We start from the raw sequence: 57,671 nt of genomic DNA on the forward strand, positions 1-57,671 counted from the left end.
CGCTATCTAATAAAATTGTTGCGTTATCATTGCTTAACTTTAAGCTATAGAACTCACCAACTTTAACTGATAATTTATTTGTTTTTACTTTTTCTTGAGCGTTTGCGCTGAATCCGAACATTAAAGCGATTGCTAATACAGTAGTTGTTTTGAAGAAGTTACTTGTTGTTTTCATTTTTTGTAATAATTATTTTGTAATTTATATTTTTTTATCTATTTTAGCGATGTGGGTTTTGAAGAGCTCTCTTGTTTTTATTTTAATTTTTGACAAAAGTAATTTGATTACTTAATTCGTTTATTATCATTTTTGTTGAACGTATTGTCAATAAAAAAATCAATTTATTTAAAGTCATTTCTTAATTACGATGCAAAAGTAATTTGATTTCTTAATACGTTAATTATCATTTTTGTTGAACGAATTGTCAATAAAAATTTAAAAATCCATCTTTAAATTTCTTCCAAAGTTTCAGTTTTTTTGTGATTAAAAAAGTGTATTAAAAAGGGATGCGAAATTACGTAGCTTATTTATTTTTTCATTTGTAAAAAAATAACAAATATTTGTAATTTTTATATTTTCTAGATAGGGTAGTTAAAAAAAAGGAATCCTGTTATATGAGATTCCTGGTTTTTCTGTTTTTTTATAGTTAAATTGTTTTTATTTCATTTGATGTTAAGCTTTCTCTGTATTTTGAAGGAGAAATACTTGTAGCTGTTATGAAAAAACGAATGAAATTACTAACATCTTCAAAGTTCAATTCGTATGAGATTTCTTTAATACTCATGTTTGTGTGTTTAAGAAGTGTTTTTGCTTCGTTGATACAAGCAATTGCGATGAATTTCTTAGGTGTAATTCCATAAACAGCTTTACACATTTCTTTCATTTTATTATTATCAAGATCAAGTATGTTTGCATAAAAAGCAACAGATCTTTCTTTTTTGATGTTATTTTTAATTAATTCGTTGAATTTGTTAATCATTTTAATTTGATATGGTAAAAATTTCTTCGAATTAAATGATTGAAAATGTTGTAAATCCATTGAAAGCGTGAAAAGTAATATTCTTTCTATGGTGTTTTTAGCAAATAAATTATTAATTTCAGAAAAAGGTTCAATCAAAAATTTATTTAACATACCTGCGTAGTTTTCAACAAATTTAATGTATTGAGGTTCTAATTTTAAAAAGTTGATTGATTCTGTATTATTAAAATAAGAACATCTACTCAAAAAAATTCGATCAGATTCATTTATACAATAAAACTCTTCAGTAAATTGAATGTAATGAAGTTCATAACTTTCGGATGCTGTAAGTCTAAACATTTCATTTTTACCTAAGAAAATACAATCGTTTGGTTCTAGAACTTTACTTAAATGCGAAAGTGAAATCTTAACATTACCTTTTTTTACCCACAAAATCTGATAAACATCATTATATTGTGTAATATGTTGATCGTTCTCTGTGAGATATGTCGCTTTAGAAGAAATATAGCCTCTTGGATTTGATAAACTTAGTAAATCATTCATTATTAATTATTTTTACAAATATCATTAAAAAAGAATACTTTACCATAAGTGAAGTTAGTTTTAATAAAATCTAATGTTATTGTGTAAATTTTTAGTTTTTGTGCTGTTTGTAATGTCTTATTTATGTTAATTTTTGTTTTTTTTAAAAATTTCTAGATATTAAATGTATTTAGTCATTTTTCATGACTTGTATTTTTTTATGTTTTTGTTTTAAGAATCTATTTTTTCTTTTAAATTATTTGTCAAAAGAGATATAAAAAAAAACACTAATATTGTTCTTTACTATATTTAATACTCTATGAAGCATTTTTTTGCCTTTTTATTCTGTTTTCCCTTAGTTTCTTTTGCCCAAAACAATTTAGAAACTACTCAAAAATACCAAACCGAATTAATCACTTTTTACAATAATTCAGAAACAACTCCATTAGATGAAGAAGAGCAAAAATCATTTAAAGGAATTACTTTTTTTGATTTGGATGAAAAATATATTGTTGAAGCAGAATTGGAATTGCTTAAAAATCAAAAACCTTTTTTAATGCCATCTACAGGTAAAATTCAACAAGAATATAAAAAATATGGAATTTTACATTTCCAAATTGATGGACAGAAATTACAATTAGTGGTTTATCAGAATATTGCTTTAAGCAAGAGAAAGGGACTTGAAAAACATTTGTTTCTTCCATTTTATGATTTAACAAGTGGAGAAACAACTTACGGAGGCGGGCGTTATTTAGATGTTCAAATCCCTGAATCAAACAAAATGATTATTGATTTTAATCAAGCTTACAATCCATATTGTGCATATTCAGCGCGTTATTCATGTCCAATCACACCAGAAGAAAATTTCTTAGATATCGAAATCAAAGCTGGAGTAACTTATCCAAAAGATGAAATATAACATTCATACGCATCATTTTTCAAATCGAAAAGATGTTGTTGAATTAGTGAATCAATATCCAAATGAAGTCGATTTATTAATTCCAAATTTCACTGTTGGAATCCATCCTTGGTATATCGATTTTCAAAATTTAGAACACGATTTACAAATTATCGAACAAACCTTACAACATCCAAATTGTAAAGCTTTAGGAGAATGTGGTTTAGATAAACGCATAGAAACTCCTTTAGAAGATCAGATTTCTGTATTCAAACAACAACTTTTACTTGCCGAGAAACATAAAAAAGCTGTAATTTTGCACTGCGTTTCAGCTTATCAAGAAGTTATTGAAATCAAAATGCAACTGAAAATTACGGTTCCAATGATTATTCACGGATTTTCTAAAAACATACAAGTTGCACAAAGTTTGTATAAAAACGGATTTTATCTTTCGTTCGGAAAATATTTACTTCGTAATCCAGAACTTTTAAATGTTTTAAAGCAAATTCCTACCGAATTTCTTTTTCTTGAAACCGACATGATCGAAGAAACCATTGATCAAGTTTACGCAAAAGCCCAATCGGTTCTTGAAACTGATGTAGAAAAATTAATTGAACATAATTATATAAAAGTTTTTAACCGCGATTAATGTCCGATTTTTAGATCGGGAAGCTTAATCACTTAAATTGAATTGGAATGGCTGTTTGGCAAGAAAGAGCAGAATTATTATTTAAAGCAGAAGGAATCGAAACCTTAAAAAATTCGAACGTATTAGTAGTTGGTTTAGGTGGAGTAGGTTCATTCGCTGCTGAGTTTTTAGCTCGTGCCGGAGTTGGAAACATGACCATTGTTGATGGCGACATTGTTGATATCACAAATGTCAACCGTCAATTACCAGCCTTACATTCTACGGTTGGTATGCCAAAAATTAAAGTTGTAGGAGATCGTTTAATGGACATTAATCCTGAATTGAATTTAATTCGTATCGAAGAATTCATTTCACCAGAACGCGCACACGAAATTGTAACAAAAGATTTCGATTACGTTTTAGATTGCATTGACAGCGTAACTCCAAAATTAAACTTAATCATCGCTGCAAAACGCAAAGGTGTAAAAGTGATTAGTAACATGGGAGCTGGCGGAAAAATGTTAGCAAGCAAAGTGGTAGTTAAGGATATTGGTAAAACGGATGTTTGCCCGTTGGCTAAAGTAATTCGTAAACGCTTACGTAAAGAAGGAATCAAATCAGGAGTTAAAGCCGTTTTCTCTTTAGAAAAACCAGACGAAAGCAGTTTAAAAATGACCGACGGTTCTAACTACAAAAAATCGTTCTTCGGAACCAACAGTTGGATGCCCGCTTTATTCGGACTTCACGCTGCCGAAACCGTAATCAAACATTTAGTTAAGAAAGAAAAGTAATATTTAAAAGACTTTTTAGGAATAAAAAAATCACTAAAAATAATTTGTAAAAAAGTTATCATTAGTGATTTTTTTTTCTTTAGGGATGAATTATAATTTCATAATATAAAGATTTATTATATAGGACAAGGAGTTTTTGTGAGCGAACGCCATAAAAAAACGCTTCAAAATGAATTGAAACGTTTCTTTGTATTATTGAACTTCGACTTTATCACCAGCAGTATGCGATGAATGTTCGGGCGCATACATACTTTGAATGATTGAAATACCACTAGTAAAACTTCCAATGTTGTTTAATCGAACATCGTATTCTAGAACGTATTTTCCTTTATTTAAATGGTCGATAAAGAAATTGGTCGAGGCGTCTTTGGTAGTTTGGTAATAACGTAAACCGTTGCCGTAATGCTGACCTGATAGCACATCTAAAGGTTCGAAAGTTGCTGGACGATTGTCTTTGATGTGCAAATAACTCATTTCTTGAATGGCTTCGAACTCAATACGAACTTTCACTTTTTGACCTAAAACAAGTTGAGTTTCTGGTGTTATTAAATCCCATTTCCCGTCTTTATTTTCGATATAATAATCTCTCGAAATGGTTAAAACACCATCTGGACTGTTTTTTATTTTGTCCATATTTTCAAAATATTGCCAATAAATTCCTCCGTAAACAGGTTGCCAAGTGGTATTTTTGATTTCAATAGTTCCCATTTCAGGTTTTACTTTATCGCCCAACCATTGGTAAGAGAAAATCCCAATTTCTTCTTCGGTTTTTGAGTTGATATCTTGAGTTACATTTTTGATTTCTTTACCGACTTTTAACTGAATCGAACCTTTATTCAAATCCATACCTTGCTGCCCAAGAATTAAAGCATAAAGCGATTGCGTGGTTGCTTTTGTCGTTCCCCAATCGTTTTGGGTTTTCTTGCTTAACAACCAAGCATTTAATCGTTGGATTTTATCATCGGGCATTTTCATCGCTTTATAAGCTTCGATAACCATTGCCTGAACTTCGGCGGCGTTGTAATAGTAATAATTTCGACTTGAATTAGCACGCCAATACATTCCATAAGTTTCGTCTATAACAGCACTTTCTTCTAACTGATTGATGATTTCTTTTGCCCAAGCTGTTTCGCCTTTTCGTTGTAAAACAATGATTAATTTCGCTTTTTCATATAAAGAAAAATCAACCCATTTTTCACGATAATCATTTAAACGTTTGTCAATATGTTTTTGATTTTTATCTGAAATTTTAAATTGGTCTGTAAAATAACTTTTCATAAAAGCATAATCAAGTACTTGAGAAATCGAAGCGTCGTATTTATCACTGTATGATTTTTCAAAACGAAAATCTAAATAATTCTGCGCGCTATGAATGAAACCTTTATCTCCGTTTAAGAAATTCGATTTAATATCTAAATTGTTTAATTGTGCAGCAGTAACTACAATTTGCCAAGTAATATACGGATTTTCGTTTCCGCCAGTAAACCAAGGCAGTGAACCACTAGGAAGTTGACGTTCGATTAGTCTATCTTCGATTCGTTCGGTTAATTCTTCTAAACGATTCACATCAAAATTAGAAGCGAATTGCGCTTTCTTTTCGGTGTCTGAAATCAAATCGCGCATCCAGGGTGTATCTTGTAAAAGCGTTTGTTTCAAGTCTTCATTTTCTTCTAATTTCGACATTGGATTTTCTCTCCATTCTTTAACTAATTGCTCAATCATTGGATTTTCTTCCACAATATGCAAGGCAATTGCAGACGCAAAATATTTCGAGAATAATTGCTCGGAACAATCATACGGATAATCCATTAAATACGGAAACGATTGCATCATCAACCAAGTGACATTGTTTGAAATATCAATTTTCAATTGATGATTATCTAAAGTCGTTGATTTATTATCGATTAAATTGGTTAGTTGATAGGTTTTGGTTTCATTTGCCAATTGCCAAACAGGCAAAGTTTCAGTAACCAATTGACGGTTGCTTAAAACCGGAATCACACTTTCTTCACCATCGGTAAAATTACCAGCTTGAACCGAAATACGATATTGTAATCCAATAATGTCTTTTGGAATTTGAACTTTCCAACTTACCGCATTTGAACTAAAGCCTTCAATATTTACTAGAATAAACGCCTCAGTTTTAATGATTTGATTGGTTAAATCTTCACCTGTAATGGTGTTAAATAAACGCAACATCGCAGTAGCTTTTAGCTTATCATTTGTGGTATTGCTCACGCGAGCTTTTAAAACTACCTCATCTGTTTCACGCACAAAACGTGGCATATTAGGCTGAATCATTACGTCTTTTTGTGTTTTACTAAAGGTTTCTAAATAAACAAAATCAGCATTTTTATTATGAGCCAAACCTCTAAACTTCCATTCGGTTAAAGATTCAGGTGCAGTAAAATCAAAAACTATTTCTCCGTTTTTACCTGTCTTTAAATGCGGGTAGAAAAATGCGGTTTCATTTAAGTTTTTACGTAAGGTAATTGCTTTATGTGCATTTTCGACAAATTCACGATTTTCTGCGATATTTAAACCAGGAACTTGAGCTTGTAAAGCTAATACTAAATCTGCATTTGGGTATCCTACAATAGTTTGAGATGATACTGTTGAAGCTGCAACACTGCTTTTGGATCTTGCTGTTGTATCGGACATATCGGTTGTTACTACATTATAATCTTCATCAAAAAAGGTTTCTCTAGTCCCTGTACCTCGACTTCCTTTATCTGCACCACCAGTCATTTCACCTATTGATTTAAAATCTCCTGAAACAGAATCTTCTTTAATAATTTCATTTGTAAAATACTTTTCATCTTGAACAGATTTCGAAGCATCTGATAATAAATGGTAAAAAGCTTCACTTATTTTATACCATTCAGATTCACTATCGCGTAATATATTCAGTGATTTATCTGAAATTATTTCATTATCAGACTCAAGATAAATAATCGTAAAAATATTTTTTAATTCTAATCGAGTTTCTTTATAACCTAATGCAGCGACAGCAATTAACGGTTTTTCATTTTCGGAAATACTTGCAAAACCATCTTCGTTTGTGGTAGTTCGTGAACCCGTTTTTAGATTAAAAACACTTGCATTTGCAATTAATTTATCTGTTGATTCATCTCGCACTTCTATTTGATAATATTTTGTTTTATTATCAGAAGAAATATGACCGTAATATTTATTATAATAAGTATCTGTATTGAAACCATATCCAAAATATTCCCAAGTATTCCAATACATCGGATTTGAAAAACTTGAACGAGAAGTTGAAATTCGATTGCTAATTAAATTATGCTGTGCTTTTGGCGATGAAAAATTCACATACATATAATTGTAAATTTTACTTGCATTTGTATTCCAATATTTACTGTAAATCATATCAAGTGAAGCATCGTACATCGACGCTAAAAACTCGCCTTCAAAAGGTTTATTGGTTTTGCTATCTTTCAAGATTAACTTCCATTGATATTGCTGAGCTGGTGTTAACTTGTTATTCCAAGCTTGCCATTCGGCTTGCCATTTTGGATTATTGACTTCTTTTATTTGTTTGAAATCAAAAACACCATTTCCTTTATACATCTTTTGATTTTGTACAAAAAACCATTGATACGAAATGGTTTCGTTTTCTGAACTTGCTGACAAAGGAATACGAATGAACTGACTTCCTTTACGAATCGGGAAATTACGTGATTGAATTGATGCATCGCTATCAAAATATTCAATGAACAATGTGGCATCATCATAAATGCTATTCACTTCTAAAATCATATAATTAGCTGATGATTTTGGATGTGTGATAACCGTTAGATTTTCGTTTTTAGCTAATTTTTCCTCAGCCTTTTTAATTGAAAAATTGGTTTGGTTTTTAATAGGTAATTTCGATTTTGAATCAATCGTTTCGAAAACCAATTCATAAGCAGCCGTTTTCCAATCTTTGATATCTAATTCAAATTTTTTGTTTTCGGCTGTTGTAAAACTTCCCTCATAAACCAAAGTTTTTTCAGGATATTTCAGTTCTTCTAAATTATAAGCTTGATATGGAAATAATTTTCTAAACGTAGTTTCATCTATCGATTTTAATTCAGGAATTTGCCACGGACTATTTTCATAAAATTTATCTTTTGGAAGCGTTTGGTAAATTTTTATTGTTCCGGTTGCTGGAGTAAAATCTCCATTATGAGTTCGTGAATTTATTGAAACTTCCAACGGTTTATCTGTTACGAAATTTCGTCCAGCATAAACCGAAACATCAACCGAAGTGTTAGAAACATAAAAATCTAAATATTCTTCTCTTACTTCACCAGCTTGGTCTGTTACTACAATTTCAAAATTTACATTTACTTTAATAATTTCACTTCTAAAACGATTGCCTAACGAATCTGATGGAATCGTAAATTGATACTCAAACTTTCCGAAATCATCTGTTAATATTTCTTCATCAATTTTTACCAATACAACTGATTTACTTTTTTCATAATTATAGAAATTAGCTTCCGCATTTAATTTTACTTTCGCATTTGCAATAGCTCCGCCCGCTAAACTTTCGGCTTTTCCGCTTATTGTAATCTTCTCATCAAAGAAAACATTCTTTGTTATTTCATCAATTTTAAAATTGTAAGTTGGTCGTTTGTATTCTTCCACACGATAATCAAAAGATTCATTTGGAAAATTCAAATTACTCCAAAAATCCCCCTCAATTTTATCTTTATATTCATCTAATTTTTTAATTCGAATCGTAAATTCACCTGTAGGAATTGATTTAGGCAAAACAAACGAACCACTAAAACCTCCCAATTCATTTGTTTTAACAAGCTTTTCTTCAACATCATTTCCGTTATCATCCTTTAAAATAACTTTAAAAGATTTATTAGAAAGCACTTGATTTTGATTCGGATTCATTTCATACAAAATTCCTTTGAAATGCACTTCTTGCCCCGGACGATAAATAGCTCGGTCAGTAAACAAATCGACATTTGCTTGGCGTTGACGCCTTTCAATTTGCACCGATTGTCCCCAAGAATCTAAATAAAGAAATTTGCGATAAATTTCGTTATTTACATAAATTTCAATTTTATTTTCGTCACGGTAATTTCTACTATTAGGAACAATAATTTTTCCGTTTTCGTCAGAAACATATCTTTTACGATTAAAAAGTGCAGCTTTGTTTTGGTAAGGTTTACCCGTTTTTGGATTTAAAATAAAGATTGCCGAACTTTCGTTACTTATATTTTTGGTCAATAACATAACGTTCGAAGTTTTAAAAATCGAAGTTTTATTAGAGTTATACATTTCTAAATCTTTTTCATTTGAATACGAAACCAACAAATAAGTTCCAACAGGAAACTGCTCTCCTAAAATTTCGGTAGAATTTTGAAAATACGGAAAATCTTGTGGTAAATTATAAGTTACTTTTTTCAATGGTTTATCGTTTTTCAAAACCAATTTAAAAATACTATCATTAATGGCTTTATGCTTCGAAAAATCGTAATAAGCCAAATGTAGCGTATCGATATTTCTATAATCAATCAAATATTTTACAGGTTCATTTTCATAAACTTCTTCTTTTAACGTAATTGAATAATCTTTAGACTTAATCGAATTTTCTAAATTTTGAACTGCTTCTAATTGATTATTTTCTGTTTTAGATTTTTTAACTTCTTCAATGTTTTTCAAAGCTTTATCAAAATAATCTTTCTTTTCAAGTTTATTTGCCTCATCTGATAATTTATGCGCATACATCGAAATCCAACGATTCTTATAATAATTGGTTTTCAAGTTTTTACCTAAAGATTGAAATGTTTCAGATTCGGCATTACGTTCTGTAGCAAATTTTTCAAATCGCACAAAACGAATTTTATCTAACAACAAATCTTGATTCTTTTCTTGATATTGTTTTTCTAGATTTTGAAGTAACAAAGCCGCTTGTTTAGTCAGTTTTTGTCTAACATCTGAATAACCATTTGGCTCATCAAAAATGATTTTACAATTCGCAAAAGACGAATCAAAACGATTAAAATCTTTATAGGATGGATAAATAATCTGAGAATCGGTTGCGTAATCATTTATAAAATTGATTGCAAAAAAGTCGTAAACTGATTGATTTAAATTGTTGTCAATCATATCAAAATCAATTAAATATTTGATTTTATCGACCTTTGTTTTTTTCATCAAAGCTTCTTGTGCAAACAATAAATCTGCTTGCTCCAAAATAACTTCTTGATATTGTTGTTGCGTCCACAAATCGATATTTTTTGGTAAATCAGTTGTGTTTGTGGTAACTCCGCTGAAATATCTCCAATTCGAAAACTTCGACTCATACGCATTCATCAAGGTTTTGATGTAATACCAACGAAAAACTTCTTTGTAAATTCCGGTAGATTGCGAAATTTCAGAACGCAAACGTTCCACTTTTTTCTGAAAATTGGTTTCTTCCAACACATTTTCAACCTTCATCTGAAAGATAAAAGCTTTCGCTCTTTGCGCTTCGTTTTGGTCCTTTTTGGCAGTTTTATAAATCTGTTCAAGTTTGGTATTCAAAGATTTATACGAACCTTTTTGTTCAAGTTCATAAACTTCATTCCATTGTTTTTGATAATCTTGTGCGAAAATCGAAAAAGAAACGAAGCATAAAAAAAGTAGAATCTTGTTTTTCATAAAGTGGTTTTAATTCGACTAAAAGTAATAAAAATCAATCAGTTAAAAAAACTAAGTATTTCTAACTTTTGAGCAATCCTTCCACTGCGTTTCAGGTCGGGCTGTACGCACTCGCTTTTCGCAAATTAAAAATTTACAAAAGAGCTCAAACAAAGCTTCCATCCCTTTTGCGGGATTGGAAATTTGATGATTTGATGATTTGGAGATTTAGAAATGTATTGAATAAGAGTTTGAAAACTTCGTTTTTTGGAAAAACTGAATTGAAAACAAACCTACAAGGTTTGAAAAACCTCGCAGGTTAACTTTGAACTTTATGACTTTGTTCCACTGATGCACGAATACAGCTTTATAATGTTAAGTTAGCTATCTTAAAATTTCAGTGATTGAAATACTTTTTAGCTTTCTTTATATCGCTGCGCAGGTTTCACTAAACTCTTGCTTAGGAGTTACTCAACTCTTGCTTAGAAGTTGGCAAACTTCTAAGCAGGTTTTCATAAATAGCTGCGCAGGTTTTTACTAAAAGTAGCTCACGGTTCTTTTACATTCTAAATTACACTTGATTTTCATAGAATATAAAACTCCGACAGAGTTCTAAACTCTGTCGGAGTTGAATGAGTTTTACCGCAGATGCACGGATGGAATTTTCAATTGAAAAAATTAATGCTTTAAATATGAAATATGCAAAATGATGAGAATCTCGTTATCGAATAAAACTATAAAGTTTGGAAACTTCACAGATTATAATATTCGTAAAACTTCGACAGAGTTTCGAACTCTGTCGGAGTTCAATGAGCTTTACCACAGATGCACGGATGAAATTTTCAAATGAATATAAACCGACAAGGTTTGGAAAACCTCGCAGGTTAACTTTGAACTTTAAACTTTAAACCTCTAACTTTAGACTTTAAGACTCAGTTTGCGTTAGCGGTTGCAGCGGTATCCTTTTTTGTTTTGAGCAGAAAATGAGATTAGAAAATAAAATTCTAAAACAAGTTCGGAATGATATAAATGAATAAGGGAACGATACAAAAAAGATTTAGCGGAAGACGCGCCGCTGCAAAAACGACGTAAGGAGTTTTTGTGAGCGAACGCCATAAAAAAAACGCTTCAAAATGAATTGAAACGTTTCTTTGGTTTTATTGAACCTCAACTTTTCCGCCTGAAGCATGTGCAGAATGAGCCGGAGCATACATGCTTTGAATGGTTGAAATGCCGCTTGTAAAACTTCCGATATTGTTTAAGCGAACTTCATATTCTAGCTTGTGATTTCCTTTAGACAAATGGTCGAAAAAGAAATTTGTAGAGGCGTCTTTATTGGTTTGATAATAAACCATTCCTTCTTTGTAATGATATTGTGATAAAACATCTAAAGGTTCAAAAGTTGCCGGTCGATTGTCTTTTAAATGTATATAACTCAAATCGCGTTTGGCTTCGATTTGTAGTTGAACTTTTACCTTTTGACCTAATTCTAACTTTGTTTTGGTTGTAATAGGCTCCCAATTTCCAGACTTGTTTTGTGAATAATAAGTTCTGTTGATATTTAAAACACCATCTTGTGATTGTTTTATTTGATTTAAATCTTGGAAATATTGCCAATAAATACCACCGAAAACAGGTTTTGATGTTTTGTTTTCAACTTCAATTTTTCCCATTTCGGGTTTAATTTGCTTTCCTAACCAGCGGTAAGAAAACATTCCAACGGCTTCTTCTAAACTTACATCTTTGTTTTTAGCAGTGTTGATTTTCTCATTTCCAACTTTAATTTTAATGGTTTCTTTGGAAATTTCTTTTGAATCTTCACCTAACAATATAGCATAAAGTGCTTCTGTTGTTGCTTTAGTTGTTTCCCAAGAATTTTGCGTTTTTCTACTAATTAACCAAGCATTTAATTTATTGATCGTTTCTTGTGGCTTTTTCATTTCTTTAAAGGCTTCTACAATCAAAGCTTGTACTTCGGCTTCGTTATAATAAAAATAATGCTTACTTACATTTTCTCTCCAAAACAATCCATAGGTTTCATCTAAAACTGCGGTTTGTTCTAACTGATTTGCAATTTCGTTAGCCCATTGGTAATCGCCTTTTCTGTTTGCAATTAAAATTAACTTAGCTTTGTGATATAAAGGCAACGTAATCCAATCGTTTCGTAATTCGGCTAAACGCTTATCAATTCTTAACTTATTCTTTTCTGGAGTCGAAAATACATCAGCATAATAACTTTTTACTAAAGCATAATCGATAATTTCAAAAGACGTTGCTTCTTTTTCTTTAGTAAACAAATCATTGAACCTTGTGTCTAAATAAGTGTTTGCTTTGTTTATAAATTTAGTTTCATTATCTGTTGCGATGAAACTTGGTTGAATACCTAATTTTTTAAGTTTGGCTGCTGTAACTAAAATATGATTAGTTATATAATTACTTGCTTCTCCACCATCGAACCAAGGTAATCCGCCCGATTGAGTTTGACGCTCTATTAAAACATCTTCAATCTTATCTACTTTTTGAAGTAAACTTTGCTCATCAAAAAACGATACAAATTGAGCTTTCTTTTCGTCATCTGACATTAAATCTTTTAACCAAGGTAAATCTTGATTTAAGATTTGATTTAGCTCTTCATTTTCTTCGAATTTGGACTTTGGATTTTCTCTCCAAGCAGCAACTAATTTTTGAATAGGTTCATTAGTTTCTAAAATATAAGCAGCAATTGCATAGGCGTAATATTTTGCGAAAAGTTGCTCTGAACAATCATACGGATATTCATACAAATACGGCAACGATTGCATCATTAACCAAGTGGCGTTATTTGAAACATCTATTTTTAATTGATGATTTTCTAAACTGCTCGATTCGTTTTTAAGCAAATTAGTTAATTCATACTTTTTAGTTTCATTACCAAGTTGCCAGATTGGAACGGTTTCAGTAACCAATTCACGGTTGCTTAAAACGGGAATTATGCTTTCTTCAGCATCTGTAAAATTATCTGATTGAACTGAAATTCTGTATTGCAAACCTTCTACATTTTTAGGTACTTGAACCTGCCAACTTACCGAATTTGAACTATTAGCTTGAATGGCAACTGGAATTAATGCTTCTGTTTTAATGATTTGATTGGTTAAATCTTCGCCAGTAATCGTGTTGAATAAACGCAACAATGCAGTTGCTTTTAGGTTTGAATTCGTGGTATTACTCACACGAGCTTTAAGTTCAACTTCATCGGTTTCACGAACAAAACGTGGCATGTTTGGCTGAATCATTACGTTGCGTTGTGTATAAGCTAAATGCGCAAAATAATTTGAGTTTCCGTGTTTATCATTTGCCAATGTTTTTAATTTCCATTTGGTTAAAGCTTCTGGAGCCCTGAATTTAATTTCAACTTCGCCTTTATCGTTTGGATATAAATTTGGATAAAAGAAAGCGGTTTCACTTAAATTTTTACGGGCTTTTATATTGGCATGAGCATCTAAAACATTTGCCATGGTTTTATTTTTCTGATTTACTTCAACATCTGGATAATTAGGCATAGTACGATAAGTGTCAATGACAATATCGTTTAACTCCAAACTATCCTCTTCTTCTAATGGAATTTCAAAATAATCTCCAGATACAATAAATTTCAATGGTTTAAATCCTAGATAAATAACAGAAATGATATCGCCTTGTTTGGCTTTTAATCTGAAATATCCATTTCCATCTGTATCAACTCCGTTTGTTGTTCCTACAACCAAAAGTGTTGCTCCAGGTATATTATCACCATAATCTCTAGAAAAAACTCTGCCTGAAATTTCTCCAGCAACGGTATTTAACTTAGTTTTAGAAACAAATTCTTTGGATATTGTTTTATCAAAAAAATCGAAACCAAACCAATTGAAATCTGTTTTGGAGATTAAACTTCTATTATAAAGAATATTTATAGGCATGGCTAAAGCATAAAAGCTTGGTTCGAAAAAATTATATAAACTGTTTCTTATTTCTGGTAAATTAGTATTTCCATAATTATAAAAATAAAAAGGATCCCAACGTTCGCTATGAATTTCATCTAACGAAAAATCGTACATGCTTGCTAAAACTTCAATTTTCTCTTTGGGTTTGTTTTGATTAGAAACTTTTAACTTCCAGTTGTAATCTTCGCCTGGATTTAGCTTATCATTTAAATGAACGATTTCTGTTTTTATCGTTGAATAATCCTTTTTATAAGGAAATGAAATATCGACAAATTCATTAAACAATCTGTTTTCGTAAACAAAATACAAATTGCTTTTAAATTTAATATCTCTATTCTCTATATCAATTGGTAATTCAACCAAATTCTCACCTTGTTTTAAATGAATTATAAAACTTTTATTTTGATTTCCTAAATAATTCAAATCTAGATTTGCATAAACTTCAGGAACTTTACTAAAGATTTTTAGTTGTAATTTTTTGGAACGTAACGACTTTTCTTCATCAATTTCAACAGAAACCGAACGATGATAGGTATAATCTAAAACACTGAAATTAAAATTGTGCTTTGCTGGAGTAAATAAAGTATCGTTCGGAATAAATTGCAAATAGTATTCACCTAAATCAAATAGTTGATCGTTTAAAACAAATTTTTCATTTTCTTTAGTTGTGTATTCTTGTTCGAAAATAAGTTTAGGTACTTTAGGTTCAAAATCATAAACATAACTTTGATATGGGAATTTATCAGCCAAAGTTACCGAATCGATAATTTGTTCTGTTGGCTTCATCCATAAAGTTTCTAACTGAAATTTTTTACTTCCTGAACGCTTAAAAACTTTGACTTTTCCTTTTGTTGGAACAAATTTTCCGTTTACTGTACTAGTTACTATTTCAACTTCAAACTTATCTCTGTTCTTATAAAAGGAATTACTTTCAGGAATATATTTAAAAGTAAACGGTTTTACATCGTAATTAATTTGCAAACGATCTTCACGAACCTCACCAGACTCATCAACCACTTCGGCATGAAAATAATATTTAATTACATTTATAATACGGTTTATACTTAATGAATCTTTAACGAAAGTAAAAGGAAATTCAAAATTTCCGTTCGCATCAGTAAATATTTCAATGTTCGGATAATTAGCTGTTTTGGAATTATAATTATCATCGTGCAACCAATACGAGGCAGTAATTGTAACTTTGGCATTTGCAATCGAAGCTTGGGTATAACTTTTTACCGAACCAGAAATTATTATTGTTTCACCGATTTTAATATTTTCTTGATAGGGATTGAATTTTACTTCATAAGTATTTCGTTTATATTCCGCTACTTCGAAATAAGCATAATTATGTTCAAGGTCAATTGTTACCCAAAGTTTTTCTTCTGCTTTAGTTAATTCATCTGGTTCAGAAATTGAAATTTCAAATGATCCATCATCAACATTTTTAGGAATTACAAATTTTCCTGAAACGCTACCAAAATCGTTTGTTTTTAGTTCGAGATTAGAAACTACACTATAATTAGAATCTCTTAAATCCACATTAACTCTTAAATCTTTAACAGCTCTCCGATTAATACCATCGTTGGTTTCAACCAAAATCGCTTTGAAATACACTTCTTGTCCAGAACGATAAAGTCCACGGTCGGTATAAATAAATGACATGATATGTTTCTCATCATCATCTGAATTGTTATCATAAAAATAGAAGTCTTTACCTTTAAAAGTTTCTTGATAAATGAAATCATCCGTAAAAACGAAAACATCGTAATTCGCATTTCTGTCGAATTCCTCCTCAAACATCTTCATTTTCACAAAACCATTTTCATCTGTTACATAGCGCTCTTCAAAAACAGAAATTGTAGTTTCTGGCAAAGGTTTTCCTGTTTTTCTGTTTAATAATTGAAGTTCAAAAAAATCATCAAACACTTTATAAACAATAAATACATCTGAAACTACAAACGGATTAAAACGAACCGATGCTGTATTTTCTGTAACGTTTTTCTCGTAACTCGAAACCAAAACATAATAACCTTGAGAAAAATCGGGCAATAAAACTTCCGTTGTATTGATATTATAATCACCGTGATTTGGTATTGCTGTTTCAAGAATTTGAAATGGTTTATGCGATTTAATATAATCAAAATATAACGAATCTGACTTTAATTTATTAAACGTTTGTAAATCTTCAACCTTATAAGCGAAATTATAAAGCGTGTCGATATTTTTAAAATCAACCAAGATTTTATTATGCTGATTGTTATATAAAGTCGGTTCATTAAAAATCAGTAAACGTTTACTTTTAATATAATTTTCTTGAGCGATAATCATATCTAAAATCTCTTTTGAAAACTTCTGAGTTTTCAGAGTGTCAATTAGCTCAATTGCTTGCTTATAATAAGTCGGATTTTCTTTTTTGTTTGCATTTTCTAACAAATAAGATAGTTTTTCCAAACGGTATTTATTCTTGATTTCGTTTGTAAATGAATTAGCGATTAAAGCATCTAAAACATTTAAATCATCCAATAAAAAATTATACTGAAAACGCATAAACTTCACACGCTCGTATTGATATTGGTTTTTCTTATGCTTGTAATATTTTTCTAATGTTTGATAAGCTTGCAAACGCACGTCGTAATTTTCAGATAAATCATATGTCAGAAACGAATCATTATAGTTAGAATAAACTTCAAAGTGCGAAGGTTCAGTATTAATATACAACTGTGATAACGGCAACAACATCCATTTTTCAAGTAGAAATTCATAAACATTTTCTTGTTTCGAACTTTCGTAATCATCAATCACTTTTTTAAAATCACTTAACGGAATTACTTCTAATTTTCTAGGATTAGAAAACGTTTGATTGTATAAATCTGTCAATGCATTAATGAAGTCACGTTGATTCCATTCCTTAAAATCCCCATCAGATTTTAGAGATTTATCATCGCCTCTTCGTTGAATATCTGATTGATATTTATCAAAATAAGCCGCTAAGTAAACAGCTTTTATATAATTATAGAAATAAACAGAATTCCCGTTTTCGTTTTTAATTTGCTTATTTATTTCAGTGAAAAAATCGGAATGTTGATTATCTAAAAGAATATTTTCATATTTCGCTTTAAAAAGAAAAGTTTTAATCAACTCGTCTTGATTGTTTTTCTTTTGCGCTTTTTTCTCAATTTTCAAAACCGCTTCATAAGCATCTTTTACATTTCCTTTAGATTCTGTTTCATAAACTTTATTCCATTGTTTTTGGTAATTCTGAGAAGTAACAGATAAAGAAGTAAAAAGCAAAAAAAGTAAGAATAGTTTTTTCATACATTGGTTTTATTTTTACTAAATATAGTAAAAGCCAATGAGTTATCAAAACTAAGTTTTTCTATCTTTTGGGCAATCCTTCCACTGCGTTTCAGGTCGGGCTGTACGCACTCGCTTTTCGCAAAATATTTAAACAAAAAAAATCGGTCAGCTACTAACTGACCGATTTATTATTTCTCTTCTTTTTGTCCCATCATCATTAAAAAGGCTTTCAAGAACGGTTCAAGATTTCCGTTCATTACGCTGTCCACATCACTTGTTTCGTGTTGTGTTCGTACGTCTTTGACCAATTTATATGGATGCATTACGTAATTTCTAATTTGTGAACCCCATTCAATTTTCATTTTATTGGCTTCAATTTCATCGCGTTTCGCTTGTCGTTTTTTCAACTCAATTTCGAATAATTGCGATTTCAGTAATTGCATTGCTTTGGTTTTATTATCGAGCTGAGAACGTGTTTCAGAGTTTTCAATAATGATTCCGGTAGGGTGGTGGCGTAAACGAACCGCGGTTTCCACCTTGTTTACATTTTGACCTCCAGCACCCGAAGAACGCATGGTTTCCCAAGAAATATCCGATGCCGAAATTTCGATTTCGATCGTATCATCAGCCAACGGATAAACGTAAACTGAAGCAAATGAAGTATGACGTTTGGCGTTGCTATCAAAGGGTGAAATTCGCACCAAACGGTGAACTCCATTTTCGCCTTTTAGATATCCAAAGCCATATTCTCCTTCAAATTCTAAAGTCACGGTTTTAACTCCAGTAACTTCACCTTCTTGGAAGTTTAATTCTTTGATTTTGTAACCGTTTTTTTCGCCCCACATCAAATACATACGCATCAACATCGCAGCCCAATCACAACTTTCGGTACCTCCAGCACCGGCTGTAATTTGTAAAACGGCACTCATACTGTCACCTTCGTCTGAAAGCATATTCTTGAATTCCAAATCTTCGATGGTATTCAAAGCGTTATCGTATTGCTCGGTAACTTCTTCTTCAGAAATTTCTCCTTCAGCAAAAAACTCCAAACCAATTTGAAGTTCTTCGATTTCGGCTGTAGCCTGATTGAAACCTTCGACCCATTTTTTCTTTGAACGAATATTTTTTACAATCGCTTCTGCTTCTTTGGCATTGTTCCAAAAATCAGGAGCATAGGTTTTTTCTTCTTCGTTTGTAATCTCGATTAATTTCTTATCGATGTCAAAGATACCTCCTTAACGCACCAAGGCGATCTATAAGGCTTTTGACCTGTTCTGTTGTAATCATTTTTTTAGTTTTCACAAAAATAAGGATTTATAAATGGGAATGAAATTAATTTCAACAGAATAATTGTAACTTTATCTAAACTTTAGAATTATGAAGAAAATCATCTTATTAATTTGTTTTTACTTTGGAATTTTGTCTTGTGCTTCGCAAGCTGAAAAGTCTTCAAGTGATAAAGGAATTTCAAAAATCGAAAACGGAAAAATCACTATTTCAAATCCCGAATTGGAATACGAAGTAATCATTTTCGATGCCGGATTTGAATCTTGGTTGCAAACTCGTGGAAAGCAACGAGGTTATTATGATTTAGCTTATTTGGAAAACAAGAATCGCGTTTGGGTAAATTCGTGGAACAGTCGCAGTCGTGCTGGAAAGGCTGGATATGATTACACGATTGATTATCATTCAAATGTGAATTACGGTTTTGAAGTAAATTATATGTTATTTAACTATTTATTGTATTGGCAAGAGACCAATAACATTCGTTTAAATTAATCTTTCTTTGTATATTTGCGTAGAATTATTTTAAATAAGAAATGGCTAGCTTAAAAGAACGTTGGGGCGTAACCTCAAATTTTCAAATCGTAATTATTTTTATTGTGTTTGCAATTACAGGTTCTACTTCTGCTTGGATAACCAAACCAATTTTGGAATTTTTAGGAATCACAAAAGAAGATTTTCATATTGTTCCGTATTGGATTCTTAGAATTGTTTTGATCTTACCTGTTTATAAAGTTATTTTAATTATTGTAGGAACCATTTTTGGACAACATACTTTCTTTTGGAATTTTGTTAAGAAAATGCTCTTTAGAATGAAATTGGGTTTTCTGTATGGAAAACAAACGAAATAAAAAAAGTCATCTGAGAATTCAACAGATGACTTTTTACTGTTTTTAAGTGTTGTATAGAATCAAGTTTTATTTTTAACTATTCAAAAACTAATGAAAAAAAATAGTGTTTTCGTAATTTTTAAAATCTAAAAATATATATGTAACGAAAATTTAATTAGAAGTTTATATTAAAACCGATTTAATATTTTATATTTATCATACCTATTAAATAACTATATTTGTCTAATAAAAGAATGCATTACCTATGAGTTTTTTCAAACGTTTATTTTCATCAGAAAAAAAAGAAACTTTAGACAAAGGTTTAGAGAAATCAAAGACTAGTTTTTTCTCTAAATTATCTAAGGCTGTAGCCGGCAAATCTAAAGTTGATGATGAGGTTTTAGACAATTTAGAAGATATTTTAATTTCGTCTGATGTTGGAGTAAATACGACTTTAAAAATCATTACACGAATTGAAGAGCGTGTTTCACGTGACAAATATTTAGGAACTGATGAATTAAACCAAATTCTTCGTGAAGAAATTTCGGCATTATTATCTGAAACAAAATCTGGAGAAAGTACCGAATTTGATATTCCAAAAGACAAAAAACCATACGTGATTATGGTGGTTGGCGTAAATGGAGTAGGGAAGACAACAACTATTGGAAAGTTGGCTCATCAATTTAAGAAAGCTGGATATAGTGTTGTTCTTGGAGCGGCAGATACGTTCCGTGCAGCAGCAATTGACCAATTACAAATTTGGGCAGATCGCGTTGGAGTTCCAATCGTTCGTCAACAAATGGGAAGTGATCCTGCTTCGGTTGCATTTGATACTTTGGAATCGGCTGTTGCTCAAAAAGCAGATGTTGTAATCATTGATACTGCGGGACGTTTACATAACAAAGTTGGTTTGATGAACGAGCTTTCGAAAGTAAAACGTGTAATGCAAAAAGTTTTAGTTGATGCTCCTCACGATGTTTTGTTGGTTTTGGATGGTTCAACTGGTCAAAATGCGTTTGAACAAGCAAAACAATTTACAGCGGCTACAGAAGTTTCTGCTTTAGCAGTTACCAAATTAGATGGAACGGCAAAAGGCGGTGTTGTAATTGGAATTTCTGACCAATTCCAGATTCCAGTAAAATACATCGGAGTTGGAGAAGGAATTGAAGACTTACAAGTTTTTAATAAATATGAATTTGTTGATTCGTTTTTTAAATAATGAAAAATATATTAAAATTAATTCCGGTTGCGCTTTTGATTATTTCTTGTAATTCAAAAGTTTCTCCTGAAGAGTTGAATAAAATAAATGGTTATTGGGAAGTTACACTTGTTGAAACTCCAGATGGCGAAGAAAAAGAATACGGTATGTCAACTTCTGTAGATTATATCGAATTGAAAGATAATTCAGGTTTTCGTCAAAAAGTAGTTCCGCAAATCGATGGAAAATATCTTACTAATGATGTAAAAGAATTGATTACAGTTAAAGATTCTGCCTCTGCAACTTATTTGGTTTATAAAACTGATTATGCAAATTGGACAGAAGAATTGGTGAAAGTTTCTGACGAAGTTTTAGTTGTCAAAAACGATCAAGATTTTATTTATCATTACAAACGTTTCGAACCTATTAAAATTGAATAATGTCAAAAAAATTTAACCCCAATAGTCGTATTAAAGAAGAAACTTCAATAAGCGATGTTTTGAAGGTTTTTATTCAAGGAAATAAACTCGAAGCAGGTATTGATAAATTAAATGTCAAAGAAGCTTGGATTAATTTATTAGGTCCTGGAATTGCAAATTACACTTTAGATGTTGTTCTGAAAAATAATACGCTTTATGTTGCTTTATCTTCTGCGGTTTTAAGAGAAGAGTTAAGTTACGGAAAAGACAAAATCATTAAGATGATTAATGAAGAGCTTCGAAAAGATGTTGTGAAAGAAATAATATTAAGATAAAAAAGATTTGTATATGCAAATCTTTTTTTTTGTATATTGCTGTTAATTTTTAGAATAAATTATTATATTTATTAAAAATTTCACGATATGATAAAAAAAGTACTTTCAATTGCCACTTTGTGTTTTGCTTTAAGTTTACAAACACAAGTAAATGCTCAGAATTTAAAGTCTGAAGCTAAGTTTTGGGTAAAAGGTTCAGATGCAAAATCTGTTGTAAATTTGAACGGAAATTATCCATTGTCAGAAGATAATCAAGGTGCAATTATGGCACAACTTGGCGATAATCATTCAAATTTCTATATTGTATTTCAATCTTTCGATTCACATTCTGTTGATTTGGCAGATTTGAATATGAAATGTTACCAACAAAAAATTACAACTCAAAATATAAACCCTCAGAGTTTAGATGTTCCGTTGATGGAAAAAATTCAATCAGGAGCGATTCTTAAATATGGTTTTAATTTAGGTAATTATAAAGTTACTGATGAGTTTATGTTGGTAAACAATGTAAAAGATAGAACCTATATTTACGAGATTATTTATATGAATAAAGAGTTTACGGATATTGATCACAAATATTTACAAACTTATCTTTCTTTGAAATATGGAATTTCTTTAATCGATAACAATAATTATTTATCTAACCAAAATGTGGTTTTGTGGGACAATTCTTATGCTCCAGAATTCAATAAAAATATCATTGGTTTAGGTAAATCTAATTTCTATGATTTTAGTAAAAATTCTTCAACAAACTCTGTAGATAAATTGTTGTCGATTTCTTCAAATACTTTAAGAAATGAAGAATATCTTTTGATCGGAAATAATGCTAAAAGTAATCGTTTTGAAAATAAAGGAAGCGAGATGGTTTTAGAAAAAACGTATTTAGCTCAAACAGCATCAGGAAGTGAAGAAGTTGCTACATTGAGTTTTAATACTTCATTATTAGAGAATTTCGATGCTTCAAAAACGGTTTATTTAACCATCAATGGAGAAACTAAAATAAAAGGAAATGTCGATAAAAATGCAATTGTTTTTAATGATGTGATTTTGAATGGAAAGGATTTACTTTCTGTTTCTTATGATTTATCATCAGTTAAAGCTGATTTAGCAGATGCATGGTTCTTGAATGATCGTGGTGAAATCACTATCAAACCAGAAATCAAAGCTGATAAAAAATCGGATTACACGGTTGCTTGGTATTTCAATGATAAATTAGTTTCAAACAAAGAAAATTTACCAACAAATAAAACTGGAGTTTATGAAATGAGAGTTACTTCTAATAATGTAACAAACTCATATCAAACAAATGTTTATAGTAAAATTGATGGAAAAATTTCTAACGAAATCACAGTTTATCCAAACCCAGTTTCAGCTGGAGAAGATTTTAAAATTTCTTACAATCTAACTTCTGAATCAAATGTTGAATTATACGTTTATCAAATGAACGGAAAGCTTGTTGATCAACGTACTTTAGGACGCTTTAATCAAAATGAATTCAATTATAAATTAGATACTTCTGGAGTTTATATTTTAATTTCAAAAATTGACGGTAAAGCAAATATTAATAAAATTATAGTAAAATAAGAGTAGTAAGTAAAAAGGCGAGGTTTTCAAAAACCTCGCCTTTTTTTATAATGTATCGTTTTTATCTCTATTGATAATATCGAATTCTTTCTTGTACATTTCATGTCTTGGATCAAACTCGTCAATTGCTAAACAATTTTTTTCATAAGTTCTAATGATTTCCAAAAGATCAAATTCATATAGCTCTAAATATAAATCCGCTGTAGCTTTTTTACGATCCTTACGAATAATTTTTTTGAAATTCTTAGTGTTTTTAATTAATGTTTTATTGTATTGAATAGCAGCTTTTTTTCGTTCTGATTTGTCTTCAATGCGTGCAATGTAAAATTTGTCTATTAATTCTTTTGTTTCAGGACAGTCGCCAAATAATTCATAAACGGTATTGAAATTTTTGTTGTTTTTTCTTTTTGATCTACGTTCTGCTTTTTTGGCAGAATATGTTTTTTCTTCTTCAATATAACCTTTTCCTAAAGATAAATTTTTCTGTTTATTTTCTATCATTAAATTAGCTACAGCATCTGGAGTTCCTAACTCAAAAAGAAACAAATGAAATGAGAGTAATTTTCTTACTGGGTAAATAGTGCCATAAGTATTAATGACTTTTCCCTTTGTTAATGATGGAACTAAAAAAGTTTCTACCTTTTTTTTCTTTTTCCCGTAAAAGTTTTCACCACTCAGAGCTACGAATTCGGTAGTTCTTGTTCCTCCTTTTTTAGTAGTTTGACTAATTATAACTCGATCTAACTCTTCAACTGGAATTTTTTCAAATTTTTTAGCTCCATTTGGTTTTACTTTGATGTTATCGGTTGTACCACCTCGTCCGTTCCAGAAAAAGTTTGTGACATCTCTGTTAAATAGTGCTTTAAAATTGATTAATGGATCAACTCTTTCAAAAGTTGGGCTTGTATAAAAGTTTTTTACATTTCCGTTTATTTTAGAACCATTTTTTTTAATTACTGTTCCAGTTTTTTTTGTTCTCGAATTGCTTTGTGCATCAGAGTTTGTTGAGTAAAAAAGTGTTAAAAAGGAAAAAAAGAATAATATGGTAGTTTTTTTCATTGGAGAAATTTTCGGTTATTTGATGGCAAATATAAAAGAAAAATGTTAGGTTTTTAAATACTTTAAAAATTTTTAAATGATTGGTTTTTTGTATTTTTGATAACTCTATTAAAAGTATCTAAATGAAAGAAGAATTTGTGGTTCTTGTAAACCAAAACGACGAGCAAATTGGTTTGATGGCAAAACTAGAAGCACACGAAAAAGCATTACTTCATCGTGCTTTTTCTGTATTTGTTTTAAATGAGAAAAACGAAATTATGTTGCAACAACGCGCAAAAGATAAATATCATTCACCTTTGTTATGGACAAATACATGTTGTAGTCATCAAAGAGAAAACGAATCTAATTTAGAAGCTGGTAAAAGACGTTTAGAAGAAGAAATGGGATTCGTAACGCCGTTAGTTGAATTATTTTCTTTTGTTTATAAAGCGCCATTTGATAATGGATTAACAGAACATGAATTGGATCATGTGATGATTGGTTATTACAACGAAAATCCTGTAATTAATAGAGAAGAAGTTGAGTCCTGGAAATGGATGTCAATTGAAGATATTAAATCAGATATGCTATTAAATCCGATGATTTATACCGAATGGTTTAAAATTATCTTTGAGAAATTTTATCATCATATCGAAGCTCAAAAAAAATAAGTTATGAAAGTTACTGTAAGCAGAAAAGCTCATTTCAATGCTGCACATCGACTATTTCGTAAAGATTGGTCAGATGAAAAAAATCAAATGATATTTGGCAAATGTAATAATCCAAATTTTCATGGACATAATTATGAGTTAATTGTCGAAGTTACTGGAACTGTTGATAAAGAAACAGGTTATGTAATTGATATGAAAATTCTTAGTGATATAATTTATGAAGAAGTTGAAGTTGCATTTGATCACAAAAATTTAAATTTAGATGTTCCTGAATTTTCAGATTTGATTCCAACTGCAGAACATATCGCTTTTGTTATCTGGAATAAAATCAGAAAACGTATTGAGCTTAAATATGAACTTAACGTTATTCTATACGAAACGCCTAGAAATTTCGTGTCGTATTGTGGTTTATAAAACAATTAACAGTCATTCAGAAAGATTTTCGTAACTTGCACTCTTGTTTAAAAAACAACGAAAATAAAATAATTAGAAGTTATTAATTTGAATTCAAACATCGACCATATAAATGTATTAGATTCTAAAGATGCGTTTTTCGCTTATCCTTTATTATTTAAACCCATTCTAAAAGATAGAATTTGGGGAGGGAAAAAATTAGCTACTTTAGGAAAAGAATTGTCATCAGAATCTATCGGAGAAAGTTGGGAACTTTCAATGGTAGAAAATGATTTAAGTGTTGTTGAAAATGGTTTGTATAAAAACGAAACCATAAAGACATTAATAGATTCATATCCAGAAGCTATTTTAGGTAAATCAATTACAAATCAATTTGGGAAGCAATTTCCATTATTATTTAAATTTTTAGATGCGAAATCGGATCTTTCTATTCAATTGCATCCAAATGATGAATTAGCAAAAAAGCGTCATAATAGTTTCGGAAAAACCGAAATGTGGTACATTATGCAAGCAGATGAAAATGCTAGAATTATATTAGGATTTAAAGAAGATTCATCGTCTGAAGAATATCTTGAAAATTTAAATAACAAAACACTTCCTTCGATTTTAAAAGAATATAAAGTTAAGAAAGGTGATGTTTTTTTTATCGAAACCGGAACAATTCATGCTATTGGCGCAGGAATTTTATTGGCAGAAATTCAGCAAACATCAGATATAACTTATCGAGTTTATGATTGGGATAGGGTAGATGAGAATGGAAATTCAAGAGCACTACATGTTGATTTAGCTTTGGAAGCAATTAATTATCAAAAACAAAATCCAGAGATTTTATATGACAAGGTAGAAAATAATGAAAACTTATTGGTTTCATGTGATTTTTTTACGTCTAATTTAATTCCTTTAAACGGAACAAAAGAGATTGATAATTCAAATGATTTATTTTATGTGTACATTTGTACCGAAGGAAATTTTGAAGTTCAGTTTGAAACCCAAACAATGAATTTTAAAGAAGGTGATACCATTTTGATACCAGCAGCAATGCAAAATTATGTATTGAAAGGAAACGCAACATTATTACAAATATTTATTAAATAATTTAAATTACCATATCATGGCAAATGTAAGAACATTAAAAAAAGACATTAACTACGTTTTAGGAGATATTATTGAAGCAGTTTACATCTGGGAGATGTCAACTACAGGGAAACCAACTGAAGCATCTTCTGCAATTATTGACGAAGCAATCGAAAAATTCGATGGTTTAATCGTAAAAGTAAACCAGAAAAACGTTGAAAATAAAAAATCTCATTTCAAACAAATTTATTCTGATTTAGAAGAATCTGCTAATCAATTAGTTGATAAAATCAACGCTTTGTAGTAAAAAAAAAGACTAAAAAATTTACGCTAGCGCTTGTAGAATCGAAAAACCTTCCTATATTTGCAACCGTAAATGAGTCGCCGGTGTAGCTCAGTTGGCTAGAGCAGCTGATTTGTAATCAGCAGGTCGTGGGTTCGAGTCCCTCCATCGGCTCTAAGTTCTTTAACTTACTTGAAAAAAATAAATTGCCTCTATAGCTCAGTTGGCTAGAGCAGCTGATTTGTAATCAGCAGGTCGTGGGTTCGAGTCCCTCTAGAGGCTCTTTTTAAGAGTATTTGCCTGTGTAGCTCAGTTGGCTAGAGCAGCTGATTTGTAATCAGCAGGTCGTGGGTTCGAGTCCCTCCATAGGCTCAATTTTTTCAAGCATTTTTGCCTCTATAGCTCAGTTGGCTAGAGCAGCTGATTTGTAATCAGCAGGTCGTGGGTTCGAGTCCCTCTAGAGGCTCAATTTTTTTAATACACTTTGCCGGTGTAGCTCAGCTGGCTAGAGCAGCTGATTTGTAATCAGCAGGTCGTGGGTTCGAGTCCCTCCACTGGCTCAAAAAGCTTCTGTGAAAACAGAAGTTTTTTTGTTTTATATAAATATTTTAAAAGTTTATTGAATAGCTTTTTGTGTTTAAAATACAAAAAAAATGAGTTCGATATTTCGAACTCATTTTTGTATAAATTATACTGCTTTACGCTGCATTTTGTTCCATTTGAATTTTGAATTCTTCAATGTAATTAATATAGTTATCATATCCGAAAATTACATAGATGTAAAATATCCAACAAAGGAAAAGAATACTTAGTATTAAGCCAATAATACATAAGATTTTCCCAGTGTTTAATGTCGATGCGCTTTTGTATTGACTTGGGTTTGCGTTGTAAAGTTTTAAATCTTTACTTGCTAATACCAATCCTATAATTGATAAAACTACACCAACTCCATAGCAACAACATGTTAATATTGATAAAATTCCCATAACTAGTACCGGAGTAGAGTTAGGTAAGTTTTGTTGAACTACAAAATTGTCGTTTTGTTGATTTTGATAAGGGTTAAATTCCTGATTTTCCATAGTTAGTTTGTTAGTAAAAATGAATATTTGTAAAAATATGAAATTATCATAACTGTTGCATTAAAAATTGCAAGAAAAATTAACATTTTATTATAATTTCTTTTTTTGTCTATAAAATGTAAAAAAACAATGATAAAAAACAAAATAGTTGTGTAAATTGCAGGAAACATTTTAAATGCTGCCACAAAATCTCCTTGTAAAATCAGCATTAATGCGCGTTGTGTTCCACATCCAAAACAATCGATACCGAATATTTTTTTATGAACACAGGGCAACATATATTCTTCCATAGCTAGAATTTTTCTTACAATTTTACAAAAAAAATAACGGAAATTGAAAGAATTAAATTTAATTTTGAATCATAAAAAAAACTATGAAATATATAATTGGAATTATAGCAACCTGTTTGATGATTTGGTCTTTATTAGACAAGGAAAATCAAGATTATAAGATTTATGTGCAAGTTGTTGCTGTTGCTCTTTTTTTCTTTGTTATGATGCGATTGATGGATAAATTGCCAAGTAAAAAAGAAGAATCAAATAAAGATGATAATTTTAAAGAAAACAATAAGAATGACAATGAAAGAGTGGAATAAAGGCGATAAAGTTGCTGTGTTGGATGATGCAATGGAAGGTGTTGTTATCGCTTTTAAAAACGACGAAATTACTATAGAAACCACAGATGGTTTTGAATTGTCTTTTAGATCAAATGAATTGATAAAAATCGGCGATACTTCTGAAATTAATCGTGCAAGTAAAATTTCGGATATCGAACAAGCTAAAGTTCAAAAAGTAACCAAAAATCATCATCGCGTAAACACCGAAAAAAAATCTAAAAAAGACGATTTTGTTTTAGAAATTGATTTGCATATCGAGAAATTGGTTAAGAGTTTTAAACACATGAATAATTTCGATATTTTAAATTTGCAAATTGATACTGCTCGTGGACAATTAGAATTTGCAATAAGAAATAGAATTCCTAGAATTGTTTTTATTCATGGAATGGGAGAAGGTGTCTTGAAAGAAGAGCTTGATTTTCTTTTCGGAAGATATTCTGAAATTAGTTTCCAGGATGCGAACTATAGGAAATATGGTCTTGGAGCAACCGAAGTTTTTTTAAAGCAAAGTGCATTGATTTAATACACTTTGCTTTGTGTTTTATATGGTAACTTCACCTGAAGCCAATTCGTTCAGTAATATCATCATATTTGGTAATGAGTCTGTATTAAATGAAGGAATGACATGTTTTTTTGACGCTGCGTAAAATTCATCTTTTTTCTCACCTAAAACAGCAGGGCCGTTTTTAATTTCTTGCCAAGTGCAACTTATAGGGTCTTCCATAACATCTCTGCTGGTGATTCCGTTTTTGGTGATAACAACTCCATATGGACTGCCAAAAAATGGTTTGTCAATCATTGCGTATAAAATGTCAGAAACGTTAAATTTTTCAGCAAATTTTGTAATCACTTTTTTATCTTCTTCAAAACTTTTTAAATCTTTTTGAATGCTTAATTCTTTAACGCGTTCATCGATTTTAGTAGCTTTTTTTATTTCTGATGGAAGCGCATTTGCTTTCTGAAGTTCGCTTAATATTATTTCTAAAACTTCATTCAAAGCATTTTTAAATCCAATTAAATATTCTTTGTCTATGTTTAATCTGTTTTTTCTTTTGAAAATTGTTGAGGCTTCTTCAGCTATTTTTTTAGAATTGCTGTTCATTGAAAACAAAATAATCGTTGCTGGTTCCTTCTCAAAAAGAGCCGCTACATCAGTTTCTATGACCATTCTAAAATTGGTTATAACAAAACCAAGCGTATCTCGTTTATTCGAAAAACGGCTTTTTGCATGTAAACCAATATAGGATAAAATTTGTTCGTTTGGTAGTTTACCAATAGGTTCTAAAATTTGTTTTTCTGCTAGTTCGATTACAAATGTACTATCATCCCAAGTTGGATGTTTTGTTTCTGGTACAAAAGTTATTTCTTGATTTAAAGGATGTGTAGTTTGCAGAAACTGGTCTAATTTGGTTTTAATTGTATTCATAAAATAACAAGTTGGTTTTTTTGTTAAATAAAAACAAATTTAATTATTGTTTATGAATATAGTTTTTTTAATGATGTTTTTTTTAACTTTTTATACAGGATATTTTTGTAAAATTATATTTGTGTGAAGGGAAAATTTATTCTATAAAAAAAATCGGCTCATGCCGATTTCTTTATTTATGTGCGATAACTGAAATTTCAACATTCACATCTCTTGGTAATCTTTCTACTTGAACGCATTCTCTAGCTGGAGCAGTTTCCATATTAAAGTAACTTCCATAAATCTCGTTAATTAAACTAAAATTGTTCATATCACGAATAAAAATGGTTGCTTTTACGACTTGTTCAAAAGTGAAACCTGCATCGGTTAAGATGAATTTCAAGTTTTCCATAACTTGTTTTGTTTCGTCTTGAATACCTGATGTAACCAATGTTTCTGTTGCTTGATTGAATGGAATTTGTCCTGAAACAAATAATAAATCTCCAACGGCTACTGAATGGTTATATGGTCCGATTGAAGCTGGTGCTTTAGCTGAGTTGATAATTTTTTTCATATGTTATTCTATCTATAAATTCGGTCTGCTGCGTTTCTTTTTTCGTATTTGATATCTTGTAATATTGATGATTTAATACCAATAAAGAAATTCCATTGTTTGTAATATCCATTCGGAACCCAAGATAAATCTAATCTCCAAGATTTTAAATCTCTTTCAAAACGGATTTGTGTATAAGTTACACCTTTGTTTTTAAAATCATATCCACTCGAGAATCCAACTCTCCAACCTTCTGATGGCGTTATACTTCCAGAAAACATGACAGAATTGTTAGATATTTCTGAATTTCTGTTGTTATTTGAATAGGTGACAGAATATGCTAAAGTTAAATCCCATGGAATACTATTCATATAAAAGCCTTTTGATTCCTTTTGCTCTTCGTCTTTTTCACCAAACATACTTTTTCTTCTATCTGCTAAATCTGTTGCTTGTCCGAATAAATCATCTGCACGACCACCATTCATAACATTCGGATTTTCGTTATTTTTTTTAGAATCAGAACCTCCAAAAAGTGCATCTGTACTAGAAAGGGAATAGTTAACGGTTGCATTTGCACTAGTCATTCTAAATAAACTACCTCCGTTATCAATATTCCACATATCAATTCTTTGACCTGCATTATTAATTGCATACGGATCTAAAGTTGTACCTAAATTAATTTGCATTTTATCTTTTAGGAGTTGAGTTCCTGCACTTAAACGTAAAGGAGCTAATTTCAATGAATCTGCTGTAAAATTATAGTTTGTACTTAAATTTAAATTATTAAGTAACATCACTTTTTTAATCTCGTCAGTTTCTTTGTCTTTAACTTTTGCTTCAAGATTATTTCCAATAGAAAGATTGGCAATATTACTCATTTGGTTATTTGGTGTTCCAAAAAGACCTTGTTCAAAACGAGTATATTCATTGATTGTAGTTCCTAAAGCATCAATGGCATACGTGTCGTAATATTGTTCAAAACTAGGAGTATAACTATAAGAAACAGATGGTCTGATTACGTGACGAATTGCTTGAATTCTCGAATTTTCTGAAAAATTAAACGTTCCATAAAGTGTTGTTCCTATGTTTGCAGACATGTTATATTGTCTGAAAGCATCAAAACCGTTTTGTCTTCTTTGTTCAACTTGACCAGTGTTTTCGTCATAATATTTTTTTATCGTATTGAAAACCCAAGTTTCAGTATAATTTACAGATGTTGATACAGAAAAATATTTGAATATCTTGAAATTCGTTGAAAGTGGAATTGAATGTTGCATTCCCGAATTCATGTTGCTAAACATTTCTTTTTTCATAAAAAGAGAATCGGTTGTATTGATTCGATTTTCTCCTCTTAATGAATATTGTAAATTAATATTATGAATAAATCCTTTTTTGATTCCTGATTTTGGTGCAAAAGGAAATACACGATCCACATTTAATTGCAATGTTGGTAACGACATGTTTACCGATTGGGTATTTGTATTTTGAGAATGCGTTGCAGCTAAACTCAAATTTACTTGTGGAATTGATTGGAAAGTTTTTGAATATGAAATCGAAGACGATAACGTATTGTTTAAGTTCGCTCCAACATTTCGAGTATTTAAAGATTGTCTAAAATAATTACTACTTCCCATATTCACCGATGCAGAAAATCTCGAATTTGGATTTGCTTTTGCATCCTGAGAATGACTCCATTGAATGTTATACAATTTTGCATTTAAATAATCTGGTAAACCACGTTCTCCTTCAATTAAATTTTCATAACTGATATTGAAATTTCCTGAATATTTATATCGTTTTGCATAACTAGAAGTTCCTCTTAATGCAAAACTTCCGTTGGTATAATAATCTCCTAAAATAGTTAAGTCATAATTTTCACTTAAAGCAAAATAATAACCACCATTTTGTAGATAATATCCTCTTAAATTGGTGTCACCAAATGAAGGAATGATAAAGCCAGAGATTGATTTTTCACTCATTGGGAAAAAAGCGAAAGGTAAACCAATTGGAGTTGGGACACCTTGGATAACCATATTTGTGACTCCGGTAACTACTTTTTTACCAGGGACAAATTTTCCTTTATTTGTTTTAAAAATATATTCGGGATTGTCAATATCTTCGGATGTAGTGAAGATAATATCCTTCATAAAATAAACTGAATCGTTTACTTTCTTAGTTTTAGCAGCTTTTATCTTAAATTCGTCGTAAGTTGTTCGTGTGTTCCAAACGATTGCTTTTTTTGTTTCTGTATTAAAACGTATAGAATCGGGTTCAATTACTTGCGAACCTTGTTTAAAAACTGGACGTTGAGAATAATTTCCAAGACTATCTTTGATTCGTCCAGCATATAATTCTTTTTTGTCATAGTCATAAACAATTTTTCCTGCAGTTAATTCGTAGTCTAAATATTTAAAATAAGCTTTGTTATAAAGCGTGACTTGCTTCTTTTTTTGGTCTAATTTTTCATAATCAACAGCACCTCGACTAATAATTCCTTCTAATTTTTGTTTCTTTTTTTGTGATTTAGAATCATTTTTAATAGTGTCGTTTGTAATAGGAATGTTTTTTATTGTTTTAGTTGTATCTCTTTGTTTTTCAATAGGAATTGAAATGTTTTTGTTTCGGATATCTTGACAAAAAGCATCCGAAGTGAATAGTGAAAAGACTATTGTAATAAAAACGATATAGTTTACTTTTGTTTGCAATTTTTTATATGCTATTTTTGTATTCGGTAAGTTTTAATTTAAGAGTTCAAACTTACATATATTTTTTTAAATTTAACCTTTAAAGGAATTTAAACATTTTAAAATTTACTCATGTTTTTAAAGAAAGTTAGAAAAGTAATAACTGCTTTGGTAATATTTGTTGGAGCAACAGCAAATGCTCAAAACTTTAAAGTAGTTTTGGACGCTGGTCATGGAGGAAAAGATTTTGGTGCAGTTCGCAACAACTTTACTGAAAAAAGAATTGTTCTTGATGTGACATTGAAAGTTGGAAAACTACTTGAAAGCGCAAAAAATATCGACGTTGTTTATACACGTAAAACCGATGAATTTATCGAATTAAAAGAAAGAAGTAATATAGCTAATAAAGCTAAAGGTGATATTTTTGTTTCAATACATGCTAATGCCGTGAAAAATGCACCAGATGCTTACGGAACAGAAACGTTTTTGATGGGTATTTCAAAGAATAAATCAAATTTAGAAGTTGCAAAGAAAGAGAATGATGTAATCGTTCTAGAAAAAGATTATAAAACAACCTATGCGGGTTATGACCCATCAAATCCTGAATCTATAATAGGTTTAACGTTGATTCAAGAGCAATATGTTTTGCAAAGTGCTGATTTAGCGAATAAAATTCAAACAAAATTCGATGTCGATGCAAAACGTAAAAATCGTGGTGTAAAACAAGGTCCGTTTTGGGTTTTGCATGGTGCATTTATGCCAAGTGTTTTGGTAGAAATTGGTTTTCTTTCAAATCTTGACGAAGGTGAATATTTAAATTCAGAAGCAGGTAAAAATGAGATTGCGCGTTCTATTGCGAATGCAATTATAGATTATAAGAATGTATATCATACAAGTGCTAAATCGACTCAAATTGTAGCTTCTAAAGAAGAAATTCAAAAAGAAGAAACGGGTAAATTAGAACTTCAACGAAAAGAAAATGAACGAATTGAAGCAATTAAAAAAGAAGCAGAAAGACTTAAAGAAATTCAATTAGCAAAGTCAGTACCTTCTTCTTCAACAACATCGACAACTCAAAAAGAAACTGAAAATACTAAAAATTCTGGAGTTTTATTTATGATTCAAATTGCTGCTAGTAGTAAAGAAATTGCTACAACAGCTACGAATTTTAATGGTTTAGAAGGTGTTTCGATAAAGAAAGATGGAAATCTTTATAAATATTATTATGGATCAACTCCTGATTATGAACAAGCAAAAAAAGATTTAGAAATAGCTAGAAAAAAATATTCTTCTGCATATATAGTTCCTTTTAAAGACGGTAATAAAATTTCTTTAAAAGATGCAATGAGATAAATATCTCCAAAGAATAAATAAAAACCTTATTTTTGCATAAAAATTAAAATACATATTTTGAAAATATCTAGAGAATTAAAAACAGCCATTTTAGTATTGTCATCAATTGCTTTATTGCTTTGGGGATATAATTTTTTAAAAGGTTCTGACCTTTTTGGTAGTACTAAAAAATTCTATGTAAATTACGATAATGTTGAAGGTCTTAGCCCAGGAGCTTCGGTTACAATTAACGGTTTAATTGTAGGAAAAGTCAGTAAAATAAATCTAAATGAGAAAGCGAAATTATTGGTTGAAATTTTAATGACGAATCCAATTGAAGTACCAATTTCTAGTAAAGCAATAATTTATTCTCCTGGTTTTATTGGTGGAAAACAAATTGCAATTGATTTGAATTTTACGGATCCTAAAATTGCTCAAGATGGCGATTTTCTTATTGGAGAAAAAGAAGCAGGAATGTTAGATAATTTAACAGAGAAAGTTGAACCAATAACGCATAAATTGGATTCTGTACTTTATAATGTAAATAAATTGGTTGTAGCTCTTAATTCTACATTAGATCCAGCAACTCAGAAAAATCTACAAAGTGCAATCGCTGAACTCAACCAAACTATGGTAAATGCTAACGGAATTACTTCTAAAGCAGATAAAATTATAGCTTCAAACCAAGGTAAAATTGACGGAATTATGACTAACTTCAATGCTACCTCTAAAAATTTGAATACTTTATCTACAGATTTAGTCCAGGCTGATTTAAAAGCAACTATCCAAAAGTTTGATAATGCAGCTTCAAATCTTGAAAAAATATTAGCTGATATCGAAAACGGAAACGGAAACGTAGGTAAATTAATGAAAGATGAAGCTTTGTATAACAATTTAAATAAAGCTTCGAAAGAGTTAAATCTTTTGTTAGAAGATGTAAAGTTAAATCCTAAACGATATATCAATATTTCTGTTTTTGGAAAAAATACGGCACCGTATGTAGAGCCAGCTTCTGCTAAAGAATAAATCTATTACAACCCCAACAAAACAAAAAACAACAATTAATTTATTACACGAATGCAAATTTTAAGCAGTATTTTATTTATAGCTTTAGCTCTTGTAGGAATTTCCTTTTTTGCAATCAATGCAAAGAAGATTTATCGAAACATAAAGCTTGGTCAGCCCGTAGATAGAACAGATAATCCATCAGAAAGATGGAAAAACATGCTATTTATTGCTTTTGGACAAAAGAAAATGTTTTCACGTCCAATTCCAGCGCTTTTACACTTAGCGATTTATGTAGCTTTTATTATCACTCAAATTGAGTTAATTGAAATCTTTATTGATGGAATCTTCGGAACACACCGTGTTTTCAAGGATTCTCTGGGACAACTTTACACATTCATCATTAGTTTGATTGAAATTGTATCTCTTGGAGCTTTAATCGCAACAATAGCTTTTTTATCAAGAAGAAATCTATTAAAGTTACCTCGTTTAAATAAAGAAGAACTTTTAGGATGGCCTAAAAAAGATGGTAACATTATTTTAATGATGGAATTGGTTTTGGTGTTTTGTATTTTTACAATGAACGGAACAGATGAAGCATTATTTAATATGGGAGCTTCTCATTACGGAACTGGAACTCAAGGTTCGTTTGGTTTTGCTATTTCTCAACATTTAGGACCTGCAATTTTTGGTTCAATGAGCGAAGGAACTTTACATATTTTAGAGCGAGTAGGTTGGTGGGGACATTTTGCGATGGTTTTAGCTTTCCTAAACTATTTGTATTTCTCTAAACATTTACACATTTTATTAGCTTTCCCAAATACATATTTTGCTAATTTAAAACCATTAGGACAATTAGATAATTTACAATCTGTAACTAACGAAGTAAAATTAATGATGGATCCAAATGCAGATCCGTTTGCTGCTCCAGCACCTGATGCGGATGCTGTTCCTGCTAAATTTGGAGTTTCTGACGTACAAGATTTAAATTGGGTTCAATTATTAAATGCATACTCTTGTACTGAATGTGGTCGTTGTACTTCATCTTGTCCTGCTAATATCACAGGTAAAAAATTATCTCCTCGTAACATCATGATGAAAACTCGTGATCGTTTAGAAGAAGTTGGTAAAAATATCGATGCAAACAAAGGTTCTTTTGTTGATGACGGAAAATCTTTATTAAACGATTATATTACTCCAGAAGAATTATGGGCTTGTACAAGTTGTAATGCTTGTGTTCAAGAATGTCCAATCGATATCAATCCATTATCTATTATTATGGATATGAGAAGATATTTAGTAATGGAACAAAGTGCAGCACCAATGGAATTAAATACTATGATGACAAACATTGAAAACAATGGAGCACCTTGGCAATACAATCAAATGGATCGTCTTAACTGGAAAGACGAAAATTAATCAATCGAATTTATATCACTTAATATAAAGAATATGTCAGAAAATTTAATTGTGCCTACAATGGCCGAAATGATGGCAAAAGGAGAACAACCTGAAGTTTTATTTTGGGTTGGTTGTTCTGGAAGTTTTGACGATAGAGCAAAAAAAATTACCAAAGCATTTGTACGAATTTTAAACAGAGCTAATGTTTCTTTCGCTGTTTTAGGAGCAGAAGAATCTTGTACGGGTGATCCGGCAAAAAGAGCCGGAAACGAATTTGCATTTCAAATGCAAGCAATGATGAACATTCAGGTGTTTGACGCTTATGAAGTTAAGAAAATTGTTACTGCTTGTCCGCATTGTTTTAATACATTAAAAAATGAGTATCCTGAATTAGGCGGAAAATACGAAGTGGTTCATCATACAGAATTTTTAAAATCTTTATTAGATTCTGGAAGATTAACTATTGAAGGCGGACAATTCAAAGGAAAAAAAATCACTTTCCACGATCCTTGTTATTTAGGAAGAGCGAATAAAATTTATGAAGCACCTCGTGAATTAATTCAGAAACTAGATGCTGAATTAGTAGAGATGAAACGTTCAAAAGCAAATGGTTTATGTTGTGGAGCTGGTGGAGCACAAATGTTTAAAGAACCTGAAAAAGGTAATAAAGACATTAATATGGAACGTACCGAAGAAGCTTTACAAACCAAGCCAGATATCATTGCAGCGGGTTGTCCGTTTTGTAATACGATGTTAACTGATGGAGTGAAATTTAATCATAAAGAAGGTGAAGTTCAGGTTCTTGATGTTGCTGAATTGATTGCAAATGCACAAGATTTGTAAGATGCGTTTTCTTGTCTTATTTCTGTTGTGTTGTAATTTTTCACAAGCGCAAAAACTTTCAAGAATTGAATTGTTAGATGCCATTTCAAATGATATTTGTTCTGAAATAACAACAAAAAACATCAAGGTTGTCAATGAAAATGTTTTAGGTGTTCAGATGATTAAGTCTTTGATGAATTACAAAGAAGATGTTGTTTTTTATTTTGGAAAAGATTACTTCATTAATGAAAAAGTGATGCAAACTTTAGGAGAAGAAATCGGAACACATTTAGGAATTAAATGTCCCGAAATTTTCTTAGATATTATCGATCTTGAAGAAACAACTGAAGCTTTCAATTACTTAGCTGTCAACGGTAAATTAAGTAAAGTTCAAAAAAATGAATTTTTGACTTTTACAATTAAAGAACCGTCTGGTAAAACACACGAATTTTTGTTGTTATGTAGTTTTGAAACATCATATTTATTGACAGATAATATTTTGAAAATAAATGATGAAATTGAAGTTTCTTATTACGTTTCAGAAATTTACAATGCCAAAATAGGGCGATACGTTAATTACAATATTGTTAATTACATAGAAAAAAAATAAATATGTTTATTCCTTTTGAAGATTTACCAAAAAGTTCTAAAATCTGGATTTATCAATCTGAAAGAAAATTATCAGACGAAGAAGTTCAAATTGCAGATGAAATTTTAAAAAACTTTATCGAAACTTGGGCTGCGCACAGCACTCCGTTAGAAGCTTCTTATGTAATAAAATACAATCGTTTTATTATTTTAGCTGTGAATCAAGAACATCATCCAGCATCTGGTTGTTCTATCGATGCTTCGGTTCGTGTGATTCAAGATTTAGAACAAAAATTTAAAGTTGATTTGTTAGATAAAATGAATGTAACTTATAAAACTGGTGAATTCATTGCTCATAAAACATTAATTGATTTTAAGAAAATGGCCAAAGAAAAAGCGGTTAACGGAAATACGATTGTTTTCAATAATTTAGTTAATACAATTGAAGAGTTTGAAGAATTTTGGGAAGTTCCTGCAGCAGAAAGTTGGCACAGTCGCTTTTTTTAAATTCTAATTATTCCTTAAAATATTATTATAATCATCTTCAAAAGCTTATTTTTGAAGATGATTTTTTTTAAAAATACTTATGAAATTTAAATCACTTATATTAATATTCATTTCAAGTGTCTCTTTTGCACAAAAAAATAAAGTAACTCCACAGCAAGTTTGGGTTGATAGTGTTTACAACCAAATGTCTTTTGACGAACGAGTTGGTCAATTGTTTATGGTTGCAGCTTATTCAAATCGGGATGAAAAACATGTGAACTCTTTAATTGATTTAGTTAAAAATCAAAATATTGGCGGTGTAATTTTCTTTCAAGGCGGTCCAGGTCGTCAAGCGAGAATTACAAATAAATTAAATGCCAATTCCAAACTTCCTCTTTTTGTAGGAATTGATGCCGAATGGGGCTTGGGAATGCGTTTAGATTCGACTTATATTTATCCTTGGAATATGAATTTGGGTGCGATTCAAGATATGAATCTAATCGAAATGATGGGAAAGCAAATGGGTGAACAAGCCAAACGGGCTGGTATTCATTTCAATTTTGCTCCTGTTGTTGACATCAACATAAATCCTAAAAATCCAGTTATCGGTAATCGTTCTTTTGGTGAATCTAAAGAGAATGTAACCGAACGTTCTATTGCCTTGGTAAAAGGAATTCAGAGCGAAAATGTTTTTGCAACTGCCAAACATTTTCCTGGTCACGGAGATACATCAACGGACTCGCATCACGCTTTGCCGCATTTAGATTTTTCTAAAGCAAGAATGACAGAAGTTGAGCTTTATCCTTATAGAAGATTATTCAAAAATGGTTTAGCTAGTGTTATGGTAGCCCATTTAGATGTTCCATCTTTGGAACCAGAAAAAGGTGTTCCGACTTCACTTTCTTACAAAACCATTACAACTTTATTGAAAGAAGAAATGGGATTTGAAGGTTTGATTTTTACAGATGCTTTGAATATGAAAGGAGCATCTAACTTCAAATCACCTGGAGATATAGATGTTGCTGCATTTATTGCAGGAAATGATGTTTTACTTTTTGCTGAGAACGTTCCATTGGCAATTGAAAAATTTCATTTGGCTTATGCAGATGGCAAATTTGATGATGCTCGACTAGAACATTCGGTTAAGAAAATTTTAGCTTATAAATATCAAGCAGGATTGAATAATTATAAACCTATCGAAACAAAAAATATCTATCAAGATTTAAATCAATCTAAATACGATTTGTTGAGTATGAAATTATATGAAAATATGATGACACTTATCAAAAACGACAAACGAGTTTTACCATTAAAAGCTGATACAAAAATCGCTTATGTAAAATTAGGAGATGATATTGCTACGCCTTTTGAAGATGAATTAAAACGACGTGTTGATGTTGAAGTTTTTTATCCAACAACAATCGGTGATAATGCTGAATTTCTGAAAGAATATGATAAAGTAATTATTGGTTATCACAAAGCGGATGGCGTTTGGAAAAAACACGAATTAACTGCTAAAGAAATTGAACTAATAAATAAAATCGGAAAAGAAAATAAAACTGTTTTGGTTTCGTTTGCACGTCCGTATGCGTTAAATACAGCCAAAAATTTTGATAATGTAGAAGCAATTTTGTTAGCTTATCAAAATAATAAATTTGGTCATAATGCTGCTATTCAGGCATTGTTTGGAGAAAAAGATATTAAAGGAAAATTGCCAGTTTCTTTAAATTCAGATTTTCGAGTAAATGATGGAATTTCGCTTCGAGCTACTACAACTTCTACTGAAAATACTAAAAACGAAATCAAACATAAATCATTTGTTCCAGCTAAAAGAATTATCGAAGTAGAAACTGAAACTACGATAGAAAAGAATAATGTTATTCCAAATTCTGTTACTGCAATTTCAACTCCAATAAAAGTTGAATATGCTACTCCAGAAGCTCAAGGAATGGATGCTAAGAAATTAGCAGAAATTGATAAGATTGCTCAAAAAGCTATTGCAAATAAAAATGCGCCTGGGATTCAAGTTTTGGTTGCTAGAAATGGTAAAATCGTTTATCAAAAATCGTATGGTAAACCAACTTATGCAAACAAAGGTGAAGTTACAAACGAAACGGTTTATGATTTAGCTTCGTTATCTAAAATTTTAGGAACGTTACCGATGGTAATGAAATTGTATGAAGACAAGCAAATTTCGTTTGATGATAAATTGGGTGATTTATTGACACGTTTTAAAAATACTGATAAAGCGAATATAACTTTAAAAGAAATTTTAACACATCAATCTGGATTTCCTGCTTGGATTCCATTTTATAAAGAAACATTAGAAAACGGTAAACCAAGTGATAATTTTTATCGCAAAACATTTTCTAAAGAATTTCCAATTCAAGTTAGTGAAAATTTATATTTAAAAGCTGGGTATCAAGATGTGATTTTGGATAAGATTAAAGATTCTAAACTTGGTGATAAAACATATAAATACAGCGATTTAAATTTCATCTTACTTAAAGAAATTGTAGAAACAAAATATAATAAATCTTTAGATGTTCTTGTTGAAGAAACGTTCTATAAGCCTTTGAATATTGGATTGACTTATAATCCATTGCAAAAAATGGACAAGAGTAAAATTGCTCCTTCAGAACTTGATAATTATTATCGTCACACTCAGGTTCAAGGTTATGTTCACGATATGGGAGCAGCTATGTTTGGCGGAGTTGCTGGGCACGCAGGTTTGTTTGGAACTACAACAGATGTTTTCAAAATGATGCAATTTTATTTAGATGCTGGTTTGAAAAACAATTCTAAAATTCTTTCTGCAAAAACATTAAACGATTTTAATACCTGTTATTATTGCGAAAAGGGAAATAGAAGAGGAGCAGGTTTTGATAAACCTCAATTAGGAAATAGTGGACCAACTTGTGGTTGTACTTCTTCTTCAAGTTACGGTCATACTGGATTTACAGGAACTATGACTTGGGTTGACCCGGAATATGATTTGGTTTACGTATTTTTATCAAACAGAACATTTCCAAATGCAGACGAAAATAAATTGTCTAAAGCTAATGTTCGTGAAGATATTCAAAAAGTGATTTACGAATCAATAAAAAAATAAAAGCAAGTTTTATTGCCCATTAAATATATGAAAATAGCAATTGTTTGTTACCCAACTTTCGGAGGAAGCGGAGTTGTTGCAACCGAATTAGGTTTGGAATTAGCTCAACGCGGACACGAAGTTCATTTTATAACGTACCGTCAACCGGTTCGTTTGGCTTTGTTGAATCCGAATATATTTTACCACGAAGTAAACGTTCCAGAATATCCATTGTTTCATTATCAACCTTATGAATTGGCATTGTCAAGCAAATTAGTTGATATGGTAAAATTATATGGAATCGAAATTTTACATGTTCATTATGCAATTCCACACGCATTTGCTGGTTATATGGCAAAACAAATGTTGAAAGAACAAGGAATCGATTTACCAATGGTAACCACTTTACACGGTACGGATATCACTTTGGTTGGTAATCATCCTTTTTATAAAACAGCTGTAAGTTTTAGTATAAATAATTCTGATTTTGTAACTTCTGTTTCTGAAGATTTAAAAAAATCAACATACGAATTGTTTGATACAAAGAAAGATATTGCTGTTATTCCAAATTTTATAGAAGATAAATCTGATGTTATTGAGCATAAATGTAGAAGGAATTTATTTGCGAATGAAAATGAACGTGTAGTAACACATATTAGTAATTTTAGAAAAGTTAAACGTATTCAAGATATTATTAAAATTTTCTTCGGAATTCAAAAGCAAATTCCAGCCAAATTAATGATGATTGGAGATGGACCAGAAAAAGCAGATGCTGAGCGTTTAGCTCAAGAATTAGGAATTTTTGATAAGATCATTTTCTTCGGAAATTCACATGAAGTAGATAGTATTCTTAAATATTCTGATTTATTTTTGCTTCCGTCAGAAACAGAAAGTTTTGGATTAGCAGCTTTAGAAGCAATGGCATGTTCAGTTCCTGTGATTTCTTCGAATGCAGGCGGACTTCCAGAAGTTAATGTACAAGGTATTACAGGTTATTTAAGTGATATTGGTGATGTTGAAGATATGGTTACAAACGCAATTAAAATTCTTCAGAATAATGAAACTCTTAAAGAATTTAAATCAAATGCATTAAAACATTCAAAAGAATTTAGTGTTGATAAGATTGTTCCAATGTATGAAGAAATCTATTTCAAAGCTTTAAATAAATAAAAATGAGTTCCAACTGGAACTCATTTTTATTAAAATTTATAACGTAAACCTAATGCGATATCTGGACCAAAACTGTCTCTGTAATCGTTGTTGTTTAAGTAAAGTTCAGGACGTAGATCTAATGAAATTTGCAACGGAATATCAAAGTTGTATTCGATTCCAATTTGTCCTGCAACAAAAAGAGTAGAACCGCTATCACTTTTATAATTATTGTCAAAATTCCAAGAACTCAAACCTCCACCAACACCAGCATACCAATTAAAACCTCCATCAATATTCCAATACCATTGATAAACTCCGGCTAATTTAACTGCATTGTAGTAATTATCGTCTCTCCAACCTAAATCTATCTCCAAACGATTGTTCTTTTTTAAAGCACGTTGATATGATATTTCATAACCAATACCACCATTTGAACCGAAACGTAAACCAATTGCGTTTTTAGAAATTTCTTGCTGTGCATTAGCTGCAAAAAATCCTGTTAAAGCGATAACTGTCGTTAAAAATACTTTTTTCATGTCTTATTTATTTTATTCAAAAATAAGGTTTATAAAGGATAAATTCAATTCTAAATAGTTATTTTTTTGGTTGTGATTTGCTTTTTTGCATTAATATGTAAATTTGTTTTGATTTAATTTTTTTAATAAGTTTTTTCAAGCTTAAAGCATTATTTTTGAAGTCCAAAAAACAATCTTTTAACGTACTTATGAAAAATTTTAAATTTATTACATTATTGCCATTAATCGTTTTTATAATCGTCTTTATTGGCTCTGGTGTTTATTATAATGATTTTTATAAATTCCCTTCACCAATTGCTGCTCTGATTGGTGTTTTAGTTGCATTAATACTTTTTAAAGATTCTCTAAACGACAAAATAGATACTTTTATTAAAGGTTGTGGCGATTCTAAAATCATAACCATGTGTATCATTTATTTGCTAGCTGGTGCATTTACAACGGTAACTAAAGCAATTGGCGCAACTGATTTTATTGTTGCTTTAGGAATTGGGAATATAACTCCTGATTTTTTAATTATCGGTGTGTTTGTGATTGCTTGTGTTTTGTCATTTTCAATCGGAACTTCTGTTGGATGTATAGTTGCACTTGGTCCAATTGTAGTTGGATTAGCAGCTTATAGTCCGGATTCTTTGCCAATGTTGGCTGGTGCTTTATTAGGAGGTGCCATGTTTGGTGATAACTTATCTGTAATTTCAGATACAACGATTGCTGCGACACAAGTTATGGATTGTAAGATGAAGGATAAATTTTTCGCGAATTTTAAATTAGCTTTTGCAGCAGCATTCTTAACCGTAATAGCTATTTATTTCACACAACCGCAAAATGCAGAAATGGTTGAAATGACTTATACAAATCAATATTATTTGTTGATTCCATATTTAGCTATTATCATTCTTTCAATAATAGGATTGCACGTTTTCTTGGTTTTGATTTTGAGTATTATTTTGGCAATCGCAATTGGATTGTTTGCAACAGATATTTTATTTATCGATTATATGAAATTCGTTTATGACGGATTCCTTTCAGTAAATGAAATTTTCTTACTTTCATTAATCACTGGTGGTTTAGCTGCTTTGATTGAAAAAGCAGGTGGTGTGGATTACATCATTCATCATATTCAAAAAATGATTAAAGGTTCAAGAACAGCAAACGCCGCAATTGCATTAGTTGTTTCATTAGTAAATTTAGCGGTTGCAAATAATACAGTTGCAATTATTGTTTCTGGACCGATTGCTAAAAAAATTGCAACAGATTATCAAATCGAGAAGGCAAAAGCAACTTCGGTTTTGGATATTTTTTCTTGTATTATTCAAGGAATTATTCCTTATGGAGCTCAAGTTTTAATTTTATTAAGCTTAACTGATAAAAAAGTAGGTTATTTTGATTTGTTATCAAACAGTTATTACCTTATGTTCTTGTTTGTTATAACCGTAATTGCTATTTTTATTACCAAGAAAATAAAAAACAAGGTAAATCTTTCAAATGTTTAATTCTTTGAAATTTCGTCAAAAGAATTATATTTGCCTATATTTAGAAAAATAAAAAACATTTCGTCAATGAAATTATTAGAAGGAAAAACAGCGATTATCACAGGAGCAACACGTGGAATTGGGAGAGGAATTGCTTTAGTATTCGCTCAACAAGGAGCAAATGTAGCTTTTACATACAGTTCATCAGAAGAAGCAGCAAAATCTCTAGAAAACGAATTAGTAGCTTTAGGTGTTTCTGCAAAAGGATATAAATCAAACGCAGCTGACTTTACTGAAGCTCAAACTTTAGTTGACCAAGTTTTAGAATCGTTTGGAAATATTGATATCTTAATCAATAACGCTGGAATTACAAAAGATAATTTATTAATGCGTATGTCCGAAGAAGATTTTGATTCAGTAATCGATGTGAACTTAAAGTCGGTTTTCAATATGACAAAAGCCGTTCAGAAAACGATGTTGAAAAACCGTAAAGGTTCAATCATCAATATGAGTTCTGTTGTTGGAGTGAAAGGTAATGCTGGTCAAACAAATTATGCAGCTTCTAAAGCTGGAGTTATTGGTTTCTCTAAATCAATCGCATTGGAATTAGGTTCTCGTAACATTCGTTGTAACGTGATTGCACCAGGATTTATCGAAACTGAAATGACTGCTAAATTAAGCGAAGATGTTGTAAAAGGTTGGGCAGATGCTATTCCATTAAAACGTGGAGGTTCTCCAGAAGATGTTGCAAATGCTTGTGTTTTCTTAGCTTCAGATATGTCTGCTTATATCACAGGTCAAGTTTTAAATGTTGATGGTGGAATGTTAACTTAATCGGATTTAAATTTATATTATATAGAAATGAAGGCAATTTGTCTTCATTTTTTTTTGGTTTGATTTCATTTTTATGATTAATATAAACATTTGGATGTTAATTTTATCATATAATGTAAAATGTAGCTTAAGATATCTTTTAACTTCGTACTTTTGTAAAAATTTAATTTTATGATTGCATTAGGCGAATACAATACTTTACGAATTGATAGAAGAACCACGGTTGGTTGTTTTTTAACCGACGGAGAAAACGATGTTTTACTTCCAATAAAATATTTACCGGCTCAATATGAATTTAATGAAGAAATTACTGTTTTCGTTTATTTAGATCACGAAGAACGTCCAGTTGCAACTACATTAGAACCAAAGATTTATTTGAATGAATTTGCTTTGTTAAAAGTGAATTATATCAATGAATTTGGTGCTTTTATGGATATTGGATTAGAAAAAGATTTGTTTGTTCCTTTTAGAGAACAAGCTCGTCCGATGGAAGTTAACAAACGTTATTTAACTTTTATGACTTTAGATCCGAAAACCAATCGTTTAATAGGTTCTTCGAAGTTAAATCAATATTTGAATAACGATACTATTACAGTAGAAGTAGGAGAAGAGGTTGATTTAATAGTTTCTCATATTACCGATTTGGGGATTAATGTTATCATCAACGAAAAGCACAAAGGGTTGATGTATAAGAATGAAGTTTACGAAGATTTAAGAACAGGAGATCGTATTTTAGGTTATATTAAAACCATTCGTCCTGATGGAAAAATTGATGTTTCGAGAACGAAACTAGGTTTTGAAAAGGTTGAAAAATATGCTCAAATCATTTTAGATGAATTAGAATTTAATGATGGATTTTTAGGATTAAACGATGCAAGTCATCCTGAAGAAATCAAACAAATTTTGAATATGAGTAAGAAAACGTTTAAGAAAACCATCGGAACGTTATACAAAGACAAGAAAATTGAGATTAAAGAAAACGGAATTTACTTATTAGACTAATGATTCAAGATTTATTAAATAAAATCGATACTAATGAAATTATATTTACAGATGTGATTTCGTTTATCGAAACAAATTACACGTATTTTCCGAGTGCATTTTCAAACGGAAAGCAGCTAAATGCTGAAAACGAAAATCAAGGAAGTGCTAAAGTTTTTTCGTTTGCTCAATTGAATAATTTAAGCAAAGAAGAAACGTTGAAATTGTTTGTAGAACATTATCAGTCTGTTTTAGAAACTCCTGAAAAAACCAACCACCAAAATATTCGTCAGTTTATGATTTATGGTTGGGATGGAATCAAATTCGAAAAGCAAGTTTTAAAACTTAAATAATCAAAAAATGCACTTCAATTGAGGTGCATTTTGTTTTTATGGTAACATTAAAATATTGTAAATAACATAAATTAATCCGAAAACAAGAAGAATAGCAAAGGAAACTAAAAGGTATAATTTTACTAATCCATTATTTTTTTTAGATTTTTCTTCTGAAGTATTAATTACTGATTTTTTGTTTTCTTCTGTTTCTATTTGTTCTGTTTCAATTTCAACTTTTGGAGTAATAATTCGATAACGTTTCGCCTTTTCTTCGATATTAATTTCCCAATAACTTTTGCCTAAAACCATTTCTATTTGTTTCCAAATAACTTCTGAAATGTTTTCATTTTCATCTTCAACTTTCAAACGTAAACCTTGTTCATGAACGATTTCATCGTCTGTAAAAGCTAATGAACGGATTAATTTTTCATTTATAGAATATGCAAAGTAGAATGACATTGAGGTTTCAGAAATTGCAAAAGTCAAAATATGTGTGTCAGCAAAAGAAAAACATTCGTCGAAGCATCGTTCAAAGTTCGTAAAAATTAGCGTTCCGCTTTTAGTAGAATAAACATCTACAATGTTTTCATCTTTCCAATTTTCAGAAGCTGTTTCAAAATCAATATCGCACTCATATTCTAAATCTAAGTTAAGAACCTTTTGTAAATCAACATTTAGATTTTCTAGATCTTTGTTGATTACTATTCCTGAAATATTATATCCCATTTTTAAGTTTTTCGTGTTTTTTATACAAACATATTAATTTAAAGCTTAAAAAGAAAAATATGTGTAAAAAATACTGTTTTATTATTTTAAATCAATATTTTGTTAGTCTTAAATTGGAATTTTTCCAAAAAAAAACCGCCTCATAATTGAAGCGGTTTTTAAACTATTTATTTTCTTAAAATAAAGTTACAATATAATATACTAACATTGCGATTAGAGCAGAAACTGGAATCGTTAAAATCCATGCCCATAACAAGCTAATAGTTACACCCCAACGAACTGCAGAAATACGCTTAGTAATTCCTACCCCGATGATAGAACCTGTAATTGTATGCGTTGTAGAAACTGGAATACCAAAATGTTCTGTAACAAATAAAGCAGCAGCTCCAGCAGTTTCAGCAGCAACACCTTCTAATGGAGTTACTTTTGTAATTTTAGAACCCATTGTTTTTACAATCTTCCAACCACCGCTTAATGTACCTAAGGCAATGAATAAGAAAGATGCTAACGGAACCCAGAACCAGTGATCAACAAATATTTTAAAATTATCACCTCCACTTAAATACTGAGGATCTAAATCTACATTTACGTGATAATATATAACAGCAGCTCCAATAATACCCATTACTTTCTGAGCATCGTTTCCACCGTGTCCTAAACTGAATAAAGCAGATGAAACTAATTGTAATTTTTTAAACCATTTTTCAGCCTTGTGCGGATTAGATTTTCTACAAATCCACATAATCGCTACAGTTATGAAATAGGCCAAAAACATACCTAATAATGGTGCTCCAAAAATAAACAAGAACGTAGGTAAAACTTTTGCGTAGTTAACTACATCATTTCCGTCAATATTTAATCCTCCAGCAAAAGCAACTGCAGCTCCCATAAAACCTCCAAGCAAGGTATGAGATGATGAAGAAGGAATTCCTAATTTCCAAGTTGCTAAATTCCAAAGAATAGCCGCTACTAATCCAGCGAAAATTACTTCAAGATTAATAAAGTTTTCATTTACGGACTTAGCTATTGTATTACCAATTTTAAATCCTCCAATTATATAAAGTGAGATAAAATAAGCAACAAAGTTAAAAAACGCAGCCCACAATACAGCTTGAAATGGCGTTAAAACTTTCGTTGTTACAATTGTAGCAATTGAATTTGCAGCATCGTGAAAACCATTGATGTAATCAAATCCTAAAGCTAGTACAATGATAACTAAAAGCATAATCCCTTCGGGTCTGCTTAAAATATCTAAAAAAGCTTCCATCATTTGTTATGAATATTTAACTGTAACTGCTTCTAAAACGTTAGCAACTTTACGGCAACTATCTGTAGCAAATTCTAATGCCATCATAACTTCTTTGTAACGGATAATATCCATAACATTAGATTCATTTTCAAAAATATCTGCAACAGCTTTGTCAAAAACTTTATCTGCTTTTCTTTCTAAACGGTAAATGTTTTTACAGTTCTCTGCAATTTTATCTAAATTACTAAAGTTATTTAATTTGTCAACTGCTAAGAAAATTTCTGAACAAGCTTCTAAATTAACCTCTGTTAATTTACGTAAAGGTTTAGTTACTTTGTCAATTTGGTATAAACGCATACGAGAAGCAGCATCACTCATATTATCAGCAACCTCATCAATTGAAGTCATTAATGCGTGAATATCTTCTCTATCGAAAGGTGTAATAAAACTTCTACCTAGCTCAACTCTTGTTTTTTGAGCAATATTCTCGATTTCAGATTTTAAAACCTCAACTTCTTTTAACAATTCATTTCTATCTTTACTTGGTAAAGTTAATGCCTCGTGAAGAGTTTCAGATAAAACTTTAAGTTTAAGAGAAATCTCTTGGAACAAAGGATAAAATACTTTATCTTTTGGTACTAAAAACTGAAAAATTGAATTTAACGACATAATTATCTATTTATATTTCGAGTGCAAATATAATAAGCCAATGTTAAGTTATCGTTAACTTAACTATCTTTTTTAATTTTAACGAAATATCAATTTCTCAAAAAAACTTTATATATAAAATCAAATTTGTATTTTAGCAACCAGAAAACCGAATTACCCTAAAAAACTATAATTATCATGGATATTAACTTCAATAAAAACGAAGATCATAATAAACTATTACTTTCAGATTTAAAGAGAAGATTGACTAAAGTTAAACTTGGAGGTGGTGAAAAGCGAATTGCAAAATTACACGAACAAGGAAAGCTTACAGCCAGAGAACGTATCGAATATCTTTTAGATAAAGATTCTAAATCTATTGAAATTGGTGCATTTGTTGGAGATGAAATGTATCAAGAACACGGAGGTTGTCCTTCTGGAGGCGTTGTTGTAAAAATCGGTTTCATTAAAGGTAAACAATGTATAGTTGTTGCTAATGATGCCACTGTTAAAGCTGGAGCTTGGTTTCCAATTACTGGTAAGAAAAATTTAAGAGCTCAAGAAATTGCTATTGAAAATAAATTACCTATTATTTATTTAGTTGATTCTGCTGGAGTTTATCTACCATTACAAGATGAAATCTTCCCTGATAAAGAACATTTCGGGCGTATTTTTAGAAATAATGCCATAATGAGTAGTATGGGAATTACTCAAATTGCTGCTGTTATGGGAAGTTGTGTTGCTGGTGGAGCTTATCTTCCAATTATGAGTGACGAAGCTTTAATTGTTGATAAAACCGGAAGTATTTTCTTAGCAGGAAGTTATTTAGTTAAAGCTGCAATTGGTGAATCGATTGATAACGAGGTTTTAGGAGGTGCAACTACACATTGCGAAATTTCGGGTGTTACTGATTACAAAGCTAAAGATGATAAAGATGCCTTAGATAAAATAAGAAATATTGTCGATAAAATTGGAGGTTATGACAAAGCAGGATTCAGTAGAATTGAGCCTAAAAAACCTACTGAAAACCCTGAAGATATTTATGGAATCCTACCAAAATCTAGAGGTGAACAGTATGATATGAAAGAAATCATCAAACGTTTGGTTGATGGTTCTGAATTTGAAGAATACAAAGAAGGTTATGGTCAAACAATCATTACTGGTTATGCTCGTATTGATGGCTGGGCTGTAGGAATTGTTGCAAATCAACGTAAAGTTGTAAAAACTACCGCAGCAAAAACAAAACCAAGCGAAATGCAATTTGGTGGAGTTATCTATTCTGATTCTGCTGATAAAGCAACTCGTTTTATTGCAAATTGTAATCAAAAGAAAATTCCTTTAGTTTTCCTACAAGATGTTACAGGATTTATGGTTGGAAGTAAATCTGAACATGGAGGAATTATTAAAGACGGAGCAAAAATGGTGAACGCTGTTTCGAATTCTGTTGTTCCTAAATTTACGGTTATTGTAGGAAATTCTTACGGAGCAGGAAATTATGCAATGTGCGGAAAAGCTTATGATCCACGATTGATTTTTGCTTGGCCAAGTGCTGAACTAGCGGTTATGGGTGGAGCTCAAGCTGCAAAAGTATTGTTACAAATCGAAGCTTCATCTTTAAAAGCAAAAGGCGAAGAAATCACTCCAGAAAAAGAAGCTGAATTATTTGATAAAATAAAAGCGAGATATGACAAACAAGTTTCTCCTTATTATGCAGCGGCTCGTTTATGGACAGATGCAATTATTGATCCATTAGATACCAGAAAATGGATTTCGATGGGAATCGAAGCTGCAGATCACGCGCCAATCGAAAAGCAATTTAATTTAGGAGTTATTCAAGTTTAATTCTTAACTTTATAAGTATATTAAGTCTATCGTTTTTGATAGACTTTTTTTATTCAAAAAATGCAATCAGCCCAAATGCAAGAAACAACAAATACAACTTATAAATATTTACCTTGGTTAGCCGCAATGGCAATTTTTATGCAATCTTTAGACGGAACGATATTAATTACTTCGTTACCTTCGATTGCAAAAGATATGAATTATTCGCCTTTAGAGATGCAATCAATTATCGTAAGTTACACACTTACTTTAGCGATTTTCATTCCGCTCAGTGGTTGGTTATCTGACAAATTTGGAACAAAAAAGATATTCAGTTTAGCGGTAGCTATATTTACATTAGGATCTTTATTTTGTGCACTATCTCCAGATTTAACTACCTTGATTATTTCTCGAATCATTCAAGCTATTGGTGGTTCAATGATGGTTCCGGTTGCTCGATTAGCAATTTTGTATGCTTATCCTAAAAACCAACTTTTAAAAGTGATCAATTTTATGACCATTCCAGGTTTGATCGGACCAGTAATTGGACCTAGTTTAGGTGGTTTTCTTTCTGATAATTATTCTTGGCATTGGATTTTTTTAGTGAATCTTCCAATCGGAATTATCGGACTTATTTTTACTCAGAAAATAATGCCTAATTTCACAAACAAAGTAGGTAAATTTGATTTGGTTGGCTTATTATATTTCAGTTTAGCTTTGGTGGTTTTTACTTTATTGTTAGAACTTTCAAGTGTTGGAATTTCAAGTTTAACTTTGATATTAACTTTACTTGGATTATCTATTTTGTTTTTTATACTTTATATTAAACATTCAAAAAAGACAAAAGACCCAATCATCGATTTAAAATTATTTAGAATCCGAACTTTGAGAATTGGGTTATCAGGAAGTTTATTTACACGTTTAGGTATCAGTGGAATACCATTTCTTTTACCATTAATGCTACAAGTTGGATTCGGATATTCGGCTACAATCGCAGGTTTGATGTTACTTCCGTCTGCATTAAGTAATGTAATTATTAAACCATTTGTTGTTCCATTGGTTCAGAAAATTGGATATCGAAATATTTTAATTAGCAATACATTAATTCTTGCAATCATAATTTTCACATTTAGTTTCGCCACCAAAGAAACACCTTTGTTTTACTTTATCATTTTAATGGTAATTTACGGAGCTGTAAATTCCATTCAAATGGCTTCGATGAATACGATTTCACTTTCTGATTTAGATAATAATACAGCAAGTTCAGGGAATAGTTTATTAGCAATTATGCAACAGCTTTCGATGAGTTTTGGTATTTCGGCAGCAGCTTTGGCCTTATCTTTTTTCAAGAATTACAGTGGATTTATTGAAGGTGATACTGTTACAGCTTTTAAATATTCGTTTATTACATTAGGAATCTTAACTGCACTTTCGACTGTAGTTTTTACTAAGTTAAAAAAGAATGATGGCAACTTACTTTCGGGTAAATAAGAAAAAAAGAAGTGTTCAATTTTATTTTTTTAATATAAAACTTTAAATTGCGCTTTTTATAACAATCATAAAATTTCAAAATATATGAAAAGAATTATTTTATTAGCAATTGTTTTATTAGGGTATTCTGTAAATGCACAACAAGAAGTTAAATTTGGACCAAAAGCAGGTGTAAATTTATCAACTTTATCGAATTCTCCTAAAGCTAAAATGTTAATAGGTTTTTATGTAGGAGTAGTTGCTGAAATTAAATTTGACGATAAGTTTTCTATCCAACCAGAATTAATCTATTCTTCTCAAGGTGCTAAATATGACTATTCAGTTTCGTTAGGAAATATATCGGGTACTATTTTTCAAGAAAAATTAGAATATATTAATATTCCTATTTTAGCAAAATACTATATCTCTAAAGGTTTTTCTGTTGAATTTGGTCCGCAATTTGGATTTTTAGTAAAAGCAGAAAGCAAAGGTGAGGTTACTGTAAAAGGGGAAACATTTGAAAATAATCGTGATATTAAAGATGAAGTTAATTCCTTCGATTTTGGAATTGGTGCTGGCTTTGCTTACGATCTTTCTAATGGATTTTTTATTAATGCAAGATACAATTTCGGTATTACCAACGTTGGAAAGTCTAATTATAATTATCAAGATTCCGAAAATGGTGTAGCTCAAATTGGAGTTGGTTATAAATTCTAATATACTTTAGTTTTAAATATTTGGCTCTCAAAAAGAATAAAACTTTTTGAGTTTTTTTTTGATAGGTGTCAACGAATAAACCAGTACTTTTTTTGAGTAAATAATTTGTTAAGCGATTTAATGCCAGATCTTTTCTATGGTTTGTTGAAAATGTAGATTTATTGTTTGTCTAGTTTGATTAAAAATGTTTTTTTTAATAGGAATAATTAAAATTTGTGAAAAATAAACTTTAAATTAGTTGCTAAATCATTTTTTAAACAAGAATCAAAATATGAAAAGAATTATTTTATCATTTATAGTTTTATTAGGCTATTCTGTAAATGCCCAGCAAGAATTGAAATTTGGACCTAAAGCAGGTGTGAATTTTTCCACTTTATCAAATGTTTCTAAAGCTAAAATGTTAACTGGTTTTTACGTTGGAGCTGTTGCTGAAATTAAATTCTCAGAAAAATTTTCTATACAGCCCGAGTTAGTTTACTCTTCTCAAGGAGCAAAAAATGATTACACAGAAACGATTGCAGGAATTTCTACACATCATCATAACCATGATAAAGTGGAATATATTAATATTCCAATCTTAGCTAAATATTACATTTATAATGGACTTTCTGTTGAATTGGGACCTCAATTTGGTTTTTTAGTTAAAGCAGAAAGTAAGGATGAAATCTCTGCAAACGGTACTACTTTTGAAAATAAAAGAGATTTTAAAAACGAAGTGAATTCTTTTGATTTTGGAATCGGCGCTGGCTTAGCTTATGATCTTTCAAATGGTTTTTTTGTTAACGCGCGATACAATTTTGGATTGACTAAAGTTGGTAAATCTGACCAATATTATAAAGATTCTAAAAATGGTGTAACTCAAATAGGAGTTGGTTATAAATTTTAATATACTTAATTTTTTAAATATTTGGCTCTCAAAAAGTTTTATTCTTTTTGAGAGTTTTTTTATTTCGGTCTAAACTCAGAATTTAAAATTTTGTACAATTTTAAACTTAAATCATCCCAACGCTTATTTCTATCCGCATTCAAAACAACATATTCGTTTTTGTTGGTTTTGATTCGAATTTCAGTATCTGTTCCATCATTATCTTGGTAGGTCGGTCCGCTTTTTAGTTGACTAAATTCTTTCAAGTTATCAATCGCAAATATTTCTTCAAATTTATAATTGGTGTTGTTTTTTTTGCTATCTACATTTTTTGTAGAATCGACAGCTAAACTAAAATGATAAATCAAAGAATCGTTGGTTATACAAAAAATCATTTAACTTCCCATGTCTCCTCCAAAAACTGAAATATCGATGCTTTCTATTTGTTCAATTGTTTTTTGATTGTTATGTAAAGTTGTATTTGTTTCTGTTTTTTTTGAACAAGAAACAAAGCTAAATATTATTATTAGGAGTAAATATTTCATTTTGTTTCTAAAATAGTAAAATAGATTTCGTTAGTGCAATCTTTTAATTTGTATAGATTTGCTATTTTAATTTTATTTGTTTTCGTTTTTGGATTACTTTCTTCGAAATAATTTAAACCGGTAGTTTCTTCTTTTTTCTTGGTAGAATAATTAATACTGGTAGAAGAACTTTCTCCGCTTGCTCTATGATATTCTGAATGGTCAAATCCAATCATTTCAAATGAATTATTTTGATGTCGGAAGGTATAAATTACATTATTTGCATACCAAGAACCACAACTTAGCCAATAATTAAAATTAATTTTCAATACATTTTTAGTGATTTGAATGCCTCCATTTTCCATTAAGGGATCCGCTAAGCAAGTACTTTCAGTATCATTTTGACTCGGAATAAATTCAAGGAAATTTTCCTCTATCAAATTATAATTATGGTCTTTGTCTTTAAAAAAGATCATTATTCCACGAGGATTTATATTTAATGTATCTAAACCCAAGCCGTCGTTTTGTATAAAATTTGACTTGTCTGTGTTTTCTACAATTAATACCAAATCTTCGATATTATCTTTGTTTAAATCTCCTTTTGTTTCTAAAATTATTTTCCAATTTTTTGGAATTTGTTCTAAATAGCCTTTTTGAGCTATCGAATTGGTCGATAACGTTAAAGCTAAAATGCATAAATAAATATTTTTTTTCATTTAAGTTTTGATTGGTTTATTTTAAATACGCAATTTTCAGTTCTTTATAGTTTGGATATTTTTTTGAATTTATAACAAATTCCAAAGCCAAAATAGCTCTTCCGCTGTTAGAATTTGAATTGTTTGTTTTTCCAAAAGCAAAATAATTTTATCACTTTTGATTTGTATCTTCATTTTATCAATATCAGGTATTTCATATGCAGAACCTTTAATTTTTCAATAATTCTTTGTTAGAAATCAACTTCCACAACCGCTGCATCCACCACAGCTTCCACATGAAGTTCCACAAGATGTTCCACAAGATGAACATGAACCTGAATGATTTTTTTCGGTTATAAATTCTTCTGCAATTGGTTTAAATGTCCAGAGTAGGGCAGAAGAACCTAATAAAAAATAATCCCATTCTGATTCTTTTTTTTCTTTTGGAATTAAGTGATTCATATAATATTTAGGAATAATGTTGGTCGAAACTTTTTTGACTAATCGATTTAAAAAGGAAATTGAATAAATAATCAAAAAAATGGTTAAAGTTATTATGATTAGAATGTTTTTCGAATGTATCAAACCAGTTATAATTCTTGTGAATGCTAATAAAATCAAAACTGCAACAAACAGAAAGTTGATGTAAAAAAGTGAATTAAATTTTTTGGATTTAGTTATAAATTTTAAAACGGCATCCATGCTATTTCCAGTATTCGAAAAAATTGGTTTAAACTTTAAACGACTAATTAAATTCGAATAAGTAATTGTTTTATTTTTCGGAAATAAACTTATAATTTGAAATGCCTCAATTGATTTTATTGGTTCGTTTTTCAAAAGTACAATTTGTCTATTATCTGTAATTTTGATTACATTTTCTTTTATTAATTCGTTAATCGAAACGTTTATTACATTTACTAAGTTTTGTTTTTTTAAATAAATAAGTTCGTTTGGACTTAATTCGTAAAGAAATGAAGTTTTGTCTATTTCAGAAATCAACTGATTTAGTTTGTTTTTATTGTAGATTTCTAGAACAAAAAACACCATAAAAGCCAATACAAAAAATAGAAAAATAAAAGCGCTTCCTTCAATACGGACGTAAAATGGATTTAAGATAAAATATGCTGGAAAGATTGAAAATACAAATGCTATAATACCAAAATTGATAAAAGTTCGAAGTTTGTATTTTGCTTTTTCAAGATTTAGACTTTCGAACATATTGTTGAATTTCCAGATGTTTTCTGGTTGAATACCAAACTCCTTTTCATACAAAATTTTAGTTTGTTCTTTTGCTTGTTTGAATTTTTCGAAATCTTCTTTATTGTGTGTTGAAGGAATGTGCTGAATTTGCTTTCCTAAAATTTCACAGAATTTATAATACGATTTTGTGAAAATCAAATGTTGATGCCAAACAACATCCACAGTTTCTGATGGAGAAACCATAGTGTTTGAAATAGCAGCTAGAAACATAAATTTTTTATATTCTAGAATTGCATCAGTTGTAAACTTTTTTGTCCAAAAATTTTCTTTAGCAAGTCGAGTTGTAAATCCATATTCGCTATGTGGATAATCAAAATCAAATGCTAAAATTCTATTCCAAAGTTCTTGATTCATTTGTTTAAATTTTTTAATAGAATAATAAAAAACTATTTATTTCAATTGTTTTAGATGTTCAAAAATTCGATTACCAAGATTTGAATCTCCAACAAAATCATCCCAATGTGAAGTTGGTGCAAA

At 30.3% G+C, this 57,671-nt stretch carries 49 protein-coding genes and 5 tRNA genes (1 of these 54 running past the window's edge); 36 read left to right on the plus strand and 18 right to left on the minus strand.

Annotation, left to right across the window (positions count from 1 at the left end):
* Window positions 1–644: 644 nt before the first annotated feature.
* Window positions 645–1,520: a helix-turn-helix domain-containing protein gene (locus EG240_RS06960; RefSeq protein WP_125018678.1), complete on the minus strand. Its 876-nt coding sequence runs from the start codon at window positions 1,518–1,520 to the stop codon at window positions 645–647.
* A gap of 298 nt (window positions 1,521–1,818) precedes the next feature.
* On the opposite strand from EG240_RS06960, the gene EG240_RS06965 reads away from it, so the two are divergent.
* The 3 genes from EG240_RS06965 to EG240_RS06975 are packed head-to-tail and all read left to right on the plus strand — an operon-like array spanning window position 1,819 to window position 3,816.
* The gene (locus tag EG240_RS06965) at window positions 1,819–2,418 is read left to right on the plus strand and encodes a DUF1684 domain-containing protein (protein WP_125018679.1); all 600 of its coding nucleotides are present in this window, start codon (window positions 1,819–1,821) and stop codon (window positions 2,416–2,418) included.
* Window positions 2,408–3,046 carry a TatD family hydrolase gene (locus EG240_RS06970; RefSeq protein ID WP_125018680.1) on the plus strand — a complete coding sequence of 213 codons (639 nt, stop codon included), beginning with the start codon at window positions 2,408–2,410 and terminating at the stop codon, window positions 3,044–3,046. The genes EG240_RS06965 and EG240_RS06970 overlap by 11 nt, the downstream gene beginning before the upstream one ends.
* Window positions 3,047–3,093: 47 nt before the next feature.
* On the plus strand, window positions 3,094–3,816 hold the full coding sequence (locus tag EG240_RS06975) for a tRNA threonylcarbamoyladenosine dehydratase (RefSeq protein ID WP_125018681.1): 723 nt from the start codon (window positions 3,094–3,096) through the stop codon (window positions 3,814–3,816).
* Between the two features lie 192 nt (window positions 3,817–4,008).
* On the opposite strand, the gene EG240_RS06980 is transcribed toward EG240_RS06975, so the two are convergent.
* The 3 genes from EG240_RS06980 to prfB all read right to left on the minus strand — a co-directional run bounded on the left by EG240_RS06980 (window position 4,009) and on the right by prfB (window position 19,007).
* Window positions 4,009–10,482 carry an alpha-2-macroglobulin family protein gene (locus EG240_RS06980; protein WP_125018682.1) on the minus strand — a complete coding sequence of 2,158 codons (6,474 nt, stop codon included), beginning with the start codon at window positions 10,480–10,482 and terminating at the stop codon, window positions 4,009–4,011.
* Between the two features lie 1,136 nt (window positions 10,483–11,618).
* Window positions 11,619–17,738 carry an alpha-2-macroglobulin family protein gene (locus EG240_RS06985; RefSeq protein ID WP_125018683.1) on the minus strand — a complete coding sequence of 2,040 codons (6,120 nt, stop codon included), beginning with the start codon at window positions 17,736–17,738 and terminating at the stop codon, window positions 11,619–11,621.
* Window positions 17,739–17,908: 170 nt separating this feature from the next.
* A protein-coding gene (gene prfB / locus EG240_RS06990) for a peptide chain release factor 2 (RefSeq protein WP_125018684.1) occupies window positions 17,909–19,007 on the minus strand; the annotation gives its coding sequence in 2 pieces (ribosomal slippage) (window positions 17,909–18,943 and window positions 18,945–19,007; 1,098 coding nt in all).
* A 90-nt stretch (window positions 19,008–19,097) separates the two neighbouring features.
* Between prfB and EG240_RS06995 the strand changes: the two genes are divergently transcribed.
* The 6 genes from EG240_RS06995 to EG240_RS07020 all read left to right on the plus strand — a co-directional run bounded on the left by EG240_RS06995 (window position 19,098) and on the right by EG240_RS07020 (window position 23,370).
* Window positions 19,098–19,499 (plus strand): DUF6146 family protein, encoded by a 402-nt coding sequence (locus EG240_RS06995; RefSeq protein ID WP_125018685.1) that lies wholly within the window; start codon window positions 19,098–19,100, stop codon window positions 19,497–19,499.
* Window positions 19,500–19,540: 41 nt separating this feature from the next.
* Entirely contained in the window at window positions 19,541–19,855 is a 315-nt protein-coding gene (locus EG240_RS07000) for a DUF6787 family protein (RefSeq protein ID WP_125018686.1), read from the plus strand.
* A gap of 244 nt (window positions 19,856–20,099) precedes the next feature.
* A complete protein-coding gene (ftsY, locus tag EG240_RS07005; protein WP_125018687.1) occupies window positions 20,100–21,053 on the plus strand; it encodes a signal recognition particle-docking protein FtsY in 954 nt (317 codons plus the stop codon).
* Window positions 21,053–21,472 (plus strand): hypothetical protein, encoded by a 420-nt coding sequence (locus EG240_RS07010; RefSeq protein ID WP_125018688.1) that lies wholly within the window; start codon window positions 21,053–21,055, stop codon window positions 21,470–21,472. Before ftsY ends, EG240_RS07010 begins: the two co-directional genes overlap by 1 nt.
* Window positions 21,472–21,786, plus strand: a complete 315-nt coding sequence (locus tag EG240_RS07015; protein ID WP_125018689.1) for a DUF721 domain-containing protein — start codon at window positions 21,472–21,474, stop codon at window positions 21,784–21,786. The genes EG240_RS07010 and EG240_RS07015 overlap by 1 nt, the downstream gene beginning before the upstream one ends.
* 87 nt (window positions 21,787–21,873) lie before the next feature.
* Window positions 21,874–23,370 (plus strand): T9SS type A sorting domain-containing protein, encoded by a 1,497-nt coding sequence (locus EG240_RS07020; RefSeq protein ID WP_125018690.1) that lies wholly within the window; start codon window positions 21,874–21,876, stop codon window positions 23,368–23,370.
* Between the two features lie 45 nt (window positions 23,371–23,415).
* On the opposite strand, the gene EG240_RS07025 is transcribed toward EG240_RS07020, so the two are convergent.
* The gene (locus EG240_RS07025; RefSeq protein WP_125018691.1) at window positions 23,416–24,429 is read right to left on the minus strand and encodes a hypothetical protein; all 1,014 of its coding nucleotides are present in this window, start codon (window positions 24,427–24,429) and stop codon (window positions 23,416–23,418) included.
* Between the two features lie 122 nt (window positions 24,430–24,551).
* Between EG240_RS07025 and idi the strand changes: the two genes are divergently transcribed.
* From idi to EG240_RS07070, 9 genes are all read left to right on the plus strand, one after another.
* Window positions 24,552–25,079, plus strand: coding sequence for an isopentenyl-diphosphate Delta-isomerase (gene idi / locus EG240_RS07030; RefSeq protein ID WP_125018692.1), 528 nt, complete (start codon window positions 24,552–24,554; stop codon window positions 25,077–25,079).
* Window positions 25,080–25,082: 3 nt separating this feature from the next.
* Complete coding sequence (locus EG240_RS07035; RefSeq protein WP_125018693.1) at window positions 25,083–25,493, plus strand: 6-pyruvoyl trahydropterin synthase family protein; 411 nt, start codon at window positions 25,083–25,085, stop codon at window positions 25,491–25,493.
* Between the two features lie 87 nt (window positions 25,494–25,580).
* A complete protein-coding gene (locus tag EG240_RS07040; protein WP_235830344.1) occupies window positions 25,581–26,588 on the plus strand; it encodes a type I phosphomannose isomerase catalytic subunit in 1,008 nt (335 codons plus the stop codon).
* A gap of 16 nt (window positions 26,589–26,604) precedes the next feature.
* Window positions 26,605–26,871, plus strand: a complete 267-nt coding sequence (locus EG240_RS07045; RefSeq protein WP_125018694.1) for a hypothetical protein — start codon at window positions 26,605–26,607, stop codon at window positions 26,869–26,871.
* 79 nt (window positions 26,872–26,950) lie between these two features.
* Window positions 26,951–27,024, plus strand: a tRNA-Thr gene (locus EG240_RS07050).
* 34 nt (window positions 27,025–27,058) lie between these two features.
* Window positions 27,059–27,132 (plus strand) — tRNA-Thr (locus EG240_RS07055).
* A 16-nt stretch (window positions 27,133–27,148) separates the two neighbouring features.
* Window positions 27,149–27,222: transfer RNA gene (locus tag EG240_RS07060), tRNA-Thr, on the plus strand.
* Between the two features lie 20 nt (window positions 27,223–27,242).
* A tRNA-Thr gene (locus EG240_RS07065) sits at window positions 27,243–27,316 on the plus strand.
* Between the two features lie 20 nt (window positions 27,317–27,336).
* Window positions 27,337–27,410 (plus strand) — tRNA-Thr (locus EG240_RS07070).
* 138 nt (window positions 27,411–27,548) lie between these two features.
* Here EG240_RS07070 and EG240_RS07075 read toward each other — a convergent pair.
* Both EG240_RS07075 and EG240_RS07080 read right to left on the minus strand, forming a co-directional pair.
* Entirely contained in the window at window positions 27,549–27,929 is a 381-nt protein-coding gene (locus tag EG240_RS07075; RefSeq protein WP_125018695.1) for a CCC motif membrane protein, read from the minus strand.
* A 2-nt stretch (window positions 27,930–27,931) separates the two neighbouring features.
* Window positions 27,932–28,219 (minus strand): DUF2752 domain-containing protein, encoded by a 288-nt coding sequence (locus EG240_RS07080; protein WP_125018696.1) that lies wholly within the window; start codon window positions 28,217–28,219, stop codon window positions 27,932–27,934.
* Window positions 28,220–28,302: 83 nt separating this feature from the next.
* Here EG240_RS07080 and EG240_RS07085 point away from each other — a divergent pair, with 83 nt between their 5' ends.
* Both EG240_RS07085 and EG240_RS07090 read left to right on the plus strand, forming a co-directional pair.
* Window positions 28,303–28,524 carry a hypothetical protein gene (locus EG240_RS07085; protein WP_125018697.1) on the plus strand — a complete coding sequence of 74 codons (222 nt, stop codon included), beginning with the start codon at window positions 28,303–28,305 and terminating at the stop codon, window positions 28,522–28,524.
* Window positions 28,502–29,068, plus strand: a complete 567-nt coding sequence (locus EG240_RS07090) for a Smr/MutS family protein (RefSeq protein WP_125018698.1) — start codon at window positions 28,502–28,504, stop codon at window positions 29,066–29,068. The genes EG240_RS07085 and EG240_RS07090 overlap by 23 nt, the downstream gene beginning before the upstream one ends.
* 18 nt (window positions 29,069–29,086) lie before the next feature.
* On the opposite strand, the gene EG240_RS07095 is transcribed toward EG240_RS07090, so the two are convergent.
* The 3 genes from EG240_RS07095 to EG240_RS07105 all read right to left on the minus strand — a co-directional run bounded on the left by EG240_RS07095 (window position 29,087) and on the right by EG240_RS07105 (window position 33,208).
* On the minus strand, window positions 29,087–29,971 hold the full coding sequence (locus EG240_RS07095; protein ID WP_125018699.1) for a hypothetical protein: 885 nt from the start codon (window positions 29,969–29,971) through the stop codon (window positions 29,087–29,089).
* A 172-nt stretch (window positions 29,972–30,143) separates the two neighbouring features.
* Window positions 30,144–30,524 carry a Rid family detoxifying hydrolase gene (locus EG240_RS07100; protein WP_125018700.1) on the minus strand — a complete coding sequence of 127 codons (381 nt, stop codon included), beginning with the start codon at window positions 30,522–30,524 and terminating at the stop codon, window positions 30,144–30,146.
* Between the two features lie 8 nt (window positions 30,525–30,532).
* Window positions 30,533–33,208 (minus strand): putative LPS assembly protein LptD, encoded by a 2,676-nt coding sequence (locus EG240_RS07105; RefSeq protein ID WP_125018701.1) that lies wholly within the window; start codon window positions 33,206–33,208, stop codon window positions 30,533–30,535.
* Between the two features lie 111 nt (window positions 33,209–33,319).
* Here EG240_RS07105 and EG240_RS07110 point away from each other — a divergent pair, with 111 nt between their 5' ends.
* From EG240_RS07110 to bshA, 8 genes are all read left to right on the plus strand, one after another.
* Window positions 33,320–34,540 carry an N-acetylmuramoyl-L-alanine amidase family protein gene (locus EG240_RS07110; protein WP_125018702.1) on the plus strand — a complete coding sequence of 407 codons (1,221 nt, stop codon included), beginning with the start codon at window positions 33,320–33,322 and terminating at the stop codon, window positions 34,538–34,540.
* Window positions 34,541–34,597: 57 nt separating this feature from the next.
* A complete protein-coding gene (locus EG240_RS07115) occupies window positions 34,598–35,545 on the plus strand; it encodes an MlaD family protein (RefSeq protein ID WP_125018703.1) in 948 nt (315 codons plus the stop codon).
* 51 nt (window positions 35,546–35,596) lie between these two features.
* On the plus strand, window positions 35,597–36,943 hold the full coding sequence (locus EG240_RS07120) for a (Fe-S)-binding protein (protein WP_125018704.1): 1,347 nt from the start codon (window positions 35,597–35,599) through the stop codon (window positions 36,941–36,943).
* Between the two features lie 33 nt (window positions 36,944–36,976).
* On the plus strand, window positions 36,977–37,768 hold the full coding sequence (locus tag EG240_RS07125) for a (Fe-S)-binding protein (protein WP_125018705.1): 792 nt from the start codon (window positions 36,977–36,979) through the stop codon (window positions 37,766–37,768).
* Entirely contained in the window at window positions 37,752–38,357 is a 606-nt protein-coding gene (locus tag EG240_RS07130; protein ID WP_125018706.1) for a hypothetical protein, read from the plus strand. Before EG240_RS07125 ends, EG240_RS07130 begins: the two co-directional genes overlap by 17 nt.
* 2 nt (window positions 38,358–38,359) lie before the next feature.
* A complete protein-coding gene (locus EG240_RS07135; RefSeq protein ID WP_125018707.1) occupies window positions 38,360–38,842 on the plus strand; it encodes an ABC transporter ATPase in 483 nt (160 codons plus the stop codon).
* Window positions 38,843–38,921: 79 nt separating this feature from the next.
* Window positions 38,922–41,933: a glycoside hydrolase family 3 N-terminal domain-containing protein gene (locus tag EG240_RS16805; RefSeq protein WP_235830345.1), complete on the plus strand. Its 3,012-nt coding sequence runs from the start codon at window positions 38,922–38,924 to the stop codon at window positions 41,931–41,933.
* Between the two features lie 27 nt (window positions 41,934–41,960).
* Entirely contained in the window at window positions 41,961–43,082 is a 1,122-nt protein-coding gene (gene bshA / locus EG240_RS07150) for an N-acetyl-alpha-D-glucosaminyl L-malate synthase BshA (RefSeq protein ID WP_125018708.1), read from the plus strand.
* A 29-nt stretch (window positions 43,083–43,111) separates the two neighbouring features.
* On the opposite strand, the gene EG240_RS07155 is transcribed toward bshA, so the two are convergent.
* Window positions 43,112–43,600 carry a porin family protein gene (locus tag EG240_RS07155; RefSeq protein WP_125018709.1) on the minus strand — a complete coding sequence of 163 codons (489 nt, stop codon included), beginning with the start codon at window positions 43,598–43,600 and terminating at the stop codon, window positions 43,112–43,114.
* A 188-nt stretch (window positions 43,601–43,788) separates the two neighbouring features.
* Here EG240_RS07155 and EG240_RS07160 point away from each other — a divergent pair, with 188 nt between their 5' ends.
* The 4 genes from EG240_RS07160 (at window position 43,789) to EG240_RS07175 (ending at window position 47,237) form a co-directional block, all read left to right on the plus strand.
* The gene (locus tag EG240_RS07160; protein ID WP_125018710.1) at window positions 43,789–45,090 is read left to right on the plus strand and encodes a Na+/H+ antiporter NhaC family protein; all 1,302 of its coding nucleotides are present in this window, start codon (window positions 43,789–43,791) and stop codon (window positions 45,088–45,090) included.
* Between the two features lie 66 nt (window positions 45,091–45,156).
* Window positions 45,157–45,903 carry a 3-oxoacyl-[acyl-carrier-protein] reductase gene (gene fabG, locus EG240_RS07165; protein ID WP_125018711.1) on the plus strand — a complete coding sequence of 249 codons (747 nt, stop codon included), beginning with the start codon at window positions 45,157–45,159 and terminating at the stop codon, window positions 45,901–45,903.
* A gap of 171 nt (window positions 45,904–46,074) precedes the next feature.
* Window positions 46,075–46,905 carry a CvfB family protein gene (locus tag EG240_RS07170; RefSeq protein ID WP_125018712.1) on the plus strand — a complete coding sequence of 277 codons (831 nt, stop codon included), beginning with the start codon at window positions 46,075–46,077 and terminating at the stop codon, window positions 46,903–46,905.
* Window positions 46,905–47,237, plus strand: a complete 333-nt coding sequence (locus EG240_RS07175; protein WP_125018713.1) for a HopJ type III effector protein — start codon at window positions 46,905–46,907, stop codon at window positions 47,235–47,237. The genes EG240_RS07170 and EG240_RS07175 overlap by 1 nt, the downstream gene beginning before the upstream one ends.
* 36 nt (window positions 47,238–47,273) lie before the next feature.
* On the opposite strand, the gene EG240_RS07180 is transcribed toward EG240_RS07175, so the two are convergent.
* The 3 genes from EG240_RS07180 to EG240_RS07190 form a co-directional block, all read right to left on the minus strand.
* Window positions 47,274–47,945, minus strand: coding sequence for a hypothetical protein (locus EG240_RS07180; protein ID WP_125018714.1), 672 nt, complete (start codon window positions 47,943–47,945; stop codon window positions 47,274–47,276).
* Window positions 47,946–48,120: 175 nt separating this feature from the next.
* Window positions 48,121–49,212, minus strand: a complete 1,092-nt coding sequence (locus EG240_RS07185) for an inorganic phosphate transporter (protein ID WP_125018764.1) — start codon at window positions 49,210–49,212, stop codon at window positions 48,121–48,123.
* 6 nt (window positions 49,213–49,218) lie between these two features.
* The gene (locus tag EG240_RS07190; RefSeq protein WP_125018715.1) at window positions 49,219–49,863 is read right to left on the minus strand and encodes a DUF47 domain-containing protein; all 645 of its coding nucleotides are present in this window, start codon (window positions 49,861–49,863) and stop codon (window positions 49,219–49,221) included.
* A gap of 177 nt (window positions 49,864–50,040) precedes the next feature.
* On the opposite strand from EG240_RS07190, the gene EG240_RS07195 reads away from it, so the two are divergent.
* The 4 genes from EG240_RS07195 to EG240_RS07210 all read left to right on the plus strand — a co-directional run bounded on the left by EG240_RS07195 (window position 50,041) and on the right by EG240_RS07210 (window position 54,736).
* The gene (locus tag EG240_RS07195) at window positions 50,041–51,684 is read left to right on the plus strand and encodes an acyl-CoA carboxylase subunit beta (protein WP_125018716.1); all 1,644 of its coding nucleotides are present in this window, start codon (window positions 50,041–50,043) and stop codon (window positions 51,682–51,684) included.
* A 60-nt stretch (window positions 51,685–51,744) separates the two neighbouring features.
* A complete protein-coding gene (mdtD, locus tag EG240_RS07200) occupies window positions 51,745–53,154 on the plus strand; it encodes a multidrug transporter subunit MdtD (protein ID WP_125018717.1) in 1,410 nt (469 codons plus the stop codon).
* A gap of 84 nt (window positions 53,155–53,238) precedes the next feature.
* Window positions 53,239–53,850 (plus strand): porin family protein, encoded by a 612-nt coding sequence (locus EG240_RS07205; RefSeq protein ID WP_125018718.1) that lies wholly within the window; start codon window positions 53,239–53,241, stop codon window positions 53,848–53,850.
* A 271-nt stretch (window positions 53,851–54,121) separates the two neighbouring features.
* On the plus strand, window positions 54,122–54,736 hold the full coding sequence (locus tag EG240_RS07210; protein ID WP_125018719.1) for a porin family protein: 615 nt from the start codon (window positions 54,122–54,124) through the stop codon (window positions 54,734–54,736).
* Between the two features lie 59 nt (window positions 54,737–54,795).
* Here EG240_RS07210 and EG240_RS07215 read toward each other — a convergent pair whose 3' ends face one another.
* From EG240_RS07215 to EG240_RS07230, 4 genes are all read right to left on the minus strand, one after another.
* Window positions 54,796–55,110, minus strand: coding sequence for a hypothetical protein (locus tag EG240_RS07215; protein WP_125018720.1), 315 nt, complete (start codon window positions 55,108–55,110; stop codon window positions 54,796–54,798).
* 146 nt (window positions 55,111–55,256) lie between these two features.
* A complete protein-coding gene (locus EG240_RS07220) occupies window positions 55,257–55,955 on the minus strand; it encodes a hypothetical protein (protein ID WP_125018721.1) in 699 nt (232 codons plus the stop codon).
* A 237-nt stretch (window positions 55,956–56,192) separates the two neighbouring features.
* Entirely contained in the window at window positions 56,193–57,548 is a 1,356-nt protein-coding gene (locus EG240_RS07225; protein ID WP_125018722.1) for a glycine-rich domain-containing protein, read from the minus strand.
* A gap of 36 nt (window positions 57,549–57,584) precedes the next feature.
* Window positions 57,585–57,671 carry the final stretch of a hypothetical protein gene (locus EG240_RS07230; protein WP_125018723.1) on the minus strand. 195 nt of this gene lie beyond the right edge of the window, so 87 of the gene's 282 nt are visible here — the last part of the coding sequence; its start codon lies off the right edge, out of view — the gene reads right to left on this strand; it ends in the stop codon at window positions 57,585–57,587.

Source organism: Paenimyroides tangerinum (genome assembly GCF_003865405.1).
Lineage (GTDB): Bacteria > Bacteroidota > Bacteroidia > Flavobacteriales > Flavobacteriaceae > Flavobacterium > Flavobacterium tangerinum.

What these genes read in the sequence shown, in the direction of transcription:
- EG240_RS06970 (WP_125018680.1), top strand. Translation starts at nt 2,408, where the DNA reads ATGAAATATAACATTCATACGCATCATTTTTCAAATCGAAAAGATGTT.
- mdtD (WP_125018717.1), top strand. Translation starts at nt 51,745, where the DNA reads ATGCAATCAGCCCAAATGCAAGAAACAACAAATACAACTTATAAATAT.
- EG240_RS06965 (WP_125018679.1), top strand. Translation starts at nt 1,819, where the DNA reads ATGAAGCATTTTTTTGCCTTTTTATTCTGTTTTCCCTTAGTTTCTTTT.
- EG240_RS07160 (WP_125018710.1), top strand. Translation starts at nt 43,789, where the DNA reads ATGAAAAATTTTAAATTTATTACATTATTGCCATTAATCGTTTTTATA.
- bshA (WP_125018708.1), top strand. Translation starts at nt 41,961, where the DNA reads ATGAAAATAGCAATTGTTTGTTACCCAACTTTCGGAGGAAGCGGAGTT.
- EG240_RS07015 (WP_125018689.1), top strand. Translation starts at nt 21,472, where the DNA reads ATGTCAAAAAAATTTAACCCCAATAGTCGTATTAAAGAAGAAACTTCA.
- EG240_RS07045 (WP_125018694.1), top strand. Translation starts at nt 26,605, where the DNA reads ATGGCAAATGTAAGAACATTAAAAAAAGACATTAACTACGTTTTAGGA.
- EG240_RS07095 (WP_125018699.1), bottom strand. Translation starts at nt 29,971, where the DNA reads ATGAATACAATTAAAACCAAATTAGACCAGTTTCTGCAAACTACACAT.
- EG240_RS07100 (WP_125018700.1), bottom strand. Translation starts at nt 30,524, where the DNA reads ATGAAAAAAATTATCAACTCAGCTAAAGCACCAGCTTCAATCGGACCA.
- EG240_RS07175 (WP_125018713.1), top strand. Translation starts at nt 46,905, where the DNA reads ATGATTCAAGATTTATTAAATAAAATCGATACTAATGAAATTATATTT.
- EG240_RS06995 (WP_125018685.1), top strand. Translation starts at nt 19,098, where the DNA reads ATGAAGAAAATCATCTTATTAATTTGTTTTTACTTTGGAATTTTGTCT.
- ftsY (WP_125018687.1), top strand. Translation starts at nt 20,100, where the DNA reads ATGAGTTTTTTCAAACGTTTATTTTCATCAGAAAAAAAAGAAACTTTA.
- EG240_RS07190 (WP_125018715.1), bottom strand. Translation starts at nt 49,863, where the DNA reads ATGTCGTTAAATTCAATTTTTCAGTTTTTAGTACCAAAAGATAAAGTA.
- EG240_RS07225 (WP_125018722.1), bottom strand. Translation starts at nt 57,548, where the DNA reads ATGAATCAAGAACTTTGGAATAGAATTTTAGCATTTGATTTTGATTAT.
- EG240_RS07085 (WP_125018697.1), top strand. Translation starts at nt 28,303, where the DNA reads ATGAAATATATAATTGGAATTATAGCAACCTGTTTGATGATTTGGTCT.
- EG240_RS07110 (WP_125018702.1), top strand. Translation starts at nt 33,320, where the DNA reads ATGTTTTTAAAGAAAGTTAGAAAAGTAATAACTGCTTTGGTAATATTT.
- EG240_RS07195 (WP_125018716.1), top strand. Translation starts at nt 50,041, where the DNA reads ATGGATATTAACTTCAATAAAAACGAAGATCATAATAAACTATTACTT.
- EG240_RS06960 (WP_125018678.1), bottom strand. Translation starts at nt 1,520, where the DNA reads ATGAATGATTTACTAAGTTTATCAAATCCAAGAGGCTATATTTCTTCT.
- EG240_RS07025 (WP_125018691.1), bottom strand. Translation starts at nt 24,429, where the DNA reads ATGAAAAAAACTACCATATTATTCTTTTTTTCCTTTTTAACACTTTTT.
- EG240_RS06985 (WP_125018683.1), bottom strand. Translation starts at nt 17,738, where the DNA reads ATGAAAAAACTATTCTTACTTTTTTTGCTTTTTACTTCTTTATCTGTT.
- EG240_RS07020 (WP_125018690.1), top strand. Translation starts at nt 21,874, where the DNA reads ATGATAAAAAAAGTACTTTCAATTGCCACTTTGTGTTTTGCTTTAAGT.
- EG240_RS07185 (WP_125018764.1), bottom strand. Translation starts at nt 49,212, where the DNA reads ATGGAAGCTTTTTTAGATATTTTAAGCAGACCCGAAGGGATTATGCTT.
- EG240_RS06975 (WP_125018681.1), top strand. Translation starts at nt 3,094, where the DNA reads ATGGCTGTTTGGCAAGAAAGAGCAGAATTATTATTTAAAGCAGAAGGA.
- EG240_RS16805 (WP_235830345.1), top strand. Translation starts at nt 38,922, where the DNA reads ATGAAATTTAAATCACTTATATTAATATTCATTTCAAGTGTCTCTTTT.
- EG240_RS07135 (WP_125018707.1), top strand. Translation starts at nt 38,360, where the DNA reads ATGTTTATTCCTTTTGAAGATTTACCAAAAAGTTCTAAAATCTGGATT.
- EG240_RS07210 (WP_125018719.1), top strand. Translation starts at nt 54,122, where the DNA reads ATGAAAAGAATTATTTTATCATTTATAGTTTTATTAGGCTATTCTGTA.
- EG240_RS07000 (WP_125018686.1), top strand. Translation starts at nt 19,541, where the DNA reads ATGGCTAGCTTAAAAGAACGTTGGGGCGTAACCTCAAATTTTCAAATC.
- fabG (WP_125018711.1), top strand. Translation starts at nt 45,157, where the DNA reads ATGAAATTATTAGAAGGAAAAACAGCGATTATCACAGGAGCAACACGT.
- EG240_RS07205 (WP_125018718.1), top strand. Translation starts at nt 53,239, where the DNA reads ATGAAAAGAATTATTTTATTAGCAATTGTTTTATTAGGGTATTCTGTA.
- EG240_RS07170 (WP_125018712.1), top strand. Translation starts at nt 46,075, where the DNA reads ATGATTGCATTAGGCGAATACAATACTTTACGAATTGATAGAAGAACC.
- EG240_RS07080 (WP_125018696.1), bottom strand. Translation starts at nt 28,219, where the DNA reads ATGGAAGAATATATGTTGCCCTGTGTTCATAAAAAAATATTCGGTATC.
- EG240_RS07075 (WP_125018695.1), bottom strand. Translation starts at nt 27,929, where the DNA reads ATGGAAAATCAGGAATTTAACCCTTATCAAAATCAACAAAACGACAAT.
- EG240_RS07090 (WP_125018698.1), top strand. Translation starts at nt 28,502, where the DNA reads ATGACAATGAAAGAGTGGAATAAAGGCGATAAAGTTGCTGTGTTGGAT.
- EG240_RS07125 (WP_125018705.1), top strand. Translation starts at nt 36,977, where the DNA reads ATGTCAGAAAATTTAATTGTGCCTACAATGGCCGAAATGATGGCAAAA.
- EG240_RS07035 (WP_125018693.1), top strand. Translation starts at nt 25,083, where the DNA reads ATGAAAGTTACTGTAAGCAGAAAAGCTCATTTCAATGCTGCACATCGA.
- EG240_RS07180 (WP_125018714.1), bottom strand. Translation starts at nt 47,945, where the DNA reads ATGGGATATAATATTTCAGGAATAGTAATCAACAAAGATCTAGAAAAT.
- EG240_RS07155 (WP_125018709.1), bottom strand. Translation starts at nt 43,600, where the DNA reads ATGAAAAAAGTATTTTTAACGACAGTTATCGCTTTAACAGGATTTTTT.
- EG240_RS07120 (WP_125018704.1), top strand. Translation starts at nt 35,597, where the DNA reads ATGCAAATTTTAAGCAGTATTTTATTTATAGCTTTAGCTCTTGTAGGA.
- EG240_RS07010 (WP_125018688.1), top strand. Translation starts at nt 21,053, where the DNA reads ATGAAAAATATATTAAAATTAATTCCGGTTGCGCTTTTGATTATTTCT.
- idi (WP_125018692.1), top strand. Translation starts at nt 24,552, where the DNA reads ATGAAAGAAGAATTTGTGGTTCTTGTAAACCAAAACGACGAGCAAATT.
- EG240_RS07130 (WP_125018706.1), top strand. Translation starts at nt 37,752, where the DNA reads ATGCACAAGATTTGTAAGATGCGTTTTCTTGTCTTATTTCTGTTGTGT.
- EG240_RS07215 (WP_125018720.1), bottom strand. Translation starts at nt 55,110, where the DNA reads ATGATTTTTTGTATAACCAACGATTCTTTGATTTATCATTTTAGTTTA.
- EG240_RS07220 (WP_125018721.1), bottom strand. Translation starts at nt 55,955, where the DNA reads ATGAAAAAAAATATTTATTTATGCATTTTAGCTTTAACGTTATCGACC.
- EG240_RS06980 (WP_125018682.1), bottom strand. Translation starts at nt 10,482, where the DNA reads ATGAAAAACAAGATTCTACTTTTTTTATGCTTCGTTTCTTTTTCGATT.